This is a genomic window from Modestobacter sp. NPDC049651, from assembly GCF_040659695.1.
GTDB lineage: Bacteria > Actinomycetota > Actinomycetes > Mycobacteriales > Geodermatophilaceae > Modestobacter.
Map to the genome: position 1 here is coordinate 1 of NZ_JBFAOG010000023.1, position 55,694 is coordinate 55,694.

Consider the following 55,694-nt stretch of genomic DNA (forward strand, 5'->3'; position numbering starts at 1 on the left):
ATGGGGGGGGTGGTTTTTTTTTTTTTCCGGTCGGTGGGTGTGGGGTAACACCTTTTTTTTGGCGTTGGTTACCGTCCCCCCCCCCCCCCCCCCCCCCACTCCGCTAGCCCCCCAGCAGCTCGGCGAAGGTGCCGGCGATCGTCGTCCACGACCAGCGCTGCTCGACCCAGGCCCGGCCCGCGGCCCCCATCGCCCGGGCCCGGGCCGGGTCGTCGAGCAGGTCGGCGAGCACCCGGGCGACCGCCGCCGGCGACCGCGGGTCGACGACGTGCCCGGTCTCCCCCTCCCGCACCGTCTCCGGCGCCCCGCCGGACGTGCCGGCCACCACCGGCTTCCCGCAGGCGGCCGCCTCGAGGAACACCATGCCCAGGCCCTCGACGTCCAGGCCGCCCCGCCGGGTGCGGCACGGCATCGCGAACACGTCGCCGGCGGCGTAGTGCGCGGGCAGCTCACCGGCCGGCACACCACCGGTGAGGACGACGGAGCTCCCGAGCCCCCGCTCGGCGACCGTCCGCCGCAGCCGCTGCTCCAGCGGACCGCCGCCGACCAGCAGCAACCGCGCCCGCGGGTGCCGGGCGAGCACCTGCGACCAGCCCTCCACGAGCACGTCCTGGCCCTTGCGGTGCACCAGCCGGGACACGCAGACCACGACCGGGGCGTCGCCGAGGCCGTACCGCTCGCGGACGGTGGTGCCGTCGACGCCGGGGTGGAAGCGGTCGACGTCCACGCCCGGTGACAGCTGGGCCATCGTCGTCCGGCCGGCGAGCACCGGCGCCAGCTTCCCCTGCGTGTAGGCGCTGATGTAGGTCAGCACGTCCAGCCCGGTGGCGATCCGGCGCATCATCGCCCGCGCTCCGGGCAGCGCCACCCAGCCGGTCTCGTGCCCGTGGGTGGCCCCGACCAGCCGCCGCACGCCCGCGCGGCGCAACGCCGGGCTCATCAGGCCCAGCGGCGCGGCCGCGCCGAAGAACACGGTGTCGCAGCCGTGCTCGCGGGCCAGCGCGGCGGCCTGCCGGGTGGCGGCCGGGGTGGGCAGCAGCATCGACGTCCCGGCCCGGACCACCCGGTAGGGCAGCGTCGCGTCGTGCGCGGCCGAGCCCGGGGAGTCCGAGGCGTAGACCACCAGCGAGTCCGGGGGCCGGGTGGCCAGCAGCGCGGCGACGAACGTCTGGATGCCGCCCTGCCGGGGCGGGAAGTCGTTGGTGACGACGAGCGTGCGGCTCACCGGTCGTCCACCGGCACCCCGTGCACCTTCGCCCAGTCCAGCGCGAACGCGATCCGCTGCGGCGTCGTGGGGTGCGTGCCGTAGAACCACTGCCACACCCCGGGCGGGCTGGGGTCGGACAGGTTCGCGGTGCCCAGCCGCCGCTGGACGGCGATGAAGGCGTCCGGGTCGCGGGTGAGGTCCAGGGCGTGCCGGTCGGCGCGGGCCTCGATGTGCCGGGAGTACACGCCCTGCACCGGGGTGGAGACCAGCGTCGCGGCGCCGACCAGGAACAGCACCAACCCGACCACCGCCGGGTCGCCCGGCGACTCCACGCCCGCCCGGCGCAGCAGCGGGGTGAGCTGCAGCAGCCAGCCGAGGAACGCCACCCCGGCGGCGGCGCCGAGGGCGCCGATCAGCGTGCCGACCAGCACGTCGTCGGCGGCGACGTGGCCGAGCTCGTGGGCGACGATCGACTCGATCTCGTCGTCGGGCAGCTCGTCGAGCAGGTTGTCGTAGACGACGATCCGGCGGCTGGAGCCGAACCCGGACACGTAGGCGTTCAGCGCCGTGGTCCGCCGGCTGGCGTCGGCGACCAGCACCTCCTGCACGGGGGTGCCGCTGCGCTCGGCCAGCGCGAAGAGGTCGGTGCGCAGCTGGCCGGCCGGCAGGGGCTCGAACCTGTTGAACGCCGGCTCGATGACCACCGGGTAGAGGAACGAGCCGATCACCACGAGCACGGCCGCCGCCCCCGAGGCCCACGCCCACCAGGTGCGCGGCGCGCGGCGGACGAGCAGCACCAGCAGCAGGACGACGAGCGCGCTCACCGCGGCGTCGATGCCGGTGTTGGTGGCGACGTCCCGCGCCCACAGGCCCCAGCTGCTGGTCGACAGGCCGTACCGGTGCCGGATCACGCCGCCGTAGACCGACAGCGGGAGCGTCGCGAGCCGGCCGACCAGGGTCAGCGCCAGCACGCCGAGCAGCACCTGCCAGCCCCAGCCGCCGCCGAGCGGACGGGCCAGCCGGCGGGCCAGCGAGCTCCCGGCGCGGGTGAGGCCGAGCAGGCCCGCGACGACGAGGCTGATCACCGTGTTGGCCAGCGACGCCGGCCGGAGCGCCGACGCGAACGCCTCGGCGCGCGCGGTCTGCTCGGGGGTGAACGCGGTGCCCGGGTCGACCGGGGTCCAGCCGCCGGGCGGCGTGGGCAGCAGGTGCCACGGGGTGGCGACTGCGATGACCACGGCCACCGCGGCGCCCACCAGGACCGCCACCAGCAACGCGATCCGGCGGGCACTCACGGCGGGCAGCCTAGGTGCGGTGCCTGTGCGGTCCCCGGCAGGCCCGTGACGAGGCCGGTGCCCGGTCCCACCCCCTGCTCACCGGCGCGTCAGCCGACGAACCGGCGGGCGCCGACGTAGCCCTTCATGTCGACGCTGGTCACCACGACCGGCTTGCCGAACGTCGAGGCGTGCACCATCTGGCCGTTGCCGATGTACATGCCCACGTGGCTGACCGGGCTGTAGAAGAAGACGAGGTCACCGGGCTGCAGGTCGGCCCGGGCCACCGGGGTGCCCATCGTCGACTGCGTCTTGCTCGAGTGCGGGAGCGTGACGCCCGCGGCGGCGTAGGCGTACTGGGTCAGCCCCGAGCAGTCGAAGGCGTTGGGACCGGCCGCGCCCCAGACGTAGGGCTCACCGACGTGCGCGAGCGCGGTGTCGACGGCCTTCTGCGCGGCCTGGCTGTTCGCGGTCACCTTCGCCGGCGGCGCGAGCTCGGGCCCGGCGACCCGGGTGACGACCGCCTGCTGCTGGGCCGCCGAGAGGGCGTCGAACTGCGCCCGGTAGTCGGCGATCTGGCTCTTGAGGTCGGCCTGCTTGGCCTTCACCGCGTCGACGGTCTGCGCGGCCTTCGCGGCCGCGGCCTCGGCGTCCGCCTTGGCCTGCTCGGCGGCCCGGGCGGCCTCGGCGACCTGGGTGAGGACGTCGTTCGTGTGGCCGGCGATGGCGTCCAGCGTGCTGACCTGGTCGAGGAACGCCTCGGCGGAGCTGCTGGTCATCAGCGCGTTGAACCGGGACATGTTCTGCCCGGTGAAGGCGCTGCGGGCGACCTGCCGCATCTGGCCGTCGAGGGCGGCCAGCTGGGCGTGCGCGTCGTCGACGGCACGGCCGGCCTGCACGACCGCCTTCTGCTGGGCGGCCAGCTCGGTCTGCGCCTCGTTGACCTCCTCGGTCACCGCCTCCAGCCGCTGGCCGGCCTCGCCGGCCAGCTGGGTCGCCTGCTCGGCCGTGGTGGCCTTCGTCGCGCGGGAGTCCGGCGCGGCCTGCGCGGTGCCCGGGGCGACGGTCAGCGCCAGCACCGCGGCCAGACCGGTGACGGTGCATCCGAGCAGTCCGGCGCGCGCCCGGCGGGCACGGGACCCGGCGCGGGCCGGCGTCCCCTCGTCGGCGACGGACGGGACCGGGACGGACCGGCGGGGCAGCTGACGACGCGCCACGGGCGGCGGGGCTCCGTTCTGGACTCGGCGACCGCCGACCGGGCCAGCTGACCGGGAGCGGGCGGGCACGGAGCCCGCCTGTCTCTCACGCGTCGACGCTGGCGCGTTCGCGCCCTGTTCCAGGGCGCGCGAGAACTCGTCCGTGTGCTGTGATGGGTCCCGGTCCACCCGGCCGCTGCGGCGGCCGGACGACTCGGCGGTGTCCTCCCGCGGTCACCCTCTGTGGTGACGCTCCGGCCGGACACCAGCGACGTTAGGGCCGTGACCTGGCTGAGACCAAGACCCGTCAAACGTCAAAATCGCACCAGGACCTGCCGAATCACACGCGTGCGATTCATCAACTCACGTGGCGGTTCCTGCGCTCGCCGGGCTCGCGGCGTGTCCGCGACGCATCCTGATGACGCAACGGCGGAACCAGGCCGAAGTCTGCCAAAGCCCGGACCGCCCGGTGCTCGACGTCGTCGAGCTCGACGACCGCCGGGGCGGCTGCGGGCGGCGCGTCCGGCCGCTCGGTGACGGCCTCGGCGCGGGGGGTCAGCGGGACGACCGTCGGGTCGTGCCCCTGCCAGCCGGGGGGTGCCCCCAGCAGCACGGTGACCACGCAGTCGTCGCAGCCCTGACCGCGGACGGTGCAGGTGTCGCAGTCGATGAGCACGGCGGCTCCTCATCTCTCGGGTCGGTCCAACGCCTGCGGACGCTAGGAGCACCCACCGACATTCCCGGCCCGACCGCCCCCCGGAGGCCGGCGGGGACGCGGTCCGCGGCGGGTCTCCCCCGGACTGTCCGACCCCCGACCTACCGTCCGCCCCGTGCCACCCGGAAACACCGTCCCCCTCCCGGCCAGCCGTCCGCCGCTGTCCCCGCGGCCGGCCACCCAGCTGCTGATCGACGACCTGGGCACGCCGCTGGCCGACGTCACCTTCGTGGTCGTCGACCTGGAGACCACCGGCGGTTCGCCGAACGACAGCGCGATCACCGAGATCGGCGCGGTCAAGGTGCGCGGCGGGCAGGTGCTGGGCGAGTTCCAGACCCTCGTCGACCCCGGCTGCGCCATCCCGCCGTACATCAGCGTGCTCACCGGGATCACCACCACGATGGTGGCCACGGCCCCGCGGATCGACGCGGTGCTGCCCGCGTTCCTTGAGTTCGCCCGCGGCGCGGTGCTCGTCGCCCACAACGCCCCGTTCGACCTCGGCTTCCTCAAGGCCGCGGCGGCGGCCACCGGCACCCCCTGGCCGGCGTTCGCCTCCGTCGACACGGCGGTGCTCGCCCGCCGGCTGCTCACCCGCGACGAGGTGCCCAACTGCAAGCTGGCCACCCTCGCTCCCTACTTCTCCACCAGCACCGAGCCCTGCCACCGCGCGCTCGCCGACGCCCGGGCCACCGTCGACGTGCTGCACGGGCTGTTCGAGCGGCTGGGCCCGCTGGGCATCACCTCGCTGGAGGAGCTCACCGGCCTGACCCGGCAGGTCGACCCCGAGCGGCGCCGGAAGCGGCACCTCGCCGACCAGGTGCCGAACGGTCCGGGCGTCTACGTGTTCCGCGGCCCCCGCGACGAGCCGCTCTACGTCGGGACGTCGGCGGACCTGCGCAGCCGGGTCCGCAGCTACTTCTCCGCCGGCGAGCAGCGCAGCCGGATGACCGAGATGATCCGGCTGGCCGAGCGGGTCGAGGCGCTCCCCTGCGCCCACGACCTGGAGGCAGCGGTGCGCGAGCTGCGGCTGATCGCCGAGCACAAACCCCGCTACAACAAGCGCTCCCGGTTCCCCGAGCGCGCGCTGTGGGTGCGGCTCACCGAGGAGCCCTTCCCCCGGCTGTCGGTGGTCCGCCGGGTGCGCCCGGACGGCGGGGTGTTCCTCGGCCCGTTCCCCGACCGCCGCGCCGCCGACGCCGCGGTGGCCGCCGTGCACGAGTCGCTGCCGCTGCGGCAGTGCGCCGGGCGGCTGCCGGTGGGCGGCACCGGCACCGCGTGCGCGCTGGCCGGCATGGGGCGGTGCGGAGCACCGTGCACCGGCGCGCAGAGCCGGGAGGAGTACGCGGCCGTCGCCGCCGTCTTCGCCGCGGCCGTCGAGTCCGACCCGCGGGACCTGGTGGGCCCGCTGCTCGAGCGCGTCGACCGGCTGGCCACCGAGGGCCGCTACGAGGACGCCGCCGTGCTGCGCGACCGGGCCGCCGTCCTGGTGCGCGCCGTCCGGCGCCGGCAGCGGCTGGAGTCGCTGGCCGCCGTGCCGGAGATGGTGCTCGCCCGGCCCGACGGCGGGGGCGGCTGGCAGCTGTCGGTGGTCCGCCGCGGCCGGCTGGTCGCGGCCGGGGTGGCCGGGCGCGGGCGGTCGGTGCGTGCCGTCCTCGAGTCGCTGCGCGCCACCGCCGAGACCCCGCTGGGCCCGGACGGCGAGCTCGCGGCCACCGTCGACGAGACCGAGCTGGTGCTGCGCTGGCTGGAGAAGGCCGGCACCCGGCTGGTCGACGTCACCGGCACGCTCGCCAGCCGCACCCCCGGCACCGGCGACTACAGCGCGTTCCTCGCGCGGGTCGAGGCCGGCCGCGCCGAGCAGGACCCGTTCTCCGACGGCCGGTCGCTGCGCACCCGCAGCCAGCCCGACCGGGTCACCCCCGCGGCCCCCGGCGAGGGGCGGCGCACCCGCCGCGGTCGCGCCCGGGCCGGGCTAGCATCCCGGTCGTGATCACCGCCATCGTGATGATCGACGCCGCGACCGACTCGATCGGCGAGGTCGCCGAGGCCGTCGCCGCGCTCGAGGGGGTCAGCGAGGTCTACTCGGTGGCCGGGGACGTCGACCTGGTCGCCCTCGTCCGGGTCCGCGAGTTCCAGGAGATCGCCCAGGTGATCGCCGGGCGGATCAACAAGGTGCCCGGCGTCCTGGACACCGCCACCCACATCGCGTTCCGCACCTACTCGCGGCACGACCTGGAGGCGGCGTTCTCCATCGGCTTCGAGTCCGCCGACTAGCGCAGCCTCAGGACCGGGCGCGCGCTGCCCGGCTGACCCGCACCCACTCGTCGAGGGTGGCCCGGGCACGGCCGTCGTCGACCGCGGCCGCCGCGCGGGCCAGCCCGTCGGCCAGCACGTCGTGCAGCCGCCCGCCGCGGGGGTCGAAGGCGGCCAGCGCGGCGGCGGCGTTGAGCAGGACCGCGTCCCGCACCGGGCCGCGCTCCCCCGCCACGAGCGACCGGAACACCGCCGCATTGTGGGCGGGGTCGCCACCGCGCAGCGCGTCCGGCCCGGGCGGGCTGATGCCCAGCGCCGTGGGGTCCAGCCGCTCCGCCACGACCTGCCCGTCGCGGACCACCCACACCGACGACGTGGTGCCCGTCGTCAGCTCGTCGAGCCCGTCGTCACCGCGGAACACCAGCGCCCGGTTGCCGCGTGCGGCCAGCACCTCGGCGAGCACCGGTGCCATCCGGGCGTCGGCGCACCCGATGGCGCCGGCCACCGGCCGGGCCGGGTTGGTCAGCGGGCCGAGGAAGTTGAACACCGTGCCGATCCCCAGCTCCCGCCGCGGCGCGGCGGTGAAGCGGAACCCGGGGTGGAACACCGGCGCGAAGAAGAACCCGATCCCGGCCTCCTCCACGCACCGCGCGACACCCTCGGCAGGCAGGTCGATGACGACGCCCAGCGCCTCCAGGACGTCCGCCGAACCGGACTTCGACGACGCCGCCCGGTTGCCGTGCTTGGCCACCGGGACGCCGGCGGCCGCGGTGACGACGGCCGCCATCGAGGAGATGTTGACCGTCTGGGCGCCGTCGCCGCCGGTGCCGACGATGTCGACGCAGTCGCGGGTCAGCCGCACGGCGGTGGCCTGGTCGAGCATCGTGGCGGCGAGGCCGAGGACCTCCTGGGGGGTCTCCCCCTTCACCCGCAGCGCCACCACCAGACCGGCGATCTGCGCGGGTGTGGCGTCACCGGTCATCACCTGGCGCATGGCCCAGCGGGTGTCCTCGGCGGCGAGGTCCTCGCCGCGGGTCAGCCGGCCGAGCAGGCCCGGCCACGTGGGGGGACCGGAGGGAGCAGGAACCGCCACGGCGTCAGCGGCGCACGGCGGGACGCTGCGCGACGCGCTCGCGCAGCAGGCCCGCCACCACCTCGGGGGCGGTCAGCGGGTCGACCGGGTAGGCCAGCGTGGCATCGGCCAGCGACCAGTGCGCCAGCCACCGGTCGGCCTGCCGGGCGATCAGCACGACCAGCGCGGGGCAGTCGGCGATCTCCGAGCGCAGCTGGCGGCTGATGCCCATGCCGCCGGTGGGCTGGGCCTCACCGTCGAGCACGCAGAGGTCGACGCCCCCGGCGTCCACCGCGGCGACGACCTCGTCGCCGGTGCTGCACTCGAGGTAGGTGACCGGACCCACGTCGGCGGCCGGGTGGGCGCCCAGGGCGGCCCGGACGGCGGCGCGGACCTCGGCCCGCTGGCTGAACACCAGCACGGTGGCCGGCACGGCGACGTCGCTCACGGGGCGCAGCCTAGTGCCCCGGCCCGGCCCCACCCCGCCGTGCACGACGCGCCGGTTTCGGTTGCGCACAACGCAACGATTGCGCAACGATCCTGAGGGTGCACCCGGACCCTGCGGCAGCGACGGTGCGTGTTCGCCGAGGCGGACGCCCCGTACCTGCACCGACGACCGTCACCCCCTGCGGCGCGCCCATCCACCCCGCGTCGTGGGGAACCTGTCGCGATGCCATGATGACCTCGTGACAACGGCCCCCGTGGCGAGCGGCACCTTCGACACCTCGCGGGTGCACTCCCTGACCCGACCGAACATGGTCAGCGTCGGCACGATCGTCTGGCTCGCCAGCGAGCTGATGTTCTTCGCCGGCCTGTTCGCCATGTACTTCACCGCGCGCGCCCGCCACGGCAACCCGTGGCCGCCGGAGCCCACGGAGCTCGACGTCCCGTACGCGTTGACGTTCACGCTGATCCTGGTGGCCTCCTCGGTCACCTGTCAGCTGGGCGTCTTCGCCGCGGAGGTCGGCAACGTCTACGGCCTGCGCCGCTGGTTCACCATCACGTTCGCGATGGGCCTCGCGTTCGTCCTCGGTCAGGCCAACGAGTACCGCAACCTGATCGTGAACCACGACACGACCATCTCGTCGTCGACCTACGGCTCGGTCTTCTACCTGACCACCGGGTTCCACGCGCTGCACGTGATCGGCGGCCTCGTGGCCTTCGTCTACGTGCTCATCCGGTCCACCATGGGCCGATTCACGCCAGCCCAGGCGACCTCGGCGATCGTGGTCTCCTACTACTGGCACTTCGTCGACGTCGTGTGGATCGGGCTCTTCGCCACGATCTACCTGATCAAGTAGGGACAGGGTGTCCACCACGAACTCGTCGTCCGATGCCCGTCCTCGCCGCGGGCTGCTGAGCTCCCGCCGGCGCCCGTCGGCCGGCACGCCGGCCGCCGCCGCCCGGGACCGCCGCCGCTCCAAGCAGCGCCGCCGCCTGGCGAACGTCGCCGGCCTCATGGCCGCGCTGGTGCTCACCGGCGTCGGCTACTCGGTGGTCGCCCCCGGGGCGAGCGCCGCCGACGACGGGCCGACCTTCAACTCGGCCGTCGACGCGGGTCGCGACATCTACACCCGGAGCTGCATCACCTGCCACGGTTCCAACCTGCAGGGCGTCAGCAAGCGGGGTCCGTCGCTGATCGGCGTCGGCAGCGCGTCGGTCTACTTCCAGGTGCACACCGGCCGCATGCCGCTGGTGCGCCAGGAGGCCCAGGCGGCCGAGCGCCCGCCGGTCTTCTCCGACGAGGAGATCGACCAGCTGATGGCCTACATCCAGGCCAACGGCGGCGGCCCCACCCTGCCCTCCGGCGACCTGCGGGACGGCGACCTGGCCGAGGGCGGTGAGCTGTTCCGGCTCAACTGCGCCCAGTGCCACAACTTCACCGGTGAGGGCGGCGCCCTCTCGTCGGGCAAGCGCGCCCCCTCGCTGAGCGAGGCCAACGACCTGACGATCTACGCGGCGATGCTCTCCGGCCCGGAGAACATGCCGGTCTTCGGTGACAACCAGCTCGACCCGAGCGAGAAGCGGGCGATCATCAACTACGTCCAGACGATGAAGGCGCAGGCCGACCCCGGCGGCGCCGGTGTGGGCCGCGTCGGCCCGGTCGCCGAGGGCCTGGTCATGTGGACCGTCGGCGTGGGTGTGCTGCTGTTCGGCATCTTCTGGATGGGGACGAAGGCGCCGTGACCGAGTCCGCCACCCGCCGCCCCTGCGCCATCGAGGAGAACGCGTGAGCACCACCCACGACCGCCCCGGTTCCGGGGGCGGGGCCGACGTCCCCGGGCCGCTGCACGGCGGTCCGGACGACGACTACACGCCGGAGCAGCTCGCGGCGATGGACCGCCTCGAGCTGGACCGGCTCGGTGCCCGCTACGACGGCGTCGAGATCCTGCACGTCGAGCCCGGTCCGCGGCCCGGCAGCCCGCAGGAGCGCCGCGAGGTCCGCAAGGTCGCCGCCGCGTTCACCCTGGCCGGCGTCTTCGCGCTGCTGTTCGCCGTCGTCTACTTCGGCTCCAACTGGTTCCTCCCGGACTGGAAGTGGAACGCCGGCGGCAACAACACCTGGGGCGCGCTGTACACGCCGCTCCTCGGCGCCACCATGGGCCTCGCGCTGATCTTCGTCGGCGTCGGCCTGGTGCTGTTCGTGAAGAACCTGCTGCCGCACGAGACCGCGGTGCAGGACAAGCACGACGGCTCGCACTTCGACCGGGTCACCACCTCCTCGACCCTGCTGCAGACGTACCACAACGCCGACTTCAAGCGCCGGAAGTTCCTCACCCGGTCGCTCGGCTTCGTCGGCGGCGCGTTCGGCCTGATGCTGATCCTGCCCATCGGCGGTCTGATCAAGAACCCGAACAAGGGCAACCCGCTCGGCACCACCCCGTGGGCCAACGGCGTCCGGCTGCTGCGCGACGACGGCACCCCGATCCGGCCCGCCGACCAGCAGCCCGGCTCGCTGGCCACCGTGTTCCCCGCGGTGGAGCACGGCAACAAGGCCGCCGACGCCGCGGTCATGCTGATCCGCCTGCGCCCCGACCAGCTGCAGGACCTGCAGCCGCCGGCCGGCCAGACGGACTTCCCGTACGGCGACTACGTCGCCTACTCGAAGATCTGCACGCACGCCGGGTGCCCCGTCTCCTTGTACGAGCAGGAGACCGGGCGCATCCTCTGCCCGTGCCACCAGTCGCAGTTCGACGTCACCGATGGCGCCAAGCCGGTCTTCGGCCCGGCGACCCGCCGCCTGCCGATGCTGCCGCTGGCCCTGGACGACGAGGGCTACTTCGTCGCCCGCGGTGACTTCCCGGAGCCCGTCGGGCCCTCGTTCTGGAACATCGGACGCATCGACAGCGGAAGGTCCAGCTGATGGCCACCACCCCGACACCCACGCGGCCGACCACGCTGGTCGGAACCGCGGCGCTGGAGATCGACGACCGGATCCCGATCTCCGGCTGGGTCCGCCGCACCCTGAACAAGGTCTTCCCGGACCACTGGTCGTTCCTGCTCGGCGAGATCGCGCTCTACTCGTTCGTCGTCCTGCTGCTGTCGGGCACGTACCTGACGTTCTTCTACGACGCCTCCATGCAGGAGGTCAGCTACAACGGCGTCTACGACGCCCTGCGCGGCGTGGAGATGTCCGCGGCCTACCAGTCGACGCTGAACATCTCGTTCGACGTCCGCGGCGGCCTGATGATCCGCCAGATGCACCACTGGGCCGCACTGCTGTTCGTCGCGGCGATCGTGCTGCACCTGCTGCGCATCTACTTCACCGGCGCCTACCGCCGGCCCCGTGAGACCAACTGGTTCATCGGGATCGTGCTGCTGGTGCTGGCCATGCTCGAGGGCTTCGCCGGGTACACCCTCCCCGACGACCTGCTGTCGGGCACGGGCCTGCGGATCTTCTCGGCGGTGTTCCTCTCCATCCCGGTGATCGGGACGTGGGTCTACTTCACCGTCTTCGGTGGGGACTTCCCCGGCGAGCTGATCATCGGCCGGCTCTACATCCTGCACGTGCTGATCATCCCGGCGGTCATCCTCGCGCTGATCGCGCTGCACCTCACCGTCCTGGTGAAGCAGAAGCACACGCAGTTCCCCGGCGCCGGCCGGACCGAGCACAACGTCGTCGGGCACCGCCTCTTCCCGGTCTTCGCCGGGAAGGCGACAGCGCTGTTCTTCATGGTGTTCGGGGTCTGCGCCGCACTCGGCGGCCTGGTCCAGATCAACCCGTTCTGGCTGTTCGGCCCCTACAACCCGTCGCAGGTCTCCGCCGGTTCGCAGCCGGACTGGTACATCGGGTTCATCGACGGCGGCGCGCGCATGTTCCCCCCGTGGGAGATCCACCTGTGGGGCTACCACATCCCGCCGGTCCTCTGGGGCGCCCTGGGCATCCCGGGCCTGATGTTCGGTGCGCTGGCCCTCTGGCCGATCATCGAGCGCAAGGTCACCGGCGACACCGCCAGCCACCACCTGCTCCAGCGGCCCCGTGACACCCCGGTGCGCACCTCGCTGGGCGTCATGGCGCTGGTCGCCTACGGCGTGCTGCTGATCACCGGTGGCAACGACATCGTCGCGGACAAGTTCGACATCAGCCTGAACGCGATGACGTGGTTCGGCCGGCTCGGCTTCGTGATCCTGCCGCCCATCGCCTACGCGCTGACCTACCGGATCTGCCTGGGTCTGGAGCGGCACGACCGCGAGGTGCTCGAGCACGGCATCGAGACCGGTGTCATCCGGCGGCTGCCGCACGGTGAGTTCATCGAGGTCCACCAGCCCCTGGGCCCGGTCGACGAGCACGGCCACGGCACGCTGGCCTACGGCGGCGCCTCGGTCCCGAAGAAGATGAACCAGGTCGGTGGCGCCCGCCGCGCGATCAAGGGCTTCTTCCGGCCGATCGAGGAGCCGGCCGCCGTGCAGGCGGCGGCCGAGCGCGAGGCGCGCGGTCTCGAGGCCGAGCACGCCAGCCGCGAGCTCACCGGCTCGGGCCGTCCCTCCGAGGGTGGCCGGCCGCAGGAGCCGCGCGACTGACGCAGCACCCGGCACACCGACAGGGCCCCGGCGGGATCTTCCCGCCGGGGCCCTGTCGCGTTCCCTGCGCCCTCTCCCCTCCCCCCACCACCTGCGCCGACGCTGGGGCGTTGACGACCGGCTCAGGCTCCGCACGCGGACGCTCCGCACCCACCCGTCGGGCCGAGGACACCCGTCGGGCCGAGGACGCTCGGGCGACGCCGCCGGCCCTCAGGGCTCACGTGGGCAGCTCGGGTCGAGCGTTGCCTCAGCGGCCGGGAGGCAACGCCGGGCGCTGACTGCCACTCCAAGGCCCTCGCGCTGGCCCTCCGCGCCCGCTGTCCGGGATGACGACGCTCGGGCCGGCGGTGCCCACCGAGTCGGTGCCGCCGGCGTGCGCAGGGTCGACACGGCGGGCCGCGCCGAGCGGCCCCGCGGAGGTCGGCCCGGGACGACCACAGCAGCGGCGGCCCACGCTCCCGCACCACCGGGCGTGCTGTCGGCCTCCCCAGCTCGCCCTCCTGATCAGCCCGGGGGCGGCGTTGCCTCGGCGGGCGGGACGCAACGCCGGGCCCGGGGTGATCACGTCCCACCCGCGGCGACCAAGCGGCCCGGGAACGCAGAAGGGCCCCTCCCGGCTGACCGGGAGGGGCCCTTCTGGTGGGCTGAGCGGGCTCAGCTGTGGGCGTTCTGCCCCACGTAGTACTCGAACAGCAGGCCGCCGACGGTGATCAGCAGCGCCGCACCGCCGACCACGATCATCCACGGGTAGTAGAAGGCCAGCGCCAGGCCCATCCAGCCCGCTGAGAGGGCGATGCCGAACGGCCAGTAGCTGCCCGGGCTGAAGAAGCCCAGCTCGCCGGCGCCGTCCGCGATCTCGGCGTCCTTGCGGTCCTCGGGGCGGGGGTCGATCCGTCGGCTGACGAACCAGAAGAACCCGCCGATGAGGGCCGTCAGGCCACCGGACAGCGCCAGCGCCGTCGTGCCGATCGGCTCCTTCGCCCAGAAGCCGTAGACGAACGCTGCGGCGACGCAGAAGAGCGTGATCAGATTGAAGATGAGCGCTTCGACCTTCACGGCCGCTCCTCCCCCTTGCCCGTCGTCGGGACCGGCGCAGTGCCGGTCAGGTCACTTCGTGTTGTCACGCTGCTCGTCCTTGCCGAGGTCCCACGGCAGCGTCGTGGTCGAGTCGCCCGGCTGGCCGATGCTCTCCAGCGCGTCGTGGGTCGACAGCCCCCGCTCGCGAGCGGCGAGGTAGCTGTCGTAGTCGGCCGGGCTGACCGACCGGACCTCGAAGTTCATGAACGCGTGGTAGGTGCCGCACAGCTCGGCGCAGCGGCCGACGTAGGAACCCTCCTCGCGCACCCGCACCTGGAAGACGTTGTCCCGGCCGTTGTCGTTGCCCGGGATGACGTCGAGCTTGAAGAGGAACTCCGGCACCCAGAACGAGTGGATGACGTCGGCGGACGCCAGCTCGAACCGGATGTCCTGGTTGGTCGGCAGCACCAGGATCGGGATCTCGTTCGTCGTCCCGACCGTCGAGACCGGCGTGCCGCCGTTGTCGTCGGTGGTGTCCGGGTAGACGAACTGCCAGTTCCACTTGAACGCGTTCACCGCGATCGTCACGTCCGGGTCGTCGCTGCGCGCCTGGACGTCGTTCTGGGTGTTCACCGTGAAGAAGAACAGCACCGCGACGATGATGAACGGGATGATCGTGTAGACGACCTCGAGCGGCAGGTTGTACGCCGTCTGCCGCGGCAGCTCGTCGCCGCGCTTCCGGTAGCGGATCATCGCCCAGAAGATCAGCGCCCACACGAGGATGCCGACGATCAGGGCGGTGATGACCGACCCGGTCCAGAGGTTGCGCATCTCCTCGGCCTGGTCGGTGACGCCCTCCGGCCAACCGAACCGCCAGAAGGCGTTGTTCGGGGCGTCACAGGCGCTCAGGCTGAGCATCCCCAGCCCACCGAGCGCGGCGAGCCGCGCGAGCTTGCTCCGTCGAGCCACTGCCCGCTGCCTCCTCATCCCCCGCGTGGCGGCGCCACGTGGTCCTACCGGCGCTCTCCCCGGGTGCTCCCGGAGGTCTGGCCGTTGCGATCACAAGTCTCGCTGAGACTAGCCGAGCCCGCGCGGCGTCCCTGGGTCGGGCGGAGCGGCGCGCCGCTCCGGCGCGGGGGCACCGTCCCGCCGCCGGATCCCCCTGCTGCTCACCGGCCCCGCACGGCGGCGCGCGGCGCCCGGGGTGGCGCGGAGCACGCCCGGCGGCCGACGGGGGCAGCTAGCATCGAGGGCGTGTACAGACGCCTGCTGACGTTCAAGTGGGTGCTCATGCACCTGCTCGTCGCGGCCCTGTTCGTGGGCACCTTCTTCGCCGGGTACTGGCAGCTGTCCAAGGCCGAGAACGGCGGCGGCGCGGTGAACTGGAGCTACGCGCTGCAGTGGCCGCTCTACGGGTTCATGGGCCTGGGCTTCTACCTGCGCATGGTCCGTGACGAGTACAAGCGCGACCCGGCCGACGACCACCCGGGCAACTCCGTCGTGCTGTACCAGCGCCCCCGCATCGACACCACCGGAGACCCCGAACTGGCTGCCTACAACGCCTACCTGGCCGAGCTCAACGAGAAGGCCCTCGGACAGCAGGTCGACAGTGGTCGCTGAGCCCCTCGCCGCCGGCCTGCCGGCGAAGACCGCCGCCGCGCTGACCCGCTACCGGGTGATGGCCTGGGTGGTCGGCGTGATGCTGCTGGTCCTCGTGCTGGTCGCTGTGCCGCTGCGCTACGCGGCCGGCATCCCCGAGGTCTCGAAGGTCGTGTCCCCCGTGCACGGCTTCCTCTACATCGTCTACCTGGTGACGGCGTTCGAGCTGGCGCTCAAGGCGCGCTTCACCGCCAAGGGCACGGCCCTGGTGCTGCTGGCCGGGGTCGTCCCCTTCGTGTCGTTCGTGGCCGAGCGCCGCGTCTCGGCGCGCGTCCGCGCCGGCCAGCCGCTCTGACCGGCGCTCCCCCGCCCCCCCCCCCCCCACCTCTGGAGAACCCCGCGCATGTGCGGCCTGCTGGCCTACCTGTCCACCGACGCCGAGCGCGTCGACGACCAGCGGATCGACGGCGTCCGGCACGCGCTGCAGTGCCTGCGCCACCGCGGTCCCGACGACCGTGAGGTCTGGTACGACCGCAACACGGTGCTGGGCTTCAACCGGCTGGCGCTCATCGACATCGAGGGCAGCCCGCAGCCGCTGCCCTACGCCGGGCGCTACCGGATCATCTTCAACGGCGAGATCTACAACTACCTGGAGCTCCGCGAGGAGCTGAAGGCGCTGGGCGCGGAGTTCGCCACCGAGGGCGACACCGAGGCGATCGTCGCCGGGTACCACCACTGGGGTGAGGACGTCGTCCCGCGGCTGCGCGGCATGTTCGCGTTCGTCATCTGGGACACCCACACCGGGACGGCGTTCGGCGCCCGGGACGCGTTCGGCATCAAGCCGCTGTTCACCGCGCGGCTGGCCGACGGCGCGATCGCCTTCACCTCGGAGAAGAAGGCGCTGCTGGAGGTCCTCGGCGGCAGCGCGGCGGCCGGCGGGGTCGATGCCACCTCGCTGCAGCACTACCTGACGCTGCAGTACGTCCCGGAGCCCGCGACCCTGCACCGCAACATCCGGCGGATCGAGAGCGGCACCAGCTTCACCGTCGCGGGCGGCGAGCTGCGCACGAAGCGCTGGTTCGAGCCGGAGTTCCGGCCGCGCCCGGTCCCCCGCGGCGGCGAGCAGGCGTTGTTCGACCACATCGCCGAGGTGCTCGACGACTCGGTGGCCAAGCACATGCGCGCCGACGTCCCGGTCGGGTCCTTCCTGTCCAGCGGCATCGACTCGACGGCGATCGCCGCGCTGGCCCACCGCTACAACCCCGACCTGGTCACCTTCACCGTCGGGTTCCGCCGCGAGGCCACCTCCGAGGTGGAGATCGCCGCGGAGTCCGCCGCGATCCTGGGCGTCAAGCACGTGCCGGTCGAGGTGACGGCCGAGGAGTTCGCCGAGGCCATCCCCGCGGTGGTCTGGTACCTCGACGACCCGGTCGCCGACCCCGCCCTGGTGCCGCTGTACTTCGTCGCCCGCGAGGCGCGCAAGCACGTCAAGGTCGTGCTCTCCGGTGAGGGCGCCGACGAGCTGTTCGGCGGCTACACCATCTACCGCGAGCCGATCAGCCTCGGCTGGGCGAGCAAGCTGCCGTCGGCCGGGCGCGGGGCGCTCGGCCGGCTGGCCCGCGCGGTGCCCGAGGGCGTCCGCGGCCAGGACCTGCTGCGCCGGGCGTCGATCCCGCTCGAGGAGCGGTACTACGGCAACGCCCGCAACCTCAACGCCGAGGAGCTCGCGCAGATCATGCCGGGCCGCGACCCGGAGCTCAGCCACGTCCAGGTCACCGCCGAGTTCTACCGGCAGGCCCGGGCGGCCGGCTACGACGACGTCACCGCGATGCAGTACGTCGACCTGTTCACCTGGCTGCGCGGCGACATCCTGGTCAAGGCCGACAAGATCACCATGGCCAACTCCCTGGAGCTGCGGGTGCCGTTCCTGGACCCCGAGGTCTTCGCGCTGGCCAGCAGCCTGCCGGTCGAGATGCGGGTGCCGGCGAAGGGCGATGCGACCAAGTACGCGCTGCGCCAGGCGATGAAGCTGATCGTGCCGCCGCGGATCATGAACCGGCGCAAGCTGGGCTTCCCGGTGCCCACCGCCGACTTCCTCGCCGGCCCGCTGCACGACTGGGCCCAGGCCGTGGTCAAGGACAGCCAGACCGACGAGTGGCTGGACCGCGCGCACGTGCTGACCCTGCTCGACCGGCTGCGCGAGGCCGAGGTGCCCAGCAAGCGGGTCGCCCGGCAGGTGTGGGAGGTGCTGGTCTTCATGATCTGGCACGGCATCTTCGTCGAGGAGCGGATCAGCCCGTCGATCCCCGAGCCGCACTACCCGGTCCGGCTGTGACCCGGCGCCGGCTGGTGTCGTCCGCCGTCGCGATCGCGGCGGCGCTGGGCGCGCTGGCCGGCTGCACCAGCGGGGACGACGACGGGACGCCGACCGCACCGGCGTCCACCACGCCCGAGCGCACCGCGCCGTCGGCGGCCCCGTCGGCCGGCACGCTCACCCCGCAGGTGCCCGCGCCGTCGTCCGGCCTGCCGGTGCCCGTCCCGTCGGGCGCACCGACCACCCGCTGAACGCGACGGAGCCCGGCTCCCCCGAGGGGGAACCGGGCTCCGTCCGGTCCTACGCGGCGATCAGTGGAACGAGTCGCCGCAGGCGCAGGAACCCTGCGCGTTCGGGTTGTCGATGGTGAAGCCCTGCTTCTCGATCGTGTCGACGAAGTCGATCACGGCGCCACCGAGGTAGGGACCGCTCATCCGGTCGACGATCACCTCGACGCCGCCGTACTCGTAGGTCTGGTCACCGTCGAGGAAGCGCTCGTCGAAGAAGAGCTGGTACCGCAGACCGGAGCAGCCACCGGGCTGCACGGCGATGCGCAGCCGCAGGTCGTCGCGGCCCTCCTGGTCCAGCAGCGCCTTCACCTTGGCGGCGGCGGGGTCGCTGAGCACCACGTTCGTGGTGTCCGGGGCCTGCGTGTCCTGCACGGTCATGTCGTGGTCCTCCCACACATCGAGGATGTCCTGCGGTGTCGCGCATGCGCGCGCAACGACCAACACCGCCGGGGCGGAGCTGCTTCCCACTGTACGGCGGCGCGCCCCGTCGCGGGACCCACCGCACCCGTGCAGGGGAGCACACCGGCGCGACGGCACCGGACCGCCGGGTCCGCCACGTAGCATCGGCGTCGTGAAGCTCCGTCTGCCCGGCCGCCGTCCCGAGCCCGAGGCGACCCCGGACCCCGCGGTCGACCTCACCGCCCAGCTGACCGCCGCCGGGGGCAAGGGCCGGCCCACGCCGAAGCGCAGCGAGGCCCAGGGCCGCCGGCAGGGGCCGCCCCCGCCGCCGCCGGCCACCCGCAAGGAGGCCCTCCGGCGGATGCGCGAGCAGCGCGGCACCGGCGCCGACCGCCGCGCCGCGGCCAACCGGGGCGAGGACCGGGCGCTGCCCGCCCGGGACCAGGGCCCGCGCAAGAAGCTGGTCCGCGACATCGTCGACTCGCGGCGGAACGTCGGCAGCCTGTTCCTCCTGGTCGCCGTCCTGCTGCTGGTCAGCTACGCGGTGCCCAGCGGCAACCTGCGCGGCTACGCCTCGCTGGTGTGGTTCTTCTTCTTCCTGCTGATCGTCGCCGACTCGATCGTCCTGGGCCGGAAGATCAAGAAGCTGGTCAACGAGCGGTTCCCGAACCACCCGGAGAGCAACCGCACCCTCATGTGGTACGGCATCAACCGGACGACGCTGCCCCGCAAGTGGCGCTTCCCCAAGGCCCAGGTGGGCCCGGGCGCCGAGCTGTCCTAGCGCCTCGGAGGTCGTGAGGCCGGCTACGTACTGTCGGCGTACGTGCAGACACGTCGACTCGGCCGTTCCGGCCTGACCATCTCCGAGATCGCCTACGGCAACTGGCTCACCCACGGCAGCCAGGTCGAGGAGGACGCCGCCCACTCCTGCGTGCGCGCGGCCCTCGACGCGGGGATCACCACGTTCGACACCGCCGACGTCTACGCCGGCACCAAGGCCGAGTCGGTGCTCGGCCGGGCGCTCGCCGGCCAGCGCCGCGAGGGCCTGGAGATCTTCACCAAGGTCTACTGGCCCACCGGCCCCGGCGCGAACGACCAGGGGTTGTCCCGCAAGCACGTCATCGAGAGCTGCAACGCGTCGTTGCAGCGGCTGCAGACCGACTACGTCGACCTCTACCAGGCGCACCGGTACGACTCCACGGTGCCGCTGGAGGAGACGATGACCGCGTTCGCGGACCTGGTCCGGCAGGGCAAGGTGCTCTACATCGGCGTCTCCGAGTGGCGCGCCGAGGAGATCGCCGCCGCCGCCGAGCTGGCCCGCGAGCTGAAGGTCCAGCTGATCAGCAACCAGCCGCAGTACTCGATGCTGTGGCGGGTCATCGAGGCCGAGGTCGTGCCGGCGTCGGAGGAGCACGGCCTCTCCCAGATCGTCTGGTCGCCGCTGGCGCAGGGCGTGCTCACCGGCAAGTACCTGCCCGGCCAGCAGCCGCCCGCCGACAGCCGGGGCGGGCACGCCACCGTCGGCCGGTCGATGCAGGGCTACCTGACCGACGACGTGCTCGACCGCGTGCAGCAGCTGCGCCCGATCGCCGACGAGCTCGGCCTGACCATGGCCCAGCTCGCGATCGCCTGGGTGCTGCAGAACCGCAACGTCGCCGCCGCGATCATCGGCGCCTCGCGGCCCGAGCAGGTGCACGACAACGTCGAGGCCGCCGGCGTGCAGCTGCCGGCCGAGGTGCTGACCCGCATCGACGAGGTGCTCGGGGACGTCGTCGAGCGCGACCCGGCGCAGACCGCCCGCGGCTGAACCACCGGCCCGGTGGGCCCGGTCGTCAGGAAGCGGCCAGGCCCATCGGGCCGTACACCTTCGTGCCGTCGTCCAGCAGCGTGACCGTGGCGATCCCCCGCTCGAGCAGGTCGCGCCAGTTCTCGCCCAGCCACGACTCGGCGTCGCCCTGGTTGTCCAGGACCGGCACCTCCACGCCCAGCTCGGCCGGGTCGACGGGCGCGCCGGTGGGGTCCTCCAGCTGCCAGGTCCAGGTCGGGGTGGTCATGGGGCGAGGCTAGCGAGCACCACCACCCCGCGGCACGGGCGATCTTGGTTTACGCGGTAAGGCATCCGGGGATGGAGGTTCTCGGTACGCCCCCCGAGCCCCCGGAGGTCCCGATGAGCCAGCCCACCCAGGGCGGCGGTGCGACCCGTGCGGAGACACCTCCGCCGGACCCGAAGAACGCCTCCACCGCCCAGCTGATCGGCGAGCTCCCCGACCTGGTCACCCGGCTGGTCCGCGACGAGGTGCGGCTCGCGCAGGCCGAGGTCACCGGCAAGGCCAAGCGGCTCGGCGTCGGCGCCGGCCTGTTCGGCGGCGCGGGGCTGGTGGCGCTGCTGGGCCTCAACGCGCTCATCACCGCAGCGATCCTCGGCCTGGCCGCGGCCATCCCCGGCTGGCTGGCCGCGGTGATCATCGCCGTCGTGCTGTTCGTGGTCGCCGGCGTGCTCGCGCTGCTGGGCAAGAAGGACGTGCAGTCGGCGGCCCCGCCGCTGCCCACCGAGACGATCGCGAGCCTCAAGACCGACGTCGCCGCGGTCAAGGGGAGCGTGCAGCGGTGAGCACCTCCCGCCCCGAGGGCGCGCACGGGCCCGGCGCACCCGACGTCAGCGGCCCGACCGAACCGGACGCCATCCGCGCCGACATCGAGCGCACCCGCGCGCAGCTGGCCGGCACCGTCGACGAGCTGAGCCACCGCCTCGACGTCCCGTCCCGGGCGAAGGAGGGCGCCCTGCGCGCCCGCGACACCGCAGTGGAGACCTACCGCGAGAGCCCGCCGGTGGTGCTGGGGGCGGCCGCCGCCCTCGTCGCCGTCGTCGTGGGCCTGGTCATCTGGAGGAAGAAGCGATGAGCAAGGGCGCGAAGCTCGCCTACCGGCCGATCGGCCTGATCGGCGGCGTGCTCGCCGGCACGCTGTCCGGCGTGGTCTTCAAGCAGGTCTGGAAGCTGATCTCGCACGAGGACGACGCCCCCGGTGCGCTGCAGAGCGAGTACCGGACCGCCGAGGTCATCCTCGCCGCCGCCATCCAGGGCGCGATCTTCGCGGCCACCAAGGCCGCGATCGACCGGGCCGGGGCCCGGGGCTTCACCAAGCTGACCGGCAGCTGGCCGGGCGACTGACCCGCCGGGTCCTGCGAGCAGGGGGAAGCCAGATGGTCCAGACCAGCCGCCCGCACAGCCGGGTCGAGCGCATCCGGGCACGGGTCGAGGAGAAGGCCGCCCGGCGGGCGGCGGAGGCGCGCGCGGCGGAGGCCGACCGGGCCGCGCACCACCTGACCCCGGCCGCCACCCACCCGGGCGACCCGGAGGGGCGCAAGGACGCCGGCCCCGCGCACGCCGACCCGTCGGCGACGCTCCCCCGCCGGCTCCCGGCCGAGGGCGAACTGCCCGGCGTGCACGCGCAGAAGCCGACCGAGATCCCCTGGCGCGGCTGGCTGCAGATCCTCAAGCGGGCGTGGGCGGAGAACGGCGCCGACAACATGCCGATCATCGGCGGCGGCGTCGCGTTCTTCGGCTTCCTCGCCATCCTGCCGACCCTGACGGCAACCATCTCGCTCTACGGCCTGGTCGCCTCCCCGGAGACCGTCGCCGACCAGATCGAGTCGCTGTCGGCCAACCTCCCCGAGAGTGCCGCCGACCTCATCGGCGACCAGCTGAAGAGCATCACCAGCAGCAGCGGCGGGGCGCTCACTATCGGGCTGGTCATCTCGATCGTGGCCGCGCTGTGGAGCGCCTCCGGCGGGGTCAGCAACCTCGTCAAGGCGGTCAACATCGCCTACGACGAGGTGGAGACCCGCAACTTCGTCAAGCTGCGCGCCCTGTCGCTGGCGCTCACCCTCGGCACGATCGTGTTCGTCCTGATCACCTTCGGCCTGGTCGCGGTGTTCCCGCCGCTGATCGACGCGCTGCCGCTGGGCGTCGTCGGCACGGTGCTGGCCCAGGTCGTCCGCTGGGTGCTGCTGCTGGCGCTGATGTCCGGCGCGCTGTCGGTGCTCTACCGGATCGCCCCGGACCGCGACGCCCCCAAGTTCCGCTGGGTGAGCCTCGGCTCGGTCGTCGTCACCCTCATCTGGGCCGCGGTCAGCCTCGTGTTCAGCTTCTACGTCAACAACTTCGGCTCGTACAACGAGACGTACGGGGCCATCGCCGGCGTCATCGTGCTGATGCTGTGGCTGCAGATCAGCGTCTTCCTGGTACTGCTCGGCGCGGAGATCAACGCGGAGGTCGAGCACCAGACGGCTCAGGACACCACCACGGGCGACCCGGAGCCGATGGGGCACCGCAACGCCACCGTCGCCGACGAGCTGCCCGACCCGCCGGTGCCCCCGAAGGGCTCGAAGGAGGGGGCGACCCAGCCGGAGACGCAGCGCAGCTAGCGGACGCGGGACTCCACGAACGGGGGCTTCCGGACGACGACCGGCTGCGGGCGGCCCCGGACGTCGACCGCCAGCTCGTCGCCCTCGGCCGGCCCCGCCGCGGCGTCCACCAGCGCGAGGGCGATGCCGGTGCGCAGCGTCGGGGAGAACGTGCCGCTGGTGACCTGGCCGACCGCCGCGCCGTCCGGCCCGAGCACGGCCATGCCCGGCCGCGGGATCCCCCGGCCCGGGGCCCGCAACCCCACGAGCACCCGCGCCGGGCCGGCCTCCCGCTCCGCGAGCAGCGCCTCCCGGCCCCAGAACGCCGGCTTGCCCCAGCCGACCGCCCAGCCGGCGCGGGCCTGCAGCGGGCTGATGTCGCGGGAGAGCTCGTGCCCGTGCAGCGGGTAGCCCATCTCGGTGCGCAGCGTGTCCCGGGCGCCCAGCCCGCAGACGCGCAGCTGCGGGTCGGCGGCCAGCAGCGCGTCCCACAGCGCACCGGCGTGCCCGGCGTCGACGAGCAGCTCGTACCCGCGCTCGCCGGTGTAGCCGGTGCGGCAGACGGTGACCTCCGCGCCCTCGCGCTCGACGGTGGCGAGGGACATGTAGGCCAGGTCCGCGGGCAGCCCGACGGCGGCGAGCACCTCCGCCGAGCGGGGGCCCTGCACGGCGAGCACCGCCACCTCGGCGTGCCGGTCGGTCACGGTCACGCCCTCGGGGGCCGCGGCGGACAGCCGGGCCAGCACCTCCGCTGCGTTGGCGGCGTTGGGCACCAGCAGCACGTCGTCCGGCCCGTGCAGGTAGACGATCAGGTCGTCGACGACGCCACCGGCCTGCGGTTCGCCGTCGGCGACGCAGCAGAACGTGTACTGCGCCTGGCCGGGACGGATCCGGGACAGGTCGTTGGTCAGGCACGAGTCGACGAAGGCCGCGGCGCCCGGGCCCCGCACGGTCGCGGTGCCCAGGTGCGAGACGTCGAACAGCCCGGCCGCCTCCCGCACCGCCGCGTGCTCGGCGAGGACTCCCCCGCCGGCGTACTCCAGCGGCATCGACCAGCCCCCGAAGTCGCCGAACTTCGCACCGGCGGCCACGTGCCGGTCGTGCAGGGGCGAACGCAACGGGCTGGTCACCGGCCAGAACCTAGCCGGTGACCACCCGCCGGTCGTACGCGATCCTCAGGACGTCCTTACGATCGTCCCCGTGCCGCCGACGATCTCCGCCACCGACCGCCCGCTCGAGAAGCTCTCCGCCGACGCCGTCGTCGTCGGCGTCGGGAAGGGGCCCGCCGGCCTGCTGACCACGCCCGGCGCGGACGCCGTCGACCGGCTGCTCGGCGGCCGGCTGCTCACCGCCCTGGCCGACCTCGGCGCCAAGGGCGGAGAGGACGAGGTCACCAGGCTGCCCACGTTCGGCCAGTCCACCTTCCCGGTGGTCGCGGTCGTCGGGCTCGGCGCCCCGCAGGCCGGCGGCGGCTACTCCCCCGAGGCCGTCCGCCGGGCCGCGGGTGCGGCGAGCCGGGCGCTGACCGGCCGGACGTCGGTCGTGTCCCTGCTGGCCGCCGTCGGCGGGACCCCGGACACCGACCGCCTGCACGCCGTCGGCGAGGGCCACCTGCTCGGCGCCTACGAGTTCACCGCCTACAAGTCCGGGCTGGCCGCTGACCGGCCGACGCCGCCGGCCTCCTTCGAGCTCGTGGTCCCCGACAGCGGCGACGCCAAGGCCGCGCTGGACCGGGTGCGCGCCGTCGCCTCGGCCGTCACCCTCGTCCGCGACCTGGTGAACACCCCGCCCAACGACCTGTACCCGGCGGAGCTCGCCGCCCGCGGCGCCGCCGCCGGCAAGAAGGCCGGCCTGTCGGTCGAGGTGCTCGACGAGAAGGCGCTGGCCGCCGGCGGCTACGGCGGCATCCTCGCCGTCGGGAGCGGCTCCGCGCGCGGCCCCCGGCTGCTGCGGCTGGAGTACAAGGGCAAGAAGGCGAAGACCAGCGTGGGGCTGGTCGGCAAGGGCATCACCTTCGACAGCGGCGGCATCTCGATCAAGCCCGCCGCGGGCATGGCCGACATGAAGAGCGACATGGCCGGCGCCGCCGCGGTCATCGCCACGGTCTGCCTGGTCGCCGAGCTCGGCCTGCCGGTCGACGTGACCGCCACCGTGCCGATCGCGGAGAACCTGCCCAGCGGCACCGCCTACCGGCCGGCCGACGTGGTCACCTTCCGCAACGGCAAGAAGTCGGAGATCACCAACACCGACGCCGAGGGGCGGGTCGTGCTGGCCGACGCCATCGTCCGGGCGCTGGAGGACTCCCCCGCGTACCTGATCGAGACCTCGACGCTGACCGGCGCGCAGCTGGTCGCGCTCGGCACCCGCACCTCCGGCGTGATGGGCAGCGACGACCTCCGCGACACCGTGGTCGCCGCCAGCCGGCGCAGCGGCGAGCCGATGTGGGCCATGCCGCTGCCCCCGGAGCTGCGCCGCAGCATCGACTCCGCCACCGCGGACTTCACCAACTCGGGGTCCGACCGGTCCGGCGGGATGCTCGTCGCCGGGCACTTCCTCAAGGAGTTCATCCCCGACGGCCAGCCGTGGGCGCACATCGACGTCGCCGGCCCGGCGTACAACACCGGCTCCCCGTGGGGCTGCACGCCCAAGGGCGGCACCGGCGTCCCGGTGCGCACGCTGCTGGCGGCCATCGAGGACCTCGTCGCCCGCTCCTGAGCACCGCCCGCTCGTGACCACGGACGCCCGGCAGCGCCCCCGCCTACAGGCGGTTGGTGCGCTGCCGGGCGCTCCAGTCCCGCATCCGCTGCGGGTAGCCGGTCACCTGCGCGTCGTAGACCGGGATGCCCAGCTCCTTGGACAGCCGGCGCCCCACCTCGGGGCCGGCGATGCGGCGGCGGGTCCACTCGCCGTCCGCGGCGACCAGCAGGATCGTCGTCTCGGTGACCGTCGTCCGCGGTTCCACGTAGCCCTCGACCCCGCGCCGGGTGGCGACGAACTGCTCCAGGTGGGTGAGGTCGGCGCCCTGCGACGCCCGGTCCAGGGTGCCGCGCCGGCCACCTGCCGGACGCCCCGCCCCGCGACCGCGCAACCGGTCGAACAACCCCATGACCCGCTCCCGTCGGCACGGCCGCGGACTGCTCCGCGACGCTCTGACCCACTGCAACGGAGCATCCGGACGCGCCGTTCCCCCGAGTGGCAGGATGGGGCGGCGCACGACCACCGCGCCCGTGACGACCGCCAGCTGGCGGCGTCCCGGCAGAACCGCACCGAGGAGCAGTTGTGAGCGCACCCACCTCCCCCGCCGACCTGGTCATCCTCGGTGGTGGCTCGGGTGGCTACGCCGCGGCGCTGCGCGCGGCCGAGCTCGGCATGTCCGTCGTCCTCATCGAGAAGGACAAGGTCGGCGGCACCTGCCTGCACCGCGGCTGCATCCCGACCAAGGCGCTGCTGCACGCCGGCGAGGTCGCCGACGCGGCCCGCGACGGCGAGCAGTTCGGCGTCAAGACCACGCTGGCCGGCATCGACATGGACGGGGTCAACGCCTACAAGGACGGCGTGATCTCGAAGAACTTCAAGGGCCTGCAGGGGCTCATCAAGAGCCGCGGGATCACCACGGTCCAGGGTGAGGGCCGGCTGGTCTCCCCGACCGCCGTGTCCGTCAACGGCGAGACCTACGAGGGCCGCCACGTCCTGCTCGCGACCGGCTCGTACTCCCGCTCGCTGCCGGGCCTGGAGATCGACGGCACGAAGATCATCACCAGCGAGCACGCGCTGAACCTGGACCGGGTGCCCGCCTCGGCGATCATCCTGGGCGGCGGCGTCATCGGCTGCGAGTTCGCCAGCGCCTGGAAGAGCTTCGGCGTCGACGTCACCATCGTCGAGGCGCTGCCCCACCTGGTGCCGCTGGAGGACGAGTCGTCGTCCAAGCTGCTCGAGCGCGCCTTCCGCCGCCGCAAGATCGACTTCTCCCTCGGCACCCGCTTCCAGCAGGCCGAGACCACCGCCGACGGCGTCAAGGTGACGCTGGAGAACGGCAAGGTCTACGAGGCCGAGCTGCTGCTCGTCGCCGTCGGCCGCGGCCCGGTCAGCCAGGGTCTGGGCTACGAGGAGGCCGGGGTCGCCATGGACCGCGGGTTCGTCCTGGTCGACGAGTACATGCAGACCAACGTGCCGACCATCTCCGCCGTCGGCGACCTGGCGCCCACCCTGCAGCTGGCCCACGTCGGCTTCGCCGAGGGCATCCTCGTGGCCGAGCGGCTGGCCGGGCTGCCGGTCGTGCCCGTCGACTACGCCGGCGTCCCGCGCGTCACCTACTCCGAGCCGGAGGTCGCCTCCGTCGGGCTCACCGAGGCGCAGGCCAAGGAGCGGTACGGCGAGGTCCAGACCGCCACCTACGACCTGGCCGGCAACGGCCGGGCCGCGATCCTGAAGACGGCGGGCGCGGTGAAGCTGGTGCGCCAGAAGGACGGCCCCGTCGTGGGTGTCCACATGGTCGGCGCCCGGGTCGGCGAGTTCATCTCCGAGGCCCAGCTGATCTACAACTGGGAGGCCCTGCCCGACGAGGTCGCCCAGCTGATCCACCCGCACCCGACGATCAGCGAGGCGCTCGGCGAGGCCGCGCTCATGCTCGCCGGCAAGCCGCTGCACAACCACGGCTGACCCGGACCCACCACCACCCCCTGACCTGAGGAGAACTGCCGGCGATGCCGACGTCCGTCACCATGCCTGCCCTCGGCGAGAGCGTCACCGAGGGCACGGTCACCCGCTGGCTGAAGCAGGAGGGGGACACCGTCGAGGTCGACGAGCCCCTCCTCGAGGTCTCCACCGACAAGGTCGACACGGAGATCCCGTCGCCCGCCGCGGGCGTCCTCACCAAGATCCTGGTGGCCGAGGACGAGACCGTGGACGTCGGCGCCGAGCTCGCCCTCATCGGTGGGGACGGCGACGGTGCGGCTGCCGCGCCGGCGGCGCCGGCCGAGCAGGCCCCCGCCGAGGAGCCCGCCCCCGCCGAGGAGCCGGCCCCCGCCCCCGCCGAGGAGGCCGCGCCCGCGCAGGCCGCCGCCCCGTCCGGCGACTCCGGTCAGGGTGGCTCGGGCTCCGGCGAGGGCACCACGGTGACCATGCCGGCGCTCGGCGAGAGCGTCACCGAGGGCACCGTCACCCGTTGGCTCAAGGCCGTCGGTGACGAGGTCACCGCCGACGAGCCGCTGCTCGAGGTCTCCACCGACAAGGTCGACACCGAGATCCCCGCCCCGGTCTCCGGGACGCTGCTGTCGATCGCCGTCCAGGAGGACGAGACCGTCGACGTCGGTGCGGCCCTCGCCGTCATCGGCGCGGCCGGTGGTGCCGCCTCCGGCGGTGCCCCGGCGGTGGCGCCGTCCACCTCGGTGAACCCCTCGGTGCCGGCCCAGCCCGAGCCGCAGCAGGCCCCTCCGGCGCAGCCCGCTCCTCCGCAGCCCGCCGCCCCCGCGCAGCAGTCCGGTGCCCAGGCGCAGGTCACCCCCACCAGGGCGGAGACCTCCTCGGCCACGCCGGGTGCCGACTACGGCTCCAGCGGCGCGCTGCCCACGCAGTCGCCGACCGACCAGCCCTCCCCCGCGCAGGCGGTGGGCCAGCCGCCGGCGGCCGCCCCGGCACCGGTCGGCGCGGCTGCCTACGTGACCCCGCTGGTGCGCCGGCTCGCCGCCGAGCACGGCGTCGACCTCGCGCAGGTCGAGGGCACCGGCGTCGGTGGCCGGATCCGCAAGCAGGACGTGCTCGCCGCTGCCGAGGCCGCCCAGGCACCGGCCGCTCCGGCGGCCGCTGCCGCCCCGGCCGCGAGCCGCACGCCGTCCCCGGCGGCGACCCCGGACACCTCGCTGCGCGGGCGCACCGAGAAGCTCTCCCGGCTGCGCACGGTCATCGCCAAGCGGATGCTGGAGTCGCTGCAGGTCAGCGCCCAGCTGACCACCGTGGTCGAGGTGGACGTCACCAAGATCGCGCGGCTGCGCGACCGGGTGAAGAACGACTTCGCCGCCCGCGAGGGCGTCAAGCTGTCGTTCCTGCCCTTCTTCGCGAAGGCCGCCGTCGAGGCGCTCAAGGCCCACCCGGTCGTGAACTCCTCGATCGACCTCGAGGCCGGCACGGTCACCTACCACGACGCCGAGAACCTGGGCATCGCGGTCGACACCGAGCGCGGGCTGCTGGTGCCGGTGATCAAGGACGCGGGCGACCTCAACATCCCGGGCCTGGCGCGCAAGATCGGCGACCTGGCCGAGCGGACCCGCACCAACAAGGTCACCCCGGACGAGCTGGGCGGCGGCACGTTCACGCTGACCAACACCGGCAGCCGCGGCGCCCTGTTCGACACCCCGATCATCAACCAGCCGCAGGTCGCGATCCTCGGCCTCGGCTCGGTCGTGAAGCGCCCGGTCGTCGTCAAGGACCCGGAGCTCGGCGAGGTCGTCGCGGTGCGGTCGATGGTCTACCTCGCGCTGAGCTATGACCACCGGATCGTCGACGGTGCCGACGCCGCGCGCTTCCTCGTCACGCTGAAGGAGCGTCTCGAGGGCGGCCAGTTCGAGGGTGACCTCGGGCTCGCCTGAACCACGTGACCCGGTGAGGGGCCCCGGCTTCGGCCGGGGCCCCTCGTCGTCTCCCGACTGCCCACCCGTCTCCCCCACCCACCCCACCACCCCTCGGAGCACTCGATGAAGGTCGCCGTCACCGGCTCGTCCGGGCTGATCGGGTCGGCGCTGGTGCCAGCGCTGCAGGCGGACGGGCACGAGGTGCTGCGGTTGGTCCGCCGGACCCCGCGCACCGCCGACGAGCACCGCTGGGACCCCGCGCACCGCCGGGTCGACCCGGCGCTGCTGGCCGACGTCGACGCGGTGGTCAACCTGGCCGGGGTCGGGCTGGGCGACCGGAGGTGGACCCGCCGGTACCAGCAGGAGATCCTGGCCAGCCGGGTCGACAGCACCGCGACCATCAGCCAGGGGCTGGCCGACGCCGCGGCCGCCGACCCCGACCGGCCGCGGGTGCTGCTGTCCGGGTCGGCGGTGGGCTGGTACGGCGACACCGGCGAGCGGCCGGTGGACGAGCGGGACCCGTCCGGCGCCGGGTTCCTCGCCGAGGTCTGCCGGCAGTGGGAGGGGGCGACCGCCCCGGCCCGGGACGCCGGGGTGCGGGTCACCCTGCTGCGCACCGGGCTCGTGCTGGCCCGGGGCGGGCTGATGTCCCGGATCCGGCCGCTGTTCCAGGCGGGCCTGGGTGGCCGGCTCGGCACGGGGCGGCAGTACTGGCCGTGGATCAGCCTGACCGACGAGGTCGACGCGATCCGCTTCCTGCTCACCGCGGGGCTGTCCGGGCCGGTCGACCTGACCGGGCCCGCGCCGGTGACGAACGCCGAGTTCACCGCCGTCCTCGCCCGGCTCGTGCACCGGCCGGCGGTGCTGCCGGTGCCGGCGCCCGCGCTGCGCCTGGTGCTCGGGGGCTTCGCCGACGAGGGCGTGCTGGCCGGTCAGCGGGCGCTGCCCACCGCGCTGACCGCCGCGGGCTTCCGGCACACCCACGCCGACCTCGAGTCGGCGCTGCGGGCGGCGCTGGCCCGCGGCTGAGCCCGCTCACCCGATGCGGACGGCGTCGGCGATCCGCCAGCCGTCCGGCGTGCGGGTGAGCACCATCCGCACCGCGGCCTCCCCGCGGCCGGCCACCGCTTCCTCGGTGGCCCTGTCCGCGGCGCCCACCCGGTACCCGGGGACGTCGTCGACCAGGTCGACCGCGACCGAGTCCGCGCCCTGCGGGGTGACACCGGTGACCCGGCGGACCTGGGGCGCGAACCCGGTCAGCACCCGGCCGGCGTCGGCGAGAGCCGTCACCTGCGCCCGGTCACGGTCCCCCAGCGCGCTGCCCGGGGCGTAGACCCCGGCCAGCGGCGCGGGGTCGCCGTTGGTGAACGCCAGCGCCCGCCGGTCGTACAGCCGCCCGAGCAGCGCGGCCCAGCCCGCTGCGTCGACCGGATCGGCGGCGGGACCGGTCGGCGGCGCGGCCGGGCCCGGCGGCGCGGTGCTCGGCGGGACGCTGCTCGGCGGCGGGGTGCTGGCCGGCTCGCTGCCCGGCGGCGCGGTGCTCGGCGGGACGCTGCTGGGCACGGCGGCTCCCGGCGGAGCGGCCGCCCCAGGGCTCGCGGTCCGGGAGTCGGCCGCCGGGACCGGGCCCGCACCGCCACCCCACCGGGTGCCCAGCCAGACCGCGCCGACCAACCCCAGCGCGACCAGGGCCACGGCCAGCGTGCCGGCGACCAGCCGCCGGCCGGAGACCGTGCGCAAGCCGGGTCCGGCGGAGCGGCGGGCCGCGAGAGCGCCGCGGAGCCGGGCGAGACGGCCCTGGGTCCCCGGCGCGGCGTGCTGGGCCGCGGGCCGGCGCCCGGGCACCTGGTGGGTCAGCTCGGTGCGCGGGCCGTGACCGGTCAACCCGAGCACCGCGTCGGGCACGCCCGCGGTGGGCAGCCGCACGGGTTCGGGCCGGCAGGCGTGCCGCACGTCGAGCGCGAACGCCGCCGCCGACCCCCGCTCGTGCGGATCGGGCGCCAGGCCCCGGCGGACCACCGCCACCAGCTCCGCGGGCGCCTCGGGGGCCAGCAGCGCCAGGTCGGGCAGCTCACCGCCCGCAGCGACCTCGAGTGTCGCGGCCGGACCCGCGGCGTTCCACGGCGCGACACCGGTGAGCGCGTGGAAGGCGGCCGCGGCGACCCCGAACACGTCGGACGCCGGGCCGGGAGCGCCGCCGCGGGCCACCACCGGGTCGACGTAGGGCGGCGTGACCTCGGCCCGGGCGGCGTCGCCGACCAGCCGGGCCGTGCCCAGGTCGGTCAGCACCGGCCGCCCGTCGGCGGTGAACACGACGTTTCCCGGGGACAGGTCGCCGTGCACGACCCCCCGCTCGTGCGCGTGCGCCAGCGCGGCGGCGACCGGTGCCACGGTGGTGACCACCTCCCCCGGTCGCAGCCGCCCGCGACGGGCGAGCAGCGACGCGAGGCTGCCCCCGCCGAGCAGGTCGAGCACCAGCGCCACCTCCGCCGGGCCGCCGCGCACCTCCCGGCGCACCACCCGGTGCAGCCGCACGAGGTGCGGGTGGTCGAGCTCGGCCAGCAGGGCGGCCTCACGCTCCTGCCGCTCGGGGTCGCCGCGCACCAGCACCTTCACCGCCACCGGCGCACCGCCGCTGCGGGGCCGGGCGCGCCACACCTGCCCGGACCCGCCGCGGCCGAGCAGCTCTTCCAGGACGTACCCGGGCACGACCGGAGCGGGTTCCGGTCCCCGGGTCGGGTCAGGTGTCGAGAGCACGGGCGCACGGTAGGGCCGGGGCGCCGACCGCCGCTCGCGCCGTCCACAGGCAGCAGCGCCGTCCCCAGCCCGGGCGGCCGACGGGCCGGTGCGCCGGCCGGCCCCTAGGTTCGGGGCATGCCACTGCCCACCCGTGCCGAGGTCGTCGTGGTCGGAGCGGGCCTCGCCGGCCTGTCAGCGGCGGTGCGCCTGGAGGCGGCCGGCCGGGACGTGCACCTGGTCGAGGCGGGCGGGCACGCCGGCGGGCGCCTGGCCACCAGCCGGCTCGACGGCTTCCTGGTCGACCGCGGCTTCCAGGTGCTCAACACCGGCTACCCGCGGGTCGCCGCGGACCTCGACCTGGCGGCCCTGGACCTGGGCTGGTTCTGGACCGGCGCCACGCTGCGCGTCGACGGGCGGGCGCACCACGTCGGCGACCCGCGCCGGCACCCGGCGCTGGCCGCCGGCAGCCTGCGGGCGCCGATCGGCTCGCCCGTCCGCAAGGCGGCCATCGCCGCCTTCTCCCTGCGCGCCGGCTACACCCCCGTCGACCGGCTCCTGCGGGCGCGGGAGCGCACCGCGCAAGAGGCGCTGCGGGCCGCCGGGGTGGGTGAGGAGGCGCTCGAACGGCTGTTCCGGCCGTTCCTCTCGGGGGTGCTGCTGGAGGACCGGCTGGAGACGTCGAGCCGGTACCTCGACCTGGTGTGGCGGAGCTTCGTCCGCGGCCGGATCGGCCTGCCCGCCGCTGGCATGCAGGCGGTGGGCGGGCAACTGGCCGCCCGGCTCGGCGCCGGGCGGGTGCACCTGCACACGCCGGTCACCGCGGTCGAGGGCACGACGGTCCGCACGGAGCAGGGCACGGTGCGGGCCGACGCCGTCGTCGTGGCCACCGACCCGGCGACCGCGACCACGCTGCTGCCGGGTGCGGTCTCCGCCGACGCCCCACGGCAGGTGACCACCCACCTGCACGTGCTGCCCTCCTCGCCGTGGCCGCACCCGCTGGTCGTGCTGGGCGAGCCGGGCGGCCGGCTGGTCAACAGCGTCGTGGTCACCGACGCCCAGCCGGCCTACAGCCCCGACCACCGGGCGCTCGTCGCGAGCTCCAGCCTGGCGCCGACGACGGAGGCGGAGGTGCGGGAGGAGGTCGCCCGGGCGCACGGGGTGGCCACCACCGAACTGGCGCACCTGACCAGCGTCACGGTGCCCGGCGCCCAGCCGGCCGCCGTTCCCCCGCTGCAGCACCGCCGGCCGGTCGACCTCGGCGACGGGGTGTTCGTCTGCGGCGACCACCGCGACACCCCGTCCATCCAGGGGGCGATGGCCAGCGGAGCCCGCACCGCGCGCGCGGTGCTGCGGCGGCTGGCCGGCACGGGCGGCACCGGGTGACCGCCGCCGCGCCGACGATCGTCGCGACCAGCATGAGCGCCACCGTCGCCGAGGGCGGCCGGGCACGGCCCGCACCGGTCATCGACCTGGCGCTGGAGCTGGCCGGGTCCCCGGCCCGGCCGCGGGTGTGCCACCTGGCCACCGCCACCGGCGACGACCCGGCGTGGATCGCCCGCTTCTACGCGGCCTTCGCCGGCAGCGACGTCCGGGCGTCGCACGTCGCGCTGTTCCCCATGCCCAGCGTGCCAGACCTGCGCGCCCACCTGCTCGCCCAGGACGTCGTCTGGGTCGGCGGCGGCAGCGTGGCGAACCTGCTCGCGGTCTGGCGGGTCCACGGCCTGGACGAGGTGTTCCGGGAGGCGTGGCAGGCCGGGGTGGTGCTGGCCGGGTCGTCGGCAGGGTCGATCTGCTGGCACGTCGGCGGCACCACCGACTCGTTCGGCCCCGAGCTGCGCCCGGTGACGGACGGGCTGGGGCTGCTGCCGTTCTCCAACGGCGTCCACCACGACAGCGAGGAGCGGCGCCGTCCGCTGTACCGGCGCCTCGTCGCCGACGGCACCCTGCCGGCGGGCCACGCCACCGACGACGGCGTGGGGCTGGTCTACCGGGGCACCGAGCTGGTCGAGGCGGTGGCCGACCGGCCCGGCGCAGCCGCCCACCGGGTCGCCCGGGGTGCCGACGGGCAGGCGGTCGAGACGCGGCTGGAGCCCCGGCGCCTGCCCTACCGGCAGGCATAGGCTCGGGGCCGTGAGCGAGCTGAAGGTCATCCGGGCAGGTCTGGTCCCCTACGAGGAGGCCTGGGCGTGGCAGCGGGAGCTGCTCGAGGCGCGGGCCGGCGGCACCGGGCCGGACACCCTGCTGCTGCTGGAGCACCCGCCGGTCTACACCGCCGGCAAGCGCACCGAGCCGCAGGACCGGCCGTTCGACGGCACCCCGGTCGTCGACGTCGACCGCGGCGGCAAGATCACCTGGCACGGGCCGGGCCAGCTGGTCGGCTACCCGATCGTCGCGCTGCCCGACCCGGTCGACGTCGTCGCCTACGTCCGGCGGCTCGAGCGCGCGCTGATGGCCGTGTGCGCCGGGGTCGGCCTGGCCACCGAGCAGGTCGAGGGCCGCAGCGGCGTGTGGGTGCGCGCCGACGAGCGCGGCCCCGACCGCAAGGTCGCCGCGATCGGCATCCGGGTCGCCCGGGGCGTGACCATGCACGGCTTCGCGCTCAACTGCGACCCCGACCTGGCGCCGTTCCGCAACATGGTGCCGTGCGGCATCCCGGACGCCGGCGCCACGTCGCTCACCGCCGAACTCGGCCGCGACGTGACCGTCGCCGAGATGCTCGACCCGGTGGAGCAGGCGGTCCGCGAGGCGGTCAGCAGCGCCGTCCCGGCCTGACCGTGGCCGCCCTGCCGGCCAGCCGGTACGTCAGCCTGACGACGTTCCGCCGCACCGGCGAGCCGGTCGCCACCCCGGTGTGGGCCGCGCCCGACGGCGACGCGCTGGTGGTCTGGACCCGCGCCGACTCCGGCAAGGTGAAGCGGCTGCGGCACACCGCCCGGGTGACCGTCGCACCGTGCGACGTCCGCGGCCGGGTCGAGGGGCCGGCGGTCGACGCCACCGCGGAGCTCCTCGCCCCCGCCGACTGGCCGGCCGCGGTGCGGGTGCTGGCGCGCCGGTACCGCTGGCAGTGGGCGCTCAGCTACGGGACCGGCCGGCTGGTGGGGCTGCTCCGCCGCCGGGAGCGCCGGGCTTTCGTCCGCATCACCCCGACCTGACCGTTCCCTGCACCAACAGCTGTCCCCCTGCACCAACGGCTGTCCCCCTGCACCAACGCGCGTGCAGGGGGACAGCCGTTGATCAGGTCACCTGATCACCGCTGAGGACTCAGCCGACGACGAAGTTGACCAGCCGGCCGGGCACCGCGATGACCCGGCGCACGGTCTTCCCCTCGAGCTGCGCGGCGACCTTCTCGTCGGCCCGGGCCGCGGCCTCCAGCGCGGCGGCGTCCGCGTCGGCCGGCACCGAGACCTGCGACCGCACCTTGCCGTTGACCTGCACCGCGACCTGGACGCTCTCGTCGACCAGCCACTGCGGGTCGGCAACCGGGAACGGCGCCCAGGCCAGCGACTCCGCATGCCCCAGCCGCGACCACATCTCCTCCGCGACGTGCGGGGCCAGCGGCGCCAGCAGCAGCACCAGCGGCTCGGCCACCGACCGCGGCACCGTCGTCCCCGGCGGGTAGGCGGTGGTCAGGTGGTTGGTCAGCTCGGTGATCCGGGCGATGGCGATGTTGAACCGCAGGGTGGTCATGCCGTCGCGGACGGCTTCCACGGCGCGGTTCAGTGCCCGGGAGGTCCCGGCGTCCGGCTCGCCGTCGCCGGCGCGCACCACCCCGGTCTCCTCGTCGACGACGACCCGCCAGATCCGCTGCAGCAGCCGCTGCGAGCCGACCGCGGCCTTGGTCTCCCACGGCCGCGACTGGTCCAGCGGCCCGGTCGACATCTCGTAGACCCGGAACGTGTCGGCGCCGAACATGGCGACCATCTCGTCCGGCGTCACCACGTTCTTCAGGCTCTTGCCCATCTTCCCGTACTCGCGGTCGACGGGGGCGCCCTCGTACGTGTACCTGCCGTCGGCCTCCACGACCTCCGCGGCGGGCACGTAGAAGCCACGCTCGTCGGTGTAGGCGTAGGCGGAGATGTAGCCCTGGTTGACCAGCCGGCGGAACGGCTCCTCGCTGGTCACGTAGCCCAGGTCGAACAGCACCTTGTGCCAGAACCGGGCGTACAGCAGGTGCAGCACGGCGTGCTCGACACCGCCGACGTAGAGGTCCACCCCGCCGACGTCGCCGGGCTCGCGCGGGCCCAGCCAGTACCGCTCCAGCTCCGGGTCGACGAAGCGCTCGGCGTTCGTCGGGTCGGCGTAGCGCAGGTAGTACCAGCACGACCCCGCCCAGTTGGGCATCGTGTTGGTCTCCCGGCGGTACCGCTTCGGCCCGTCGCCCAGGTCCAGCGTCACCGTCGTCCACTCGCTGGCGCGGGACAGCGGCGGCTCCGGCTTGGAGTCGGCGTCGTCGATCTCGAACGTCTTCGGCGAGTAGTCGTCGACGTCGGGCAGCAGCACCGGCAGCAGCGACTCCGGGACGGCGACCGGCAGGTCGTCCTCGTCGTACAGGATCGGGAACGGCTCGCCCCAGTACCGCTGCCGGCTGAACAGCCAGTCGCGCAGCTTGTAGGTGGTCGTCGCCTCGCCGTGCCCGTTCGCGACCAGCCACTCCGTGACCTTCGCGATCGCCGCGGCCTTGTCCAGCCCATCCAGCGACAGCTGCTCGTTGGCGCTGTTGATCATCGGGCCGGTGCCGGTGTAGGCACCCGACGCCTCGTCGAAGCCGGCCGGCGGCTGCACGGTGCGCACGACCGGCAGCCCGAACACCTGCGCGAACTCCCAGTCGCGCTGGTCCTCACCGGGCACCGCCATGATCGCGCCGGTGCCGTAGCCGGTGAGCACGTAGTCGGCGATGAACACCGGCAGCTCGCGGCCGGTCAGCGGGTTGACCGCCGAGACGCCCAGCCAGACGCCGGTCTTGTCCCGGCCCTCGGTCTGCCGCTCCAGCTCCGAGCGGCGCGAGGCCTGCAGCTGGTAGGCGGCGACCGCCTCGGCCGGGGTGGCCGCGCCGGCGGTCCACCGCGGGTCGGCGTCCTCCGGCCAGGACCCCGCGGTCAGCGCCTCGACCAGCGGGTGCTCGGGGGCCAGCACCAGGTAGGTGGCGCCGAACAGGGTGTCCGGCCGGGTGGTGAACACCTCGACCGTCTCCGCGACCTCGGATCCCAGGGCTTCGCCCCCACCCACCCTGAACGCGATCCGCGCACCGGTCGAGCGGCCGATCCAGTTGCGCTGCATCTGCTTCAGCGAGTCCGACCAGTCCAGCCGGTCCAGGTCCTCGATCAGCCGCTCGGCGTAGGCGGTGATCCGCATCATCCACTGGGTCAGCGGACGGCGGAACACCGGGAAGTTGCCCCGCTCGGAGCGCCCGTCCGGGGTGACCTCCTCGTTGGAGAGGACGGTGCCCAGCCCCGGGCACCAGTTGACCGGGGCCTCGTGCCGGTAGGCCAGCCGGTGCGCGTCGACCACCCGGCGGCGCTCGACCTCGGACAGCTCGGCCCAGGTGCGGCCCTCGGGCAGCGTGCCCGGCGCCGGCTCGCGGGTGCCGGCGTCCAGCTCGGCGACCAGCTCCGCGATCGGGCGGGCCCGGCCCGTGCCGCCGTCCGCCTCGGGGTCGAACCAGGCCTCGAAGATCTGCCGGAAGATCCACTGGGTCCACTTGTAGTAGCCCGGGTCGATCGTGGCGAAGGTGCGGCGGCGGTCGTGGTCGACGCCCAGCCGACGCAGCTGCGCGCTGATCGCGGCGATGTTGGCCTCGGTGGTGATCCGCGGGTGCTGACCGGTCTGCACCGCGAACTGCTCGGCCGGCAGCCCGAACGCGTCGTACCCCATCGGGTGCAGCACGTTGCGGCCGTCCATCCGCAGGAAGCGGCTGGTCACGTCGGTGCCCAGGTAGCCCAGCGGGTGGCCGACGTGCAGGCCGGCACCCGAGGGGTACGGGAACATGTCCATCACGAAGGCCTTGGGGCGGTCGGCGACCCGGTCGAAGCCGTCGCTGAGCGGGCCCACCGGGTTGGGCGTGTGGAAGGTGCCCTCGGCGTCCCAGCGGTCCTGCCAGGCGAGCTCGATCTGCTGCGCCAGCGCCGGGGTGTACCGGTGCGGCGGCACCCCGTCGGCGGTGGGGTCGGTGCTCTGGCTGGCCGTCTGGCTCATGGTCGGTGCTCCCGGGTGCTGGTATCCGCGGCGGACATGAAAAGACCCCTCACGCAGGAGGGGTCGCCGTGCTGAGCTGGAGGATCAGGTCAGCACGGCCGGAGAAGCAGGAGTCCGCCGGTCACGCCCGCAGTTTACCGCGCCGACCGCCCGCGGTTGCTGCCCGTTCCGGTGCAGGGGATACCGTCCGCCACTGCCGAGCCACCAAGGAGAGCGACCTGACCGTGCACTCCCACCGCAAGGTGGTCTGGAACAGCTTCGCAGGCCGCTACAACGACAACCCGCGGGCGCTGTTCGAGGCGCTCCGGCCCCGCGCGGACGAGTTCGACCACGTCTGGCTGGCCCGGCCCGACCGGCTCGGCGACTTCCCCGCCGACGTCCGCACCGTCCCCTACACGGGCGCGTCACCGGAGGTCCGGGCCGAGCTGGAGTCGGCCGACGTCATCGTGTCCAACGACGGCATCTCCTGGGAGTGGGACAAGTCGCCGACGACCACGTACCTGCAGACCTGGCACGGCACCCCGCTCAAGCGCCTGCACCGCGATGCGGTCTGGACGCCGGAGGGCCGGATGCCGCTGGTGCTGCGTGACATCCCCCGGTGGGACCACCTGCTGTCCCCGGGCCCGGCTGCCACGCCGCTGTTCCGCAGCGCCTTCGGCTACCAGGGCCCGGTGCACGAGACCGGGTACCCGCGCAACGACGTGCTGAGCTCGCCGACCGGTGCGCGCCGGCGGTCCGACGTCCGCGCCGCCCTGGGGCTCGCGCACGACGCCGTGGCCGTGCTGTGGGCACCGACCTGGCGCGACGACCTCGTGCTCGACCCCGACCGCCCCGATCTCGACCTGCCCGTCGCCCCGGCGGCCCTCGCCGAGGCGATGGGCCCGGACCACGTCCTCCTGGTCCGGCTGCACGCGATGGTCGCCGACCGGTTGGTGCTGCCCGCCGGGGCGCCGGTCCGGGACGTCTCCCGGCACCCGGACATCAGCGACCTCTACCTGGCCGCCGACGTGCTGGTCACCGACTACTCGTCGGCGATGTTCGACTTCGCGGTCACCGGCAAGCCCCTGGTGCACTTCACCTACGACCTCGCCCACTACCGGGACGACGTCCGCGGTCTCTACTTCGACCTGGCGGGGATCGCGCCGGGTCCCCTGCGGACGACGGCCGAGGAGGTGGTCGCCGCCGTCGCGGCGCTCCCCCACCGCGACTCGGAGGAGGTGGCCCGCTACCGGCGCTTCCAGGACACCTTCTGCGTGCTGGAGGACGGGCACGCGAGCGACCGGGTGCTGGCCCGGTTCTTCCCGCCGGGCTGACCCCGCCGCCGGGGCGGGGCCGGCCCGGGTGTCAGGACAGCTGCGGGGCGACCTCGGCCGCGACCAGGTCCAGGTGGTCCAGGTCGGCCAGGTCCAGCACCTGGAGGTAGACCCGGCCGGCGCCCGCCTCGGCGTACCGGCCCAGCGTGTCGACCGCCTCGGCGGGGCTGCCGGCCACGCCGTTCGCCCGCAGCTCGTCGGCGTCCCGGCCGATGGCGGCGGCCCGGCGGGCGACCTCGGCGTCGTCCTTGCCGACGCACAGCACCAGCGCGGAGCTGTAGACCAGCTCGCCAGGGTCGCGGCCGGCCTCGTGGCAGGCGGCGCGCACGCCCTCGAACAGCCGCGCGTTCTCGGCGGCCGGCTGGAACGGCACGTTGAACTCCGCGGCGTAGCGGGCGGCCAGCCGCGGGGTCCGCTTCTTGCCGCCACCCCCGATGATCACCGGGATGCCACCCTCCTGCACCGGCTTGGGCAGCGCCGGGGAGCCGCTGACCTGGTAGTGCCGGCCGGCGAAGTCGAAGGTCTCGCCGAGCGGGGTGCCCCACAGCCCGGTGATGACCGCGAGCTGCTCCTCGTAGCGGTCGAACCGCTCGCCCAGCTCGGGGAACGGGATGCCGTAGGCGCTGTGCTCCTCGGCGAACCAGCCCGCGCCGATGCCGAACTCGACCCGGCCGCCGCTCATCTGGTCGACCTGCGCCACCGAGATGGCCAGCGGGCCGGGCAGCCGGAAGGTCCCCGCGGTCACCAGCGTGCCCAGCCGGACGCGGGAGGTCTCCCGGGCCAGGGCCGCCAGCGTCAGCCACGCGTCCGTGGGACCGGGCAGCCCGTCGCCGCCCATGGTCAGGTAGTGGTCGGACCGGAAGAAGGCGTCGAAGCCGGTCTCCTCGGTGCGCCGGGCCACCGCGAGCAGGTCGTCGTAGGTGGCGCCCATCTGGGGTTCGGTGAAGATCCGTAGCTGCACTCGGCGAACGCTAGGGCACCGGGGAGGCGGTCCGCGCATCCAGCGCGCGGTCTCGGGGTGTGCCCCGCAGCGAAGCCGGGCAGGATGATCAGCACGCGATCACTCGGAGGTGCTGCACGTGTCCCGCAAGAAGAGCCCCGGCGAGGTCATCGGCGCCGAGCTGCAGGAGGGCCTGGCCCACCTCGGCACGGCGGCGACGGTGGCCGGTCGGGTCACCGCCGACCAGGTGCGCCCCCAGGTCGAGGCTGCGGCCAAGGTCGCCCAGAAGACCTACGAGAAGGACGTCGCCCCGCGGGTGGAGGCCGCCGTCGCTGCGCTCCAGCCCCAGCTGGAGGCCGCCCGCGAGGTGCTCGTGCCCCGTCTCGAGCAGGCCCGCGAGGCGCTGGCCCCGCAGGTGGCGGCCGCCCAGAAGAACCTGGCGCCCCGGCTGGAGGCCGCGCAGAAGGCCTACGAGAAGGACGTCGTCCCCCGGGTCGAGGCGGCCACCAGGGCGGCTCTGGCCAACCTCGAGACGGCGGTCGCCGCGGCGGCCCCCCGGGTCGAGGCGGCCCGCGCGGCAGCCGGTCCCGCGGCCCAGGCCGCGGCGAAGGCGGCCCGCGCCAACCTGGAGACGGCCGTCGCCGCGGCCGGCCCGGCCCTGGAGGCCGCCCGCGAGGCGGCGACCGCCTACGCCGCGCCCCGCGTCGCCGCGGCGCGCGACGCCGCCGTCCCGGTGCTGGAGACGGCCCGGGAGAACCTGACCACCGGCGTCGGCTCGGCCCGCCAGCAGCTGTCCGCGGGCGCGGCCACGTTCGGTGCGACCGCCGCCCAGCAGTCGGTGGCCGCCCGCGAGGCGGCAGCCGCCCGGGTCGCGGCCGTCGCCGCGGCGACCGAGGCGGGCCGCAAGGCCGCCGGCAAGAAGGCCGAGAAGCTCGGCAAGAAGGCGGACAAGCTGTCGAAGAAGGCAGCCAAGCGCCGGGTCGAGCTGGAGAAGGCGGCCGCCGCGGCCCGCAAGGACGCCGCCAAGCGCGCCGCCGCGGCCGCGACGGCGATCAAGGTCGGCGTCGGCATCGAGCCGCCGAAGAAGCGCCGCCGCTGGCCGTGGGTGCTCGCCGCCCTGGCCGCCGCCGTCGCCGGGGTGGCGGTCGTCGCCCGGCGGCGCGCCCCGCAGGACCAGTGGACGCCGGCACCGGCCGGCGACGGGCCCGTGCCCGGTTACCGAGAGGACCCCTCGCCCATGTCCGACAAGACCCCCGCCGGCGGCAGCGAGACGCCGGAGGCGCAGGGCAAGACCCTCTCCGACGCCATGGTGGCGCCGTCCGACTCCTCCCCCACCGACACCGACATCGGTGCCCTGGAGGCCCAGCCGGCCTCGGAGCCGGGCGAGCCGAGCAACCAGTCGGCACCGGAGCCGTCCAGCAGCACCTACAACGACCCCGACACCCCGGTGGCCACGGCGGGCGACGAGCGCGCCGAGGACGAGGGCGGGCCGGCGGGCCGCACGCAGGACCCGCGTTCCTGAGCAGAGCAGTCCCGAGGGGGTCCGGCCGTCCGCGGCCGGGCCCCCTCCTGCGTTCCCGGACCGAACCGGAGGCGGGAGTACCGTTCAGCGCATGAGCGAGACGGTGGTCGGCAACCCGGGGACCGCGGGCCGGATCGAGCCCGCCGGGCGGAAACTGCTCCGCCTGGAGGTCCGCAACAGCCAGACCCCCATCGAGCGCAAGCCCGAGTGGATCAAGACCAAGCTGAAGACCGGCCCGGAGTACACCGAGCTGAAGTCGCTGGTCCGCCGCGAGGGGCTGCACACGGTGTGCGAGGAGGCGGGCTGCCCCAACATCTACGAGTGCTGGGAGGACCGCGAGGCCACCTTCCTCATCGGCGGTGACCAGTGCACGCGCCGCTGCGACTTCTGCCAGATCGACACGGGCAAGCCGGCCGACTTGGACCGCGACGAGCCCCGCCGGGTCGCCGAGAGCGTCGCGACCATGGGCCTGCGCTACGCCACCGTCACCGGTGTCGCCCGCGACGACCTCCCCGACGGCGGCGCCTGGCTGTACGCCGAGACGGTGCGGCAGATCCACGCGGCCATCCCCGGTTGCGGTGTCGAGCTGCTGATCCCCGACTTCAACGCCGAGCCCGACCAGCTGGCCGAGGTCTTCTCCTCCCGGCCCGAGGTGCTCGCGCACAACGTCGAGACGGTGCCGCGCATCTTCAAGCGGATCCGGCCGGGCTTCCGGTTCGAGCGCTCGCTGGCGGTCATCACCGCGGCGCGCGAGGCCGGGCTGGTCACCAAGTCCAACCTGATCCTCGGCATGGGCGAGGAGCCGCACGAGGTCGTGGAGACCATGCAGGCCCTCCGCGACGCCGGCTGCGACCTGCTGACCATCACCCAGTACCTGCGGCCGAGCGTCCGCCACCACCCGGTGGTGCGCTGGGTGAAGCCCGACGAGTTCGTCGGCTTCGCCGCGCAGGCCGAGGAGATGGGCTTCCCCGGGGTGCTCGCCGGGCCGCTGGTCCGCAGCTCCTACCGGGCCGGCCGGCTGTACCAGCAGGCCGCCGAGGCGCGCGGGCTCGCCGTCCGCGGCTGACCCGCCCGGGGGTGCCCGGGCGCGGGCCGCAGGGCCTGCGCACACCGGGGTCCTATCCTCAAGGCATGGCACGCAGCAGGTCCACCGACAGCTCCGCTCCCACCGGCAAGGCCGGCCGCGGTCCGGCCGGGTCGTCCGGACGGCGGGGCACGGGCGCGACCGCTGCCGGGAAGAGCGGCAAGGCGCCGAAGCTCGACGCGAACGGTCAGCCCAAGCCGGGCCGCATCGCCCGGGTGCGCTCGCAGCTGAGCATGCTCAAGCAGGCGTACACGCTCACCCGGCGCAACGACCCCAAGCTCCCCTGGGTGATGCTCATCGCGTTCGTCGCGGTGTTCGCCGTCGTCGAGGTCATCGGCATCCTGCTGGGCTCGCCGTTCGTGTTCCTGCCGATCGCGCTGCTGTTCGGCCTGCTGGCCGGGCTCATCGTGTTCAGCCGGCGGGCGCAGGGCACGGCCTACCGCCAGGTGGAGGGCCAGCCGGGTGCGGCCGCCTGGGTGCTCGAGGGCATGCGCGGTGACTGGCGGGTCAGCAGCGGTGTCGCCGGCACCGCCCAGCTGGACGCCGTCCACCGGGTGCTCGGCCGGCCGGGCGTCCTCCTGGTCGGCGAGGGCTCGCCGCAGCGGGTGCGCGGCCTGCTCGCGCAGGAGAAGAAGCGCATCGCCAAGGTCGTCGGCGACGCCCCGATCTACGACATCGTGGTCGGCGACGCCGAGGGCCAGGTGCCGCTGAAGAAGCTCAGCTCGCACGTGATGAAGCTGCCCCGCAACCTGACCGCCGCCGAGGTCAACGCCCTCGGCAAGCGGATGAGCGCGCTGGGCGGCCAGCGGATGCCGATCCCCGGTGGTCCGCTCCCCGGCGGCCGGCAGATGAGCGTCAGCCAGCGCCAGGTCAACCGCCGCCGCTGAACCGTCCCGACGACGCCCCCGTGCCGCACGGCACGGGGGCGTCGTCGCGTCTGCGGTCAGGGCACGTCGCGGCGGCGCACCAGCAGCAGGGCGACGCCGGCGAAGCCGAGCAGGTAGACCGCCAGCCAGCCGGTGGCGGCCGGCCCGGGGAGCGTGTCGAACACCCCCGGGGTGCCGTCGGCGGTGCCGGCCTGCGCCCCGCTCAGCGCGCCGACCAGCGACCCCGCCGCGGTGCCGGGCAGGTGGTCGGTGACGATGCCGATGCCGTCCAGCACCCCGCCGACGCCGCGCAGCAGGTTCTCCACGACCAGCGCCCAGACCAGGCCCAGCCCCACCCCGAGCGCGGGGCTGCGGGTGAGCACGCCGACCAGCACCCCGGCCGCGGCCCACATGCCCAGCACCAGCAGCCCGGTGCCCAGGGCGGTGAGCCAGTCCCCCGCCCCTGGCAGGTCGACCGGCCGGTCCTCGACGCCGGCCACGAGCGTGGCCGCGGCCAGGTCGAGCCCGGCGGAGACCACCACCAGCCCCACGACGAGCGCGGCCAGCGCGGCGACGGTGCCACCGAACGCGGCCGCCCGGCCCGGCCCCTGGGTGAGCACCGTCTTCCAGGTGCCCCAGCCGTAGCCGCTGCCGACCGCCAGCGCCCCCATGATCATCACCAGCGCGCCGCCGAACATCGGCATGCCCTGGACCAGGGTGACCGGCGCCGCCGACGGCAGCAGCCCGGCGAGCAGCCGGGCGGGCGGGACGCCATCCGCGCCCGGCCCGGTCGGGTCGCCGGTGCGGTAGGCGATGTAGTCGAACACGTACCCGAACGTCAGGTTCAGGGTCACCCACACGGCCAGCAGCACCCACAGCGCCGGCCAGCGGCCCAGCCGCAGCAGCTCCGCCCGGGTGCTCGCGACCAGCGCGCTCACCGCACCGCTCCGTCCGCCGTCGATGCCGTCATCTCGAAGAAGACCTCCTCCAGCGACCGCTCCACGGTGCGGACCTCCCGCACCACGACGTCCTCGGCGACCAGGGCGCGCACCAGCGCGGGCACCACCGGCGCGCCGCCGGCCAGCCGGAGCGCCCGGCCGTCGTCGGCGACCGCGACCGCGTCGTCGCCGGCCACCCGCATCGCCACCGCCAGCGCCCGGTCCAGCGGGTCGGCCCGCAGCAGGACGGCGGCCTCGCCGCGCAGGTCGGCGACCGTGCTCTCGGCCACCAGCCGGCCCTCGGACACCACCCCGACGCAGTCGCAGACCTCCTGCACCTCGGCGAGCAGGTGGCTGGACAGCACGACCGTCTGCCCGCCGGCGGCGACCGCGACGAGCAGCGCGCGCATCTCCGCCATCCCCGCCGGGTCCAGGCCGTTGGTGGGCTCGTCGAGCACCAGCAGCTGCGGCTCGCCGAGCAGCGCCGCGGCGACGCCCAGCCGCTGCTTCATGCCCAGCGAGTAGCGCTTGAACGGGTCACGCCCGCGCCCGGTCAGCTCGACCCGGGCCAGCGCCCGGTCCACCGCGGCCTCCGGCAGCCGGCGGTAGCGAGCCAGCACCCGCAGGTTGTCCCGCCCGGAGAGGTACGGGTAGAAGCCGGGGCCCTCGACGAGCGCGCCGGTGCCGGTCACGGCGGCCCGGCTGCCCGGCGCGGCGCCCAGCACCCGGGCGGAGCCGGCGGTGGGCCGCACCAGGCCCAGCAGCATGCGCAGCGTCGTCGTCTTGCCCGCGCCGTTGGGGCCGAGGAACCCGTACACCTCCCCGCGGCGCACGGTCAGGCTGACGGAGTCGACGGCGAGCCGCTCCCCGTAGCGCTTGGTCAGGCGGTCGGTCACCACCACGGTGTCGTCCATGCCGGCCACCCTCGCCCCGGCACCGCTACGCCGTCGTCGCCCTGCGGGCGGCTCCCCGGCTACGCAGACCTGCGTACGACGGAGCCGTCGCAGAGGGGACGACGCGCCGCCCGGGCGCGCCTATGGTCGCCGCGTGCGCACCTCGGCCCGCTTCGACCGGCGCGACCTGGTGCCCGCGCTGCCGCTGCTGGCGCTGGGGCTGGCCGCCACCGGCCGGGCTGCGGAGAACCAGGCGGGCTGGCTGCGCGCACCGGACGCCGCGGCCTGCACGTGCATCGCGGTGGCGGGGCTGGCCCTGCTGCTGCGCCGGCGGGCGCCGCGGACCTGCCTGGTGCTCGTGGGCGCCGCCGTCGCCGCCTACCTGGCCCAGCAGTACGCCCTCGGCCCGGTCCTGCTCTGCGGCCCGGCGGCGGCGTGGGCGGTGGCGGTGGCCCGGCCGTGGCGCGAGGCGCTCACCTGGACCGCCGGGCTGGTGCTGGTGCCCGCGGTCGCGGCGACGCCGGCGTTCGCCGCGGACGGCGGCGGTGGCTGGGTGGGCCAGCTGGGCTGGGCCGCCGGGTGGGCCGCGGCGGTCGGCGGGGTCGGGGCCATCGGCGCGGCGCGGGAGGTGCGGCGCCGCGCGGAGGCCGGGGTGCGGGCCGAGCAGGCCCGGCGCGCGGTCTCGGAGGAGCGGCTGCAGATGGCGCAGGACGTGCACGACGGCGTGGGCCACGGCCTGGCGGTGATCGCCCTGCACGCCGGTGTCGCGCTGCACGTCCTCGACCGGGACCCCGCGCGGGCGCGGGAGCTGCTCACCAGCATCCAGGCGACCAGCCGGGAGGCGCTCGACGGGCTGCGCGCCGACCTGGACCGCTGGCGCGGGCCCGACGACGCCGCGGCCCGCCGTCCGGCGCCCGGGGTGGCCGACCTGCCGCAGCTGCTGGCCCGGATGCGCGCCGGCGGCCTCGCGCTGGCCGCGGACGTCGACCGCTGCGACGACGTGCCCGGCCCGGTCGGCACCGCGGCCCACCGGATCGTGCAGGAGTCGCTGACCAACGTGCTCCGCCACGCGGGCGGCGCGACGGCCGCGGTGCGGCTGCGCTGCGCCGGCGGCGAGCTGTCGATCGAGGTCCGCGACGACGGCGGCGGGCCCCCGGGTCCGGCGGGCTCGGGCATCACCGGCATGCAGCGGCGGGCCGCGGCGGTCGGCGGGTGGCTCACCGCCGGTCCGGCACCCGGCGGCGGGTTCGTCGTCCGGGCCGCGCTGCCGCTGCGCAGCCCGGCGCCGGTGGAGACGCCGTGACCCGGGTCGCCGTCGTCGACGACCAGGCGCTGGTGCGGCTGGGCCTGCGCGTGCTGCTGGAGGGCGAGCCGGACGTCGAGCTGGTGGGCGAGGCGGCGGACGGCGCGACCGGCGTCGACCTGGTCCGCGCCACCCGCCCGGACGTGGTGCTGATGGACGTCCGGATGCCGGGCACCGACGGGCTGACCGCGCTGCGGGAGATCACCGCGGACCCCGGCCTGGGCGCCGTCCGGGTCGTGGTGCTCACGACGTTCGAGCTCGACGAGTACGTGTTCGAGGCGCTGGCCGCCGGGGCCAGCGGTTTCGTGCTCAAGGACGGCGACCCCGAGGAGCTGCTGCGCGCGGTGCGGGTGGTCGCCGACGGCGGCTCGCTGCTGTCGCCCACGGTGACCCGGCGGGTGATCGAGCGGTTCGCCGGCGCCCCCGCCCGCCGGGCCGCGCCCCGGGCCGGCCTGGCGGAGCTGACCGAGCGGGAGCGGGAGGTCGTGGCGTGGGTGGCGACCGGCCGCTCCAACGACGAGATCGCCGCGGAGCTCGTCGTCAGCCCGGCGACGGTGCGCACCCACGTGAGCCGGGCGATGCTCAAGCTGCACGCCCGCGACCGGGCGCAGCTGGTGGTCTTCGCGATCGAGGCCGGCCTGCACGTCGAGTGACGCCGGCGCCGCACGGCTACGCGCGCGGCGCGTCCATGATCACCGCGGTGCCGGTGACCCGGTCGTGGAGCCCGCGGCCGTCGGCGTCCACGACCAGCGCGGGGATCAGCGGGGCGAGCAGCAGGGTGCGGACGACGGCGCGCCACGGCGCCAGCCGCCGCCCCTGCTCGGGGTGCGCCAGCCGCATGCCCAGCAGCCGCATGCCCGGGGTCTGCCCGGTGAGCAGCAGGAAGAACACCGTGAGCAGCGCCCAGGTGAGCAGGCTCCACAGCTGCGGCGGGTCGGGGGCGGTGAACAGCGCGGTGACCAGCCCGGCACCGATCCCGTCGATGGCGAACTGGCCCACCCGCCGGCCGAACGGCGCGAGGGAGCCCGGCCCGGAGGCGGGCAGCCCCAGTGCTGCGCCGCGGGTGCGCTGCTGAGAGGGTGGGACGTCGCCCCCGGCGGTGTGGCCAGCCATGCCGCCAGCGTAGGTGCCGCCCCGGCGTGCCCCTGCGGACGGCGGGGCGGTGTGCGTCACGACACGCCGGGGCCGGTGTTACCGGCCCGAAACACGCGGGTCACCGCGGGGCAACGCCCCGCTCGTAGCTTGCTGTTCGGCTGCCCGCCCACTCCCGGAGGATCGATGTTCAACAGTCCCGACGAGGTCACCGCGTACATCCGCGACAACGACGTCAAGTTCGTCGACGTCCGGTTCTGCGACCTGCCCGGCGTCATGCAGCACTTCACCATCCCGGCGGAGACCTTCGGCCCGGACACCTTCGCCGACGGCCTGGGCTTCGACGGGTCGTCGATCCGCGGCTTCCAGGCGATCAACGAGTCGGACATGCTGCTGCTGCCCGACGCGAGCAGCGCGTACGTCGACCCGTTCCGCATCCACAAGACGCTGAACATCAACTTCTTCATCCACGACCCGATCACGCGCGAGGCCTACAGCCGCGACCCGCGCAACGTGGCGAAGAAGGCCGAGGCCTACCTGGCCAGCTCCGGCATCGCCGACACCGCGTACTTCGGCCCCGAGGCCGAGTTCTACGTGTTCGACTCGGTGCGGCACAGCACCTCGATCAACGAGGGCTACTACCACATCGACGCGGTCGAGGGCTCCTGGAACTCCGGGTCGCTGACCGGCGAGAACGGCGGCCCGAACCTGGGCTACAAGACCCGCCCCAAGGGCGGCTACTTCCCGGTCGAGCCCTACGACCACCAGAGCGACCTGCGCTCGACGATGATGGTCAACCTGGCCAACGCCGGGCTCGAGCTGGAGCGCGGCCACCACGAGGTGGGCACCGGCGGGCAGGCCGAGATCAACTACAAGTTCGACACCCTGCTGCGCTCGGCGGACAGCCTGATGCTGTTCAAGTACGTCATCAAGAACACCGCCTGGGCGCACGGCAAGTCGGCGACGTTCATGCCCAAGCCGCTGTTCGGCGACAACGGCTCGGGCATGCACTGCCACCAGAGCCTCTGGAAGGACGGCGAGCCGCTCTTCCACGCCGAGACCGGCTACGCGGGCCTGTCCGACACCGCCCGCCACTACATCGGCGGCCTGCTGGCCCACGCCCCGTCGCTGCTGGCCTTCACCAACCCGACGGTGAACAGCTACCACCGGCTGGTCCCGGGCTACGAGGCCCCGATCAACCTGGTCTACTCGGCCCGCAACCGCTCGGCCTGCTGCCGCATCCCGATCTCCGGTGACAGCCCGAAGGCCAAGCGCATCGAGTTCCGCGTGCCCGACCCGTCGGCCAACCCCTACCTCGCCTTCTCGGCGATGCTGATGGCCGGCCTCGACGGCATCAAGAACAAGATCGAGCCGCCGGCGCCGGTCGACAAGGACCTCTACGAGCTGCCGCCCGAGGAGGCCCTGGGCATCGAGAAGGTCCCGGCCTCGCTGGACGCGGTGCTCGACCGGCTCGAGGTCGACCACGACTACCTGCTCGACGGTGGCGTGTTCACCTCCGACCTGATCGAGACGTGGATCGAGTACAAGCGGGAGAACGAGATCGACCCGATCCGCCTCCGCCCGCACCCGCACGAGTTCGCGATGTACTACGACATCTGATCCCCTGCGGACGCCCAGCGGCCCCCGACCTCACCGAGGTCGGGGGCCGCTGGGCTGCGGGGCCCGGGTGCTGCGGGCCCAGGTGCTGCGGGCCCAGGTGCTGCCGGCTCAGGTGCCGGCGGGGGCGAGCACGACGTCGAACCGCACCCGCGACCAGGTGCCCTCGACCTGCCGGCCGTCCGGTGTCGGGGTGCCGGCGGGCTGCCGCGGGAAGTCCCGGACCAGGGAGTCCTTCACCCCGAACACGGTGTCCCGGCGGCCGATCGGGTCACCGGCCGGGAAGACGTGCGTCACCAGGGTGCGCGCCGCCTCGTGCGACACCATGACGTGCAGGTGCGCGGCACGCAGCGGGCTGCGGCCCACGGCGGCGAGCAGCTGCCCGACCGGTCCGTCGTCCGGGATCGGGTACGGCGTGGGGGTCAGCCCCCAGAAGCGGTAGCCGCCGTCGTCGTCGGTGAACAGGTGGGCCCGGGCCGCGCGCCGGTCGTCGCCGCGCTGGACGTCGTACAGCCCGTCCTCGTCGGCCTCCCACACCTCGATCCGGGCGCCGGCCAGCGGGTTGCCCGCGGTGTCCCGGACGGTGCCCTCCACCCAGCACGGCTCGCCGGGGGCGCCGAAGGCCATGTCGCCGCCGTTGTCGATGCGGGCGGCGTCCTCGACGAAGAACGGGCCGAACACGGTCGCCTCGGTGGCGTCGCCGACGGCGACGTTGTTGACGTTGACCGTCTGCATCGAGGCGCCGAGGACGTCGGACAGCAGGATGAACTCCTGCCGGGTGCCGGTGGTGATGTGCCCGGCCGCGGTGAGGAAGGCGATCGCCGCACCCCACTCCGCCTCGGTCAGCCGGACCTCGCGGATGAACCCGTGCAGGTGCCGGACCAGGGAGGTCATCACCTCCTGCAGGCGCGGGTCCGGGCACGCGTCGAACGACGCCACGACGGTGTCGACGAGCGTCTGCTCCACCCGCTGCTGCTCCGGTCCGACGTCCCGGGTGCTGCTGTCCTCGGCGTAGGTGGCCACCGGTCCTCCTCCGTTGTCCGTGGTCGTGTGCCGTTCAGCGGGCCGGCTCGGTGCCGGCCCACGCCGCGCGCAGCAGCGCGGTCACGTCGTGCTCGGTGACCGGCGCCGGGTTGCCCGGCGGGACGGCGGCCAGCACCGCCGGCACCGCCCGGGCGATGCCGGCCTCGGGCATGCCGAGGTCCCGCAGCGCACGCGGTGCACCCAGCCGCCGGCGCAGCTCGTGCAGACCGGCGGTGGCGGTGCCGGCACCGAACGACCGGGCGATCCGCGCCGCGGCGTCGGGGGCGTGCGGTGCGTTGAGCGCCAGCACGTGCGGCAGGACGACGGCGTGCGTCTGGGCGTGCGGCAGGTCGAACATGCCGCCGAGCACGTGGCAGACCTTGTGGTGCAGCCCCGACCCGGCCGAGGCGAAGGCGACGCCGGCGAGGTAGGCCCCGTAGAGGGTGCGCTCCCGGCCCGCGAGGCCGGCAGGGTCGGCGAGCACGGCCGGGAGGCCGGCGGCCAGCGCGGCGATCCCCTCCCCCGCGAGCACCTGGTCGACCGGGTCGACCCGGGGTCCCCACATCGCGTCGACGCAGTGGGCCAGCGCGTTGAGCCCCGAGGCCACCGACAGGTCGGCCGGCAGGCTGGTGTGCAGGGCGGCGTCGTAGACGACCGCGGCGGGCAGCACCGCGTCGTCCGTGCCGGTGGTCTTGGTGCCGCCGTCGGTCAGCCCCCAGACGGTGGTCACCTCCGACCCGGCGTAGGTCGTCGGCACGGCCACGACCGGCACGCCCGCCACCGGTGAGCCGCTCATCGCCAGGGCCTTGGCCAGCCCGGTGGTCGAGCCGCCGCCGATGCCGACCACCAGGTCGACGCCGGCGTCCGCGGCCGCGTCGCGGGCGCGGCGGGCGACCTCCACCGGCACGTGCATGACCACCTCGGAGTGCCACAGCGCGACGTCGATGCCGGCCGTGATCCGCTCGGCCGTCGCCCGCTGGCCCTCCGTCGCGATGACCATCACCCGCCGCGCGGACCGGCCCGCCACCTCGGCCGCCAGGTTCTCCGCCGCCCGGTGCGAGCCGAACCGGATGCGCTGCCGGAGCGAGTCGTGCACGAAGTCCACGCCCGACCTCACCCCGTGCCCACCCACCGGCGCAAGCCGTCGCGGCGCGCGGTCAGGCCCGGGCGCGGACCGGGTCGGTGTCGGCCGCGGTGCGCGGGGTGGGCAGCGCCGGGCCGGCGGCGGGGACGACGGCCGGCTGCGGGCGCCGCGCGACCGGGCACAGCCAGACCGGCTGGAACCCGGTCCGCCGCTGGAAGTACCGGGTGCCCGGGCTGGTGAACAGCATCGAGCCGGCCACGGTCAGCGAGCCGACCCCGCGGCCGATCAGCCCGGCGGTCGTCTCGGCGTGCAGCAGGTAGCGCATCACCTGGTTGTCGGCGTGGCCGAGGGCGATCACCAGCGCGCCCAGCCCGGCCCAGTCGCCGTCGACGACCACCTCGCTCAGCGCCACCGGGTCACCGGCCGCGTCGTGCACCAGCACGAACTGCCGGTCCAGGTGGTCCCGGCCCTCGGTGCGCACCAGCGTCGCCGGGTCCTGCCGCCGCAGCCGGGCGACGTGCTCGACGCCGGCCCGCAGCTCCGGCCCCACCGGGACGACGGCCGCGGTGAACCCCGCCGTCCGGGCCCGCGTGACGTTGGTGCGCAGCGCCTGGCGGGCCCGGCCGCGCAGGTACTCGGCCTGGGTCGCCGGGAGCCGCAGCAGCGCCACCGGCAGCCGGTCGAACGGCAGCCGCCGGTCGGGCCGGAACCAGCTGCGCAGCTCGTCCCCCGACGGCGTGGCCGACAGCGGCGCCTCGACGACCGGCAGCTCGGTCGCCAGCGTCAGCACCGCCCGCAGCCCCGGCCGGGACGCCGCCGCGCGCAGCCGCGCCGTCCCACCCCGGGCCGCGCGGACGGCGGCGACGTAGCCGACCGCCTGTTCCAGCGCCTGCTCGCACGGCCAGTCCGACGACGTCCACACCGGCTCGGCGCGCACCATCCTGCGTCCTCCCGCTCCCGCGCCGCCCGCGGCACGGCCCCCGACCGCTCGCGCCCGGCCACGTCCGCGGGACGGGTCCGATCCGGCACGGCGCCGGCGAGCTTGCGGCAGTCAACCAGCACCGACGCCGTGCGGCCGTGAACTGCCCGTGCCGCGCCCGGGCGTGTCCTGGACGCCCCCATAGCGGCCTGACCAGGGCCGGAACGCACCACGGCCCCCGCCCGGGAGGGGCGGGGGCCGCGGCGCGGGGTGGAGAGGGTCAGCGCGGCAGCCGGGGCTGCGCGGCCCCGTCGGCCCGCGCGACCGGACGCCGGGTCGGCGTCGGCTGCTCGGCGACGGTGTTGCCCGTCATCACGGTGCCGCCCAGCGCACCGTCCAGCGCGGCGTCCTGCCCCCGGGCGTTGCGGGCCGCCAGCGGCGAGGCGACGTCCTCCAGCGACTTCCCCTCGGCGTCGACGCCGAGGAACGCGGCGATGACGCCACCGGCGATCATCACTCCGGCCCCCAGCAGGTAGCCGCCGAACAGCGGGCCGCGGTTCTCGCCCTCGCCGATCAGCGCGCCGTAGATGACCGGGCCCAGCGCGCCGAAGCACTGCGCGATGGCGAAGAAGACGGCGATGGCCTTCGCCCGGACCTCCAGCGGGAAGATCTCGCTGACCGTCAGGTACGCCGAGCTGGCACCGGCGGAGGCGAAGAAGAAGATCACCGTCCAGCAGATGGTCTGCGTGTAGGCGTTCAGCGCCCCGGCCTGGAACAGCACCGCGGTGATGGCCAGCAGCGTGCCGGACAGGATGTAGGTGCCGGCGATCATGCGCTTGCGGCCCCACGTGTCGAACAGGTGCCCGATGGTGAGCGGGCCGATCAGGTTGCCCAGCGCGAACGCCACGAAGAACAGCGGCACCGTGCCGTCGGAGACGCCGAAGAAGTTCTTCAGCACCAGGGCGTAGGTGAAGAAGATCGCGTTGTAGAGGAACGACTGGGTGATCATCAGGGTCGCGCCGAGCACCGCCCGGCCGGGGAACTCCTTGAACAGCACCCGCAGCAGCGCCACGTAGCCGATGGTCTCGGTCGGCCGCAGCTCGATCGCCCGGCTCTCGTCGACCGGCGGCAGCGTGCGGCCGCCCTGCTCGACCTCGTGCTCGATGAAGCTGATCGACTCCTCCGCCTCGCGCTCGCGGCCGTTCATGACCTGCCAGCGCGGGCTCTCCGGCAGGTGCCGGCGGACGACGAGGATCACCAGGCCGAGCACCGGGCCGAGCAGGAAGGCCAGCCGCCAGCCGAGCGAGGGCTCCATGACGTTGAGGAAGATGAAGGTGCCCAGCGTGCCGATGAGCGCGCCGCCCCAGTAGGTGCCGTTCACCGCGATGTCGACCCGGCCGCGGTACCGGGCGGGGATCAGCTCGTCGATGGCGGAGTTGATGGCCGCGTACTCACCGCCGATGCCCATGCCGGCGACGAAGCGGGTCAGGTAGAGGAAGCCGACCCAGCCCCACTCGTTGCCCAGCGTCAGCGCGGTGAGCCCGCTGCCCACCAGGTACAGCGCCAGGGTGACCATGAACAGGTTGCGGCGGCCCAGCTTGTCCGACAGGTTGCCGAACACCAGCGCCCCGACGACCTCCCCCAGCAGGTAGATCGTCGCGATCGCGCCGGCGGCCGTCGAGCTGAAGTCGAGCGTGTCGTTCTCGGTCAGGACGCCGGTGACCGAGCTGGCGACGGTGATCTCCAGACCGTCCAGCACCCAGGCCACGCCGAGGGCGACCACCATGCGGGTGTGGAACGGGGACCACGGCAGCCGGTCGATCCGGGCGGGGATGAGACTGCGGATGCCGCCGGACGTCGGTGGCGCTGGAACGGTTGTCATCGATGACTCCTCCTCCTGAGGGCCGCCCCTCCTACCCCGTTCTGGGGCGCTTGACTCACCCAACTGCCGACGTCCCCCGACCAGTTGACGGATCCACCCCCTCGACGTTGTGCACCATCACCCGTCCGGCCGCGTCAACTCCCGCCCCGCCCTGCCGATCTAGCTGGAGAACCCGGCCGGTCGCGTACCGGAACCGGTCGTGGGTCAGGGGGACGGGGAGACCGATGAGACGACGGAGCACCACCGGCACGGCAGGCCCGGCCGCGCCGGGCGTGCCGCGCGACGTCGAGGCCGTGGAGGCGGTCGTCGACGCCCTCGAGCGGGGCGTCGACGACGAGACGGCGGCGCACGGGCTGATCACCGAGACGCTCGTGCGCGAGCTCGGGCTGGACTACGGCGCCGTGTGGCTGCCGGCCGGGAACGGCTCCTTCTGCCTCGCCGGGGAGTACGGCCCCCTGGTCGGCGCCGTGGCGGCGACCGTTGCCGGCCGGGTCGCCACGATGACCGCGGCCGACGGCTACGGCGGCGAGGCGCTGCGCACCGAGCGGGCGGTGCTCGTCGACGGCACGTCCGACACCGCCGGCTGCGCCCGCTGGGCCGGGGCCAGCGCCGCCGGTGCGACGGCCGGCTGCTTCCTGCCGCTGGTCGAGGACGGCCGGGTCAGCGCCGTCTACGAGTACTACGACGACGGCGCGCTGCCCTTCGTCGGCCAGCGCCGGGGCAAGTGGGAGTCCCTGGGCCGGCTGCTCACCCACGCGCGGCGGTCCGCGCTCGCCACGACGGCCCTGCGGCAGACGCTGGACGACCGCCAGGCGGTGACCAGCGTGGTGACCGAGATCGGTGCCGCCGGCACCGCCGAGCACGCGCTGCGGATCGCGCTGGACACCGTGCGCACCGCGTTCGGCTGGGCCTACGGCTCCTACTGGGCCCTGGACACCAGCGACAACCTGCTGAAGTT

Annotated in this window: 54 protein-coding genes; 32 read left to right on the forward strand and 22 right to left on the reverse strand. The window is 74.5% G+C overall.

All coding sequences use genetic code 11. From position 1 onward, the window contains the following. Window positions 1-103: 103 nt before the first annotated feature. From AB0J00_RS20745 to AB0J00_RS20760, 4 genes are all read right to left on the reverse strand, one after another. Complete coding sequence (locus tag AB0J00_RS20745; RefSeq protein ID WP_357748645.1) at window positions 104-1,225, reverse strand: glycosyltransferase family 4 protein; 1,122 nt, start codon at window positions 1,223-1,225, stop codon at window positions 104-106. Continuing rightward, window positions 1,222-2,502, reverse strand: a complete 1,281-nt coding sequence (locus AB0J00_RS20750) for a M48 family metallopeptidase (protein ID WP_357748648.1) — start codon at window positions 2,500-2,502, stop codon at window positions 1,222-1,224. Before AB0J00_RS20750 ends, AB0J00_RS20745 begins: the two co-directional genes overlap by 4 nt. Before the next feature lie 89 nt (window positions 2,503-2,591). Continuing rightward, window positions 2,592-3,698 carry a C40 family peptidase gene (locus tag AB0J00_RS20755; RefSeq protein WP_357748650.1) on the reverse strand — a complete coding sequence of 369 codons (1,107 nt, stop codon included), beginning with the start codon at window positions 3,696-3,698 and terminating at the stop codon, window positions 2,592-2,594. A gap of 337 nt (window positions 3,699-4,035) precedes the next feature. Beyond that, on the reverse strand, window positions 4,036-4,353 hold the full coding sequence (locus AB0J00_RS20760; RefSeq protein ID WP_357748653.1) for a hypothetical protein: 318 nt from the start codon (window positions 4,351-4,353) through the stop codon (window positions 4,036-4,038). 154 nt (window positions 4,354-4,507) lie between these two features. On the opposite strand from AB0J00_RS20760, the gene AB0J00_RS20765 reads away from it, so the two are divergent. Together AB0J00_RS20765 and AB0J00_RS20770 are read left to right on the forward strand one after the other, a co-directional pair. After that, window positions 4,508-6,382: a DEDD exonuclease domain-containing protein gene (locus AB0J00_RS20765; RefSeq protein ID WP_357748656.1), complete on the forward strand. Its 1,875-nt coding sequence runs from the start codon at window positions 4,508-4,510 to the stop codon at window positions 6,380-6,382. Further along, entirely contained in the window at window positions 6,379-6,666 is a 288-nt protein-coding gene (locus tag AB0J00_RS20770; RefSeq protein ID WP_357748658.1) for an Lrp/AsnC ligand binding domain-containing protein, read from the forward strand. Before AB0J00_RS20765 ends, AB0J00_RS20770 begins: the two co-directional genes overlap by 4 nt. Before the next feature lie 7 nt (window positions 6,667-6,673). Here the strand turns inward: AB0J00_RS20770 and trpD are convergent, their stop codons facing one another. Both trpD and AB0J00_RS20780 read right to left on the reverse strand, forming a co-directional pair. After that, window positions 6,674-7,738, reverse strand: a complete 1,065-nt coding sequence (gene trpD, locus AB0J00_RS20775; RefSeq protein ID WP_357748661.1) for an anthranilate phosphoribosyltransferase — start codon at window positions 7,736-7,738, stop codon at window positions 6,674-6,676. Window positions 7,739-7,742: 4 nt separating this feature from the next. Beyond that, on the reverse strand, window positions 7,743-8,165 hold the full coding sequence (locus tag AB0J00_RS20780) for a hypothetical protein (RefSeq protein WP_357748664.1): 423 nt from the start codon (window positions 8,163-8,165) through the stop codon (window positions 7,743-7,745). Window positions 8,166-8,403: 238 nt separating this feature from the next. Here AB0J00_RS20780 and AB0J00_RS20785 point away from each other — a divergent pair, with 238 nt between their 5' ends. From AB0J00_RS20785 to AB0J00_RS20800, 4 genes are read left to right on the forward strand one after another with little or no spacing between them, the layout of a single operon-like run. After that, window positions 8,404-9,018: a heme-copper oxidase subunit III gene (locus AB0J00_RS20785; RefSeq protein WP_357748667.1), complete on the forward strand. Its 615-nt coding sequence runs from the start codon at window positions 8,404-8,406 to the stop codon at window positions 9,016-9,018. 7 nt (window positions 9,019-9,025) lie between these two features. Further along, window positions 9,026-9,904 carry a cytochrome c gene (locus AB0J00_RS20790; protein WP_357748669.1) on the forward strand — a complete coding sequence of 293 codons (879 nt, stop codon included), beginning with the start codon at window positions 9,026-9,028 and terminating at the stop codon, window positions 9,902-9,904. A gap of 43 nt (window positions 9,905-9,947) precedes the next feature. Beyond that, window positions 9,948-11,081 (forward strand): Rieske 2Fe-2S domain-containing protein, encoded by a 1,134-nt coding sequence (locus AB0J00_RS20795; protein ID WP_357748671.1) that lies wholly within the window; start codon window positions 9,948-9,950, stop codon window positions 11,079-11,081. Further along, complete coding sequence (locus AB0J00_RS20800; protein WP_357748673.1) at window positions 11,081-12,739, forward strand: cytochrome bc complex cytochrome b subunit; 1,659 nt, start codon at window positions 11,081-11,083, stop codon at window positions 12,737-12,739. The genes AB0J00_RS20795 and AB0J00_RS20800 overlap by 1 nt, the downstream gene beginning before the upstream one ends. 654 nt (window positions 12,740-13,393) lie before the next feature. On the opposite strand, the gene AB0J00_RS20805 is transcribed toward AB0J00_RS20800, so the two are convergent. Together AB0J00_RS20805 and coxB are read right to left on the reverse strand one after the other, a co-directional pair. Continuing rightward, on the reverse strand, window positions 13,394-13,795 hold the full coding sequence (locus tag AB0J00_RS20805) for a cytochrome c oxidase subunit 4 (RefSeq protein WP_357748676.1): 402 nt from the start codon (window positions 13,793-13,795) through the stop codon (window positions 13,394-13,396). A gap of 51 nt (window positions 13,796-13,846) precedes the next feature. Beyond that, the gene (coxB, locus tag AB0J00_RS20810) at window positions 13,847-14,725 is read right to left on the reverse strand and encodes a cytochrome c oxidase subunit II (RefSeq protein WP_357748678.1); all 879 of its coding nucleotides are present in this window, start codon (window positions 14,723-14,725) and stop codon (window positions 13,847-13,849) included. A gap of 285 nt (window positions 14,726-15,010) precedes the next feature. Between coxB and AB0J00_RS20815 the strand changes: the two genes are divergently transcribed. The 4 genes from AB0J00_RS20815 to AB0J00_RS20830 are packed head-to-tail and all read left to right on the forward strand — an operon-like array spanning window position 15,011 to window position 17,920. Continuing rightward, complete coding sequence (locus AB0J00_RS20815; protein WP_357748680.1) at window positions 15,011-15,376, forward strand: metalloprotease; 366 nt, start codon at window positions 15,011-15,013, stop codon at window positions 15,374-15,376. Then, window positions 15,366-15,710: a DUF3817 domain-containing protein gene (locus tag AB0J00_RS20820; RefSeq protein ID WP_357748683.1), complete on the forward strand. Its 345-nt coding sequence runs from the start codon at window positions 15,366-15,368 to the stop codon at window positions 15,708-15,710. Before AB0J00_RS20815 ends, AB0J00_RS20820 begins: the two co-directional genes overlap by 11 nt. A gap of 48 nt (window positions 15,711-15,758) precedes the next feature. Continuing rightward, the gene (gene asnB, locus AB0J00_RS20825) at window positions 15,759-17,690 is read left to right on the forward strand and encodes an asparagine synthase (glutamine-hydrolyzing) (RefSeq protein ID WP_357748686.1); all 1,932 of its coding nucleotides are present in this window, start codon (window positions 15,759-15,761) and stop codon (window positions 17,688-17,690) included. Continuing rightward, window positions 17,687-17,920: a hypothetical protein gene (locus AB0J00_RS20830; protein ID WP_357748688.1), complete on the forward strand. Its 234-nt coding sequence runs from the start codon at window positions 17,687-17,689 to the stop codon at window positions 17,918-17,920. Before asnB ends, AB0J00_RS20830 begins: the two co-directional genes overlap by 4 nt. 60 nt (window positions 17,921-17,980) lie before the next feature. Here AB0J00_RS20830 and AB0J00_RS20835 read toward each other — a convergent pair whose 3' ends face one another. Then, window positions 17,981-18,337, reverse strand: a complete 357-nt coding sequence (locus AB0J00_RS20835) for an iron-sulfur cluster assembly accessory protein (protein WP_357748690.1) — start codon at window positions 18,335-18,337, stop codon at window positions 17,981-17,983. A 193-nt stretch (window positions 18,338-18,530) separates the two neighbouring features. On the opposite strand from AB0J00_RS20835, the gene AB0J00_RS20840 reads away from it, so the two are divergent. Further along, window positions 18,531-19,139 carry a DUF3043 domain-containing protein gene (locus AB0J00_RS20840; RefSeq protein WP_357748692.1) on the forward strand — a complete coding sequence of 203 codons (609 nt, stop codon included), beginning with the start codon at window positions 18,531-18,533 and terminating at the stop codon, window positions 19,137-19,139. Between the two features lie 42 nt (window positions 19,140-19,181). After that, entirely contained in the window at window positions 19,182-20,165 is a 984-nt protein-coding gene (locus AB0J00_RS20845; protein WP_357748695.1) for an aldo/keto reductase family protein, read from the forward strand. A 25-nt stretch (window positions 20,166-20,190) separates the two neighbouring features. Here the strand turns inward: AB0J00_RS20845 and AB0J00_RS20850 are convergent, their stop codons facing one another. After that, entirely contained in the window at window positions 20,191-20,412 is a 222-nt protein-coding gene (locus tag AB0J00_RS20850) for a hypothetical protein (protein WP_357748698.1), read from the reverse strand. A gap of 113 nt (window positions 20,413-20,525) precedes the next feature. Between AB0J00_RS20850 and AB0J00_RS20855 the strand changes: the two genes are divergently transcribed. From AB0J00_RS20855 to AB0J00_RS20870, 4 genes are read left to right on the forward strand one after another with little or no spacing between them, the layout of a single operon-like run. After that, window positions 20,526-20,969: a phage holin family protein gene (locus AB0J00_RS20855; protein ID WP_357748700.1), complete on the forward strand. Its 444-nt coding sequence runs from the start codon at window positions 20,526-20,528 to the stop codon at window positions 20,967-20,969. Next, a complete protein-coding gene (locus AB0J00_RS20860; protein WP_357748702.1) occupies window positions 20,966-21,259 on the forward strand; it encodes a DUF3618 domain-containing protein in 294 nt (97 codons plus the stop codon). The genes AB0J00_RS20855 and AB0J00_RS20860 overlap by 4 nt, the downstream gene beginning before the upstream one ends. Beyond that, window positions 21,256-21,528, forward strand: a complete 273-nt coding sequence (locus tag AB0J00_RS20865) for a DUF4235 domain-containing protein (RefSeq protein ID WP_357748704.1) — start codon at window positions 21,256-21,258, stop codon at window positions 21,526-21,528. Before AB0J00_RS20860 ends, AB0J00_RS20865 begins: the two co-directional genes overlap by 4 nt. A 32-nt stretch (window positions 21,529-21,560) precedes the next feature. Continuing rightward, window positions 21,561-22,784, forward strand: a complete 1,224-nt coding sequence (locus AB0J00_RS20870; RefSeq protein WP_357748706.1) for a YihY/virulence factor BrkB family protein — start codon at window positions 21,561-21,563, stop codon at window positions 22,782-22,784. On the opposite strand, the gene gcvT is transcribed toward AB0J00_RS20870, so the two are convergent. Continuing rightward, a complete protein-coding gene (gene gcvT / locus AB0J00_RS20875; protein ID WP_357748708.1) occupies window positions 22,781-23,893 on the reverse strand; it encodes a glycine cleavage system aminomethyltransferase GcvT in 1,113 nt (370 codons plus the stop codon). The two genes, AB0J00_RS20870 and gcvT, sit on opposite strands and share 4 nt — an antisense overlap. Before the next feature lie 70 nt (window positions 23,894-23,963). On the opposite strand from gcvT, the gene AB0J00_RS20880 reads away from it, so the two are divergent. Continuing rightward, window positions 23,964-25,478 carry a leucyl aminopeptidase gene (locus tag AB0J00_RS20880; RefSeq protein WP_357748710.1) on the forward strand — a complete coding sequence of 505 codons (1,515 nt, stop codon included), beginning with the start codon at window positions 23,964-23,966 and terminating at the stop codon, window positions 25,476-25,478. 43 nt (window positions 25,479-25,521) lie between these two features. On the opposite strand, the gene AB0J00_RS20885 is transcribed toward AB0J00_RS20880, so the two are convergent. Then, window positions 25,522-25,869, reverse strand: a complete 348-nt coding sequence (locus tag AB0J00_RS20885) for an oxidoreductase (protein ID WP_357748712.1) — start codon at window positions 25,867-25,869, stop codon at window positions 25,522-25,524. A gap of 173 nt (window positions 25,870-26,042) precedes the next feature. Here AB0J00_RS20885 and lpdA point away from each other — a divergent pair, with 173 nt between their 5' ends. The 3 genes from lpdA to AB0J00_RS20900 all read left to right on the forward strand — a co-directional run bounded on the left by lpdA (window position 26,043) and on the right by AB0J00_RS20900 (window position 30,358). After that, the gene (lpdA, locus tag AB0J00_RS20890; protein ID WP_357748714.1) at window positions 26,043-27,422 is read left to right on the forward strand and encodes a dihydrolipoyl dehydrogenase; all 1,380 of its coding nucleotides are present in this window, start codon (window positions 26,043-26,045) and stop codon (window positions 27,420-27,422) included. 44 nt (window positions 27,423-27,466) lie between these two features. Then, the gene (sucB, locus tag AB0J00_RS20895; RefSeq protein WP_357748716.1) at window positions 27,467-29,347 is read left to right on the forward strand and encodes a 2-oxoglutarate dehydrogenase, E2 component, dihydrolipoamide succinyltransferase; all 1,881 of its coding nucleotides are present in this window, start codon (window positions 27,467-27,469) and stop codon (window positions 29,345-29,347) included. 105 nt (window positions 29,348-29,452) lie between these two features. Beyond that, entirely contained in the window at window positions 29,453-30,358 is a 906-nt protein-coding gene (locus AB0J00_RS20900) for a TIGR01777 family oxidoreductase (RefSeq protein WP_357748719.1), read from the forward strand. 6 nt (window positions 30,359-30,364) lie between these two features. On the opposite strand, the gene AB0J00_RS20905 is transcribed toward AB0J00_RS20900, so the two are convergent. Further along, window positions 30,365-32,038, reverse strand: coding sequence for a serine/threonine-protein kinase (locus AB0J00_RS20905; RefSeq protein ID WP_357748721.1), 1,674 nt, complete (start codon window positions 32,036-32,038; stop codon window positions 30,365-30,367). A gap of 165 nt (window positions 32,039-32,203) precedes the next feature. Between AB0J00_RS20905 and AB0J00_RS20910 the strand changes: the two genes are divergently transcribed. Genes AB0J00_RS20910 through AB0J00_RS20925 form a run of 4 tightly spaced genes read left to right on the forward strand, consistent with a single transcriptional unit; the run spans window position 32,204 to window position 35,220 of the window. Beyond that, window positions 32,204-33,451 carry an NAD(P)/FAD-dependent oxidoreductase gene (locus tag AB0J00_RS20910; RefSeq protein ID WP_357748724.1) on the forward strand — a complete coding sequence of 416 codons (1,248 nt, stop codon included), beginning with the start codon at window positions 32,204-32,206 and terminating at the stop codon, window positions 33,449-33,451. 32 nt (window positions 33,452-33,483) lie between these two features. Beyond that, window positions 33,484-34,188 (forward strand): peptidase E, encoded by a 705-nt coding sequence (locus AB0J00_RS20915; RefSeq protein ID WP_357748727.1) that lies wholly within the window; start codon window positions 33,484-33,486, stop codon window positions 34,186-34,188. 10 nt (window positions 34,189-34,198) lie between these two features. Then, window positions 34,199-34,840 carry a lipoyl(octanoyl) transferase LipB gene (lipB, locus tag AB0J00_RS20920; protein WP_357748729.1) on the forward strand — a complete coding sequence of 214 codons (642 nt, stop codon included), beginning with the start codon at window positions 34,199-34,201 and terminating at the stop codon, window positions 34,838-34,840. Window positions 34,841-34,842: 2 nt separating this feature from the next. Beyond that, on the forward strand, window positions 34,843-35,220 hold the full coding sequence (locus AB0J00_RS20925) for a PPOX class F420-dependent oxidoreductase (RefSeq protein WP_357748732.1): 378 nt from the start codon (window positions 34,843-34,845) through the stop codon (window positions 35,218-35,220). Between the two features lie 109 nt (window positions 35,221-35,329). On the opposite strand, the gene leuS is transcribed toward AB0J00_RS20925, so the two are convergent. Then, the gene (leuS, locus tag AB0J00_RS20930; RefSeq protein ID WP_357748734.1) at window positions 35,330-38,260 is read right to left on the reverse strand and encodes a leucine--tRNA ligase; all 2,931 of its coding nucleotides are present in this window, start codon (window positions 38,258-38,260) and stop codon (window positions 35,330-35,332) included. A 224-nt stretch (window positions 38,261-38,484) separates the two neighbouring features. Between leuS and AB0J00_RS20935 the strand changes: the two genes are divergently transcribed. Then, window positions 38,485-39,573 carry a CDP-glycerol glycerophosphotransferase family protein gene (locus tag AB0J00_RS20935; RefSeq protein ID WP_357748736.1) on the forward strand — a complete coding sequence of 363 codons (1,089 nt, stop codon included), beginning with the start codon at window positions 38,485-38,487 and terminating at the stop codon, window positions 39,571-39,573. A 31-nt stretch (window positions 39,574-39,604) separates the two neighbouring features. Here the strand turns inward: AB0J00_RS20935 and AB0J00_RS20940 are convergent, their stop codons facing one another. Then, complete coding sequence (locus AB0J00_RS20940; RefSeq protein ID WP_357748739.1) at window positions 39,605-40,534, reverse strand: LLM class F420-dependent oxidoreductase; 930 nt, start codon at window positions 40,532-40,534, stop codon at window positions 39,605-39,607. A 118-nt stretch (window positions 40,535-40,652) separates the two neighbouring features. On the opposite strand from AB0J00_RS20940, the gene AB0J00_RS20945 reads away from it, so the two are divergent. The 3 genes from AB0J00_RS20945 (at window position 40,653) to AB0J00_RS20955 (ending at window position 44,006) form a co-directional block, all read left to right on the forward strand. Continuing rightward, window positions 40,653-42,035: a hypothetical protein gene (locus tag AB0J00_RS20945; protein ID WP_357748741.1), complete on the forward strand. Its 1,383-nt coding sequence runs from the start codon at window positions 40,653-40,655 to the stop codon at window positions 42,033-42,035. A 91-nt stretch (window positions 42,036-42,126) separates the two neighbouring features. Next, on the forward strand, window positions 42,127-43,101 hold the full coding sequence (gene lipA, locus AB0J00_RS20950) for a lipoyl synthase (RefSeq protein WP_357748744.1): 975 nt from the start codon (window positions 42,127-42,129) through the stop codon (window positions 43,099-43,101). A 65-nt stretch (window positions 43,102-43,166) separates the two neighbouring features. After that, a complete protein-coding gene (locus AB0J00_RS20955; protein WP_357748746.1) occupies window positions 43,167-44,006 on the forward strand; it encodes a DUF4191 domain-containing protein in 840 nt (279 codons plus the stop codon). A 56-nt stretch (window positions 44,007-44,062) separates the two neighbouring features. On the opposite strand, the gene AB0J00_RS20960 is transcribed toward AB0J00_RS20955, so the two are convergent. Beyond that, a complete protein-coding gene (locus AB0J00_RS20960; RefSeq protein WP_357748748.1) occupies window positions 44,063-44,923 on the reverse strand; it encodes an ABC transporter permease in 861 nt (286 codons plus the stop codon). Next, complete coding sequence (locus AB0J00_RS20965) at window positions 44,920-45,837, reverse strand: ABC transporter ATP-binding protein (RefSeq protein WP_357748751.1); 918 nt, start codon at window positions 45,835-45,837, stop codon at window positions 44,920-44,922. Before AB0J00_RS20965 ends, AB0J00_RS20960 begins: the two co-directional genes overlap by 4 nt. 133 nt (window positions 45,838-45,970) lie before the next feature. Here AB0J00_RS20965 and AB0J00_RS20970 point away from each other — a divergent pair, with 133 nt between their 5' ends. Beyond that, a complete protein-coding gene (locus AB0J00_RS20970) occupies window positions 45,971-47,119 on the forward strand; it encodes a histidine kinase (RefSeq protein ID WP_357748754.1) in 1,149 nt (382 codons plus the stop codon). Next, window positions 47,116-47,772 carry a response regulator transcription factor gene (locus tag AB0J00_RS20975; RefSeq protein WP_357748756.1) on the forward strand — a complete coding sequence of 219 codons (657 nt, stop codon included), beginning with the start codon at window positions 47,116-47,118 and terminating at the stop codon, window positions 47,770-47,772. Before AB0J00_RS20970 ends, AB0J00_RS20975 begins: the two co-directional genes overlap by 4 nt. A gap of 16 nt (window positions 47,773-47,788) precedes the next feature. On the opposite strand, the gene AB0J00_RS20980 is transcribed toward AB0J00_RS20975, so the two are convergent. After that, entirely contained in the window at window positions 47,789-48,232 is a 444-nt protein-coding gene (locus AB0J00_RS20980) for an RDD family protein (protein WP_357748759.1), read from the reverse strand. Between the two features lie 165 nt (window positions 48,233-48,397). On the opposite strand from AB0J00_RS20980, the gene glnA reads away from it, so the two are divergent. Then, window positions 48,398-49,831, forward strand: a complete 1,434-nt coding sequence (gene glnA, locus AB0J00_RS20985; protein WP_357748762.1) for a type I glutamate--ammonia ligase — start codon at window positions 48,398-48,400, stop codon at window positions 49,829-49,831. A 108-nt stretch (window positions 49,832-49,939) separates the two neighbouring features. Here the strand turns inward: glnA and AB0J00_RS20990 are convergent, their stop codons facing one another. From AB0J00_RS20990 to AB0J00_RS21005, 4 genes are all read right to left on the reverse strand, one after another. Further along, window positions 49,940-50,851, reverse strand: a complete 912-nt coding sequence (locus tag AB0J00_RS20990) for a dioxygenase (RefSeq protein WP_357748764.1) — start codon at window positions 50,849-50,851, stop codon at window positions 49,940-49,942. A gap of 34 nt (window positions 50,852-50,885) precedes the next feature. Next, window positions 50,886-51,956: a maleylacetate reductase gene (locus AB0J00_RS20995; RefSeq protein ID WP_357748766.1), complete on the reverse strand. Its 1,071-nt coding sequence runs from the start codon at window positions 51,954-51,956 to the stop codon at window positions 50,886-50,888. Between the two features lie 52 nt (window positions 51,957-52,008). After that, a complete protein-coding gene (locus tag AB0J00_RS21000) occupies window positions 52,009-52,875 on the reverse strand; it encodes a hypothetical protein (protein ID WP_357748768.1) in 867 nt (288 codons plus the stop codon). A gap of 259 nt (window positions 52,876-53,134) precedes the next feature. Further along, entirely contained in the window at window positions 53,135-54,736 is a 1,602-nt protein-coding gene (locus tag AB0J00_RS21005) for an MFS transporter (protein WP_357748771.1), read from the reverse strand. Window positions 54,737-54,960: 224 nt separating this feature from the next. Between AB0J00_RS21005 and AB0J00_RS21010 the strand changes: the two genes are divergently transcribed. Beyond that, on the forward strand, window positions 54,961-55,694 hold a 734-nt coding region (locus AB0J00_RS21010), incomplete at its 3' end, for a GAF domain-containing protein (protein WP_357748774.1).

Excerpts from the sequence above, each read along its gene's own strand:
- AB0J00_RS21000 (WP_357748768.1), bottom strand. The coding sequence starts at position 52,875 with ATGGTGCGCGCCGAGCCGGTGTGGACGTCGTCGGACTGGCCGTGCGAG.
- AB0J00_RS20915 (WP_357748727.1), top strand. The coding sequence starts at position 33,484 with ATGAGCGCCACCGTCGCCGAGGGCGGCCGGGCACGGCCCGCACCGGTC.
- AB0J00_RS21005 (WP_357748771.1), bottom strand. The coding sequence starts at position 54,736 with ATGACAACCGTTCCAGCGCCACCGACGTCCGGCGGCATCCGCAGTCTC.
- lipA (WP_357748744.1), top strand. The coding sequence starts at position 42,127 with ATGAGCGAGACGGTGGTCGGCAACCCGGGGACCGCGGGCCGGATCGAG.
- AB0J00_RS20800 (WP_357748673.1), top strand. The coding sequence starts at position 11,081 with ATGGCCACCACCCCGACACCCACGCGGCCGACCACGCTGGTCGGAACC.
- AB0J00_RS20865 (WP_357748704.1), top strand. The coding sequence starts at position 21,256 with ATGAGCAAGGGCGCGAAGCTCGCCTACCGGCCGATCGGCCTGATCGGC.
- asnB (WP_357748686.1), top strand. The coding sequence starts at position 15,759 with ATGTGCGGCCTGCTGGCCTACCTGTCCACCGACGCCGAGCGCGTCGAC.
- leuS (WP_357748734.1), bottom strand. The coding sequence starts at position 38,260 with ATGAGCCAGACGGCCAGCCAGAGCACCGACCCCACCGCCGACGGGGTG.
- AB0J00_RS20885 (WP_357748712.1), bottom strand. The coding sequence starts at position 25,869 with ATGGGGTTGTTCGACCGGTTGCGCGGTCGCGGGGCGGGGCGTCCGGCA.
- AB0J00_RS20835 (WP_357748690.1), bottom strand. The coding sequence starts at position 18,337 with ATGACCGTGCAGGACACGCAGGCCCCGGACACCACGAACGTGGTGCTC.
- glnA (WP_357748762.1), top strand. The coding sequence starts at position 48,398 with ATGTTCAACAGTCCCGACGAGGTCACCGCGTACATCCGCGACAACGAC.
- AB0J00_RS20910 (WP_357748724.1), top strand. The coding sequence starts at position 32,204 with ATGCCACTGCCCACCCGTGCCGAGGTCGTCGTGGTCGGAGCGGGCCTC.
- AB0J00_RS20980 (WP_357748759.1), bottom strand. The coding sequence starts at position 48,232 with ATGGCTGGCCACACCGCCGGGGGCGACGTCCCACCCTCTCAGCAGCGC.
- sucB (WP_357748716.1), top strand. The coding sequence starts at position 27,467 with ATGCCGACGTCCGTCACCATGCCTGCCCTCGGCGAGAGCGTCACCGAG.
- AB0J00_RS20855 (WP_357748700.1), top strand. The coding sequence starts at position 20,526 with ATGAGCCAGCCCACCCAGGGCGGCGGTGCGACCCGTGCGGAGACACCT.
- AB0J00_RS20965 (WP_357748751.1), bottom strand. The coding sequence starts at position 45,837 with ATGGACGACACCGTGGTGGTGACCGACCGCCTGACCAAGCGCTACGGG.
- AB0J00_RS20870 (WP_357748706.1), top strand. The coding sequence starts at position 21,561 with ATGGTCCAGACCAGCCGCCCGCACAGCCGGGTCGAGCGCATCCGGGCA.
- AB0J00_RS20900 (WP_357748719.1), top strand. The coding sequence starts at position 29,453 with ATGAAGGTCGCCGTCACCGGCTCGTCCGGGCTGATCGGGTCGGCGCTG.
- AB0J00_RS20850 (WP_357748698.1), bottom strand. The coding sequence starts at position 20,412 with ATGACCACCCCGACCTGGACCTGGCAGCTGGAGGACCCCACCGGCGCG.
- AB0J00_RS20955 (WP_357748746.1), top strand. The coding sequence starts at position 43,167 with ATGGCACGCAGCAGGTCCACCGACAGCTCCGCTCCCACCGGCAAGGCC.